This window comes from Solibacillus sp. FSL W7-1436 (genome assembly GCF_038007305.1).
GTDB lineage: Bacteria > Bacillota > Bacilli > Bacillales_A > Planococcaceae > Solibacillus.
Genome location: NZ_JBBOWV010000001.1, coordinates 2,236,885 through 2,294,555, shown reverse-complemented (window position 1 = coordinate 2,294,555; position 57,671 = coordinate 2,236,885). Strand labels below are relative to the sequence as shown.

58 protein-coding genes (2 of these 58 only partly in view) are annotated in these 57,671 nt (G+C 38.9%); 19 read left to right on the top strand and 39 right to left on the bottom strand.

The genetic code is table 11. The annotated features are described in order from the left end of the window. Window positions 1-27 carry the 5' end (the start) of an alpha-ketoacid dehydrogenase subunit beta gene (locus tag MKX73_RS11250; RefSeq protein WP_251689586.1) on the bottom strand. The gene continues 951 nt to the left of window position 1, outside the view, so only the first 27 of its 978 coding nucleotides appear in the window; the start codon lies at window positions 25-27; its stop codon lies beyond the left edge, outside the window. Window positions 28-30: 3 nt separating this feature from the next. Beyond that, the gene (pdhA, locus tag MKX73_RS11245) at window positions 31-1,146 is read right to left on the bottom strand and encodes a pyruvate dehydrogenase (acetyl-transferring) E1 component subunit alpha (protein ID WP_340717511.1); all 1,116 of its coding nucleotides are present in this window, start codon (window positions 1,144-1,146) and stop codon (window positions 31-33) included. Between the two features lie 384 nt (window positions 1,147-1,530). On the opposite strand from pdhA, the gene def reads away from it, so the two are divergent. Further along, window positions 1,531-2,088 carry a peptide deformylase gene (gene def, locus MKX73_RS11240; protein ID WP_340717510.1) on the top strand — a complete coding sequence of 186 codons (558 nt, stop codon included), beginning with the start codon at window positions 1,531-1,533 and terminating at the stop codon, window positions 2,086-2,088. Window positions 2,089-2,432: 344 nt separating this feature from the next. On the opposite strand, the gene MKX73_RS11235 is transcribed toward def, so the two are convergent. After that, on the bottom strand, window positions 2,433-3,203 hold the full coding sequence (locus MKX73_RS11235) for a Cof-type HAD-IIB family hydrolase (protein WP_340717509.1): 771 nt from the start codon (window positions 3,201-3,203) through the stop codon (window positions 2,433-2,435). 341 nt (window positions 3,204-3,544) lie between these two features. Here MKX73_RS11235 and MKX73_RS11230 point away from each other — a divergent pair, with 341 nt between their 5' ends. Both MKX73_RS11230 and rnjA read left to right on the top strand, forming a co-directional pair. Continuing rightward, on the top strand, window positions 3,545-3,754 hold the full coding sequence (locus MKX73_RS11230; RefSeq protein WP_008403475.1) for a DNA-dependent RNA polymerase subunit epsilon: 210 nt from the start codon (window positions 3,545-3,547) through the stop codon (window positions 3,752-3,754). A gap of 5 nt (window positions 3,755-3,759) precedes the next feature. Further along, a complete protein-coding gene (rnjA, locus tag MKX73_RS11225; RefSeq protein WP_079524905.1) occupies window positions 3,760-5,427 on the top strand; it encodes a ribonuclease J1 in 1,668 nt (555 codons plus the stop codon). Between the two features lie 97 nt (window positions 5,428-5,524). Here rnjA and MKX73_RS11220 read toward each other — a convergent pair whose 3' ends face one another. Further along, window positions 5,525-6,187 (bottom strand): potassium channel family protein, encoded by a 663-nt coding sequence (locus MKX73_RS11220; protein WP_340717508.1) that lies wholly within the window; start codon window positions 6,185-6,187, stop codon window positions 5,525-5,527. Window positions 6,188-6,244: 57 nt separating this feature from the next. Next, the gene (locus MKX73_RS11215) at window positions 6,245-6,676 is read right to left on the bottom strand and encodes a TlpA family protein disulfide reductase (RefSeq protein WP_340717507.1); all 432 of its coding nucleotides are present in this window, start codon (window positions 6,674-6,676) and stop codon (window positions 6,245-6,247) included. Between the two features lie 225 nt (window positions 6,677-6,901). On the opposite strand from MKX73_RS11215, the gene MKX73_RS11210 reads away from it, so the two are divergent. Genes MKX73_RS11210 through MKX73_RS11190 form a run of 5 tightly spaced genes read left to right on the top strand, consistent with a single transcriptional unit; the run spans window position 6,902 to window position 11,230 of the window. Next, window positions 6,902-7,444: a helix-turn-helix domain-containing protein gene (locus MKX73_RS11210; RefSeq protein WP_340717506.1), complete on the top strand. Its 543-nt coding sequence runs from the start codon at window positions 6,902-6,904 to the stop codon at window positions 7,442-7,444. Between the two features lie 16 nt (window positions 7,445-7,460). Further along, a complete protein-coding gene (locus MKX73_RS11205; protein WP_340717505.1) occupies window positions 7,461-8,561 on the top strand; it encodes an ABC transporter ATP-binding protein in 1,101 nt (366 codons plus the stop codon). Then, window positions 8,554-9,357 carry an ABC transporter permease gene (locus tag MKX73_RS11200; RefSeq protein ID WP_340717504.1) on the top strand — a complete coding sequence of 268 codons (804 nt, stop codon included), beginning with the start codon at window positions 8,554-8,556 and terminating at the stop codon, window positions 9,355-9,357. Before MKX73_RS11205 ends, MKX73_RS11200 begins: the two co-directional genes overlap by 8 nt. Continuing rightward, window positions 9,357-10,157: an ABC transporter permease gene (locus MKX73_RS11195; protein ID WP_340717503.1), complete on the top strand. Its 801-nt coding sequence runs from the start codon at window positions 9,357-9,359 to the stop codon at window positions 10,155-10,157. Before MKX73_RS11200 ends, MKX73_RS11195 begins: the two co-directional genes overlap by 1 nt. Then, the gene (locus tag MKX73_RS11190) at window positions 10,154-11,230 is read left to right on the top strand and encodes an ABC transporter substrate-binding protein (protein ID WP_340717502.1); all 1,077 of its coding nucleotides are present in this window, start codon (window positions 10,154-10,156) and stop codon (window positions 11,228-11,230) included. Before MKX73_RS11195 ends, MKX73_RS11190 begins: the two co-directional genes overlap by 4 nt. 38 nt (window positions 11,231-11,268) lie before the next feature. Here the strand turns inward: MKX73_RS11190 and MKX73_RS11185 are convergent, their stop codons facing one another. Further along, complete coding sequence (locus MKX73_RS11185; protein ID WP_340717501.1) at window positions 11,269-11,730, bottom strand: 8-oxo-dGTP diphosphatase; 462 nt, start codon at window positions 11,728-11,730, stop codon at window positions 11,269-11,271. A gap of 14 nt (window positions 11,731-11,744) precedes the next feature. Continuing rightward, entirely contained in the window at window positions 11,745-12,305 is a 561-nt protein-coding gene (locus tag MKX73_RS11180) for a TetR/AcrR family transcriptional regulator (RefSeq protein WP_340718890.1), read from the bottom strand. A 142-nt stretch (window positions 12,306-12,447) separates the two neighbouring features. On the opposite strand from MKX73_RS11180, the gene MKX73_RS11175 reads away from it, so the two are divergent. Both MKX73_RS11175 and MKX73_RS11170 read left to right on the top strand, forming a co-directional pair. Next, window positions 12,448-13,371: a DsbA family protein gene (locus MKX73_RS11175; RefSeq protein WP_340717500.1), complete on the top strand. Its 924-nt coding sequence runs from the start codon at window positions 12,448-12,450 to the stop codon at window positions 13,369-13,371. A gap of 246 nt (window positions 13,372-13,617) precedes the next feature. Then, entirely contained in the window at window positions 13,618-14,805 is a 1,188-nt protein-coding gene (locus MKX73_RS11170) for an MFS transporter (protein WP_340717499.1), read from the top strand. Window positions 14,806-15,070: 265 nt separating this feature from the next. Here the strand turns inward: MKX73_RS11170 and MKX73_RS11165 are convergent, their stop codons facing one another. The 12 genes from MKX73_RS11165 to MKX73_RS11110 all read right to left on the bottom strand — a co-directional run bounded on the left by MKX73_RS11165 (window position 15,071) and on the right by MKX73_RS11110 (window position 26,665). Beyond that, the gene (locus tag MKX73_RS11165) at window positions 15,071-16,192 is read right to left on the bottom strand and encodes an N-acetyldiaminopimelate deacetylase (protein WP_340717498.1); all 1,122 of its coding nucleotides are present in this window, start codon (window positions 16,190-16,192) and stop codon (window positions 15,071-15,073) included. A gap of 15 nt (window positions 16,193-16,207) precedes the next feature. Then, the gene (gene dapD / locus MKX73_RS11160; protein WP_340717497.1) at window positions 16,208-16,921 is read right to left on the bottom strand and encodes a 2,3,4,5-tetrahydropyridine-2,6-dicarboxylate N-acetyltransferase; all 714 of its coding nucleotides are present in this window, start codon (window positions 16,919-16,921) and stop codon (window positions 16,208-16,210) included. 76 nt (window positions 16,922-16,997) lie between these two features. Then, window positions 16,998-17,897, bottom strand: coding sequence for a LysR family transcriptional regulator (locus MKX73_RS11155; RefSeq protein ID WP_340717496.1), 900 nt, complete (start codon window positions 17,895-17,897; stop codon window positions 16,998-17,000). Window positions 17,898-17,969: 72 nt separating this feature from the next. Further along, window positions 17,970-18,413 carry a cyclic-di-AMP-binding protein CbpB gene (gene cbpB / locus MKX73_RS11150; protein WP_340717495.1) on the bottom strand — a complete coding sequence of 148 codons (444 nt, stop codon included), beginning with the start codon at window positions 18,411-18,413 and terminating at the stop codon, window positions 17,970-17,972. A gap of 216 nt (window positions 18,414-18,629) precedes the next feature. Next, window positions 18,630-18,908: a short-chain dehydrogenase gene (locus MKX73_RS11145; protein WP_340717494.1), complete on the bottom strand. Its 279-nt coding sequence runs from the start codon at window positions 18,906-18,908 to the stop codon at window positions 18,630-18,632. 36 nt (window positions 18,909-18,944) lie between these two features. Beyond that, window positions 18,945-19,712: a 2,4-dienoyl-CoA reductase gene (fadH, locus tag MKX73_RS11140; RefSeq protein ID WP_340717493.1), complete on the bottom strand. Its 768-nt coding sequence runs from the start codon at window positions 19,710-19,712 to the stop codon at window positions 18,945-18,947. 405 nt (window positions 19,713-20,117) lie between these two features. Next, window positions 20,118-22,292, bottom strand: coding sequence for an RNA degradosome polyphosphate kinase (locus MKX73_RS11135; RefSeq protein WP_340717492.1), 2,175 nt, complete (start codon window positions 22,290-22,292; stop codon window positions 20,118-20,120). A gap of 1 nt (window position 22,293) precedes the next feature. Continuing rightward, entirely contained in the window at window positions 22,294-23,835 is a 1,542-nt protein-coding gene (locus tag MKX73_RS11130; RefSeq protein ID WP_340717491.1) for a Ppx/GppA family phosphatase, read from the bottom strand. Window positions 23,836-24,007: 172 nt separating this feature from the next. Beyond that, window positions 24,008-24,913: a chemotaxis protein gene (locus MKX73_RS11125; protein WP_340717490.1), complete on the bottom strand. Its 906-nt coding sequence runs from the start codon at window positions 24,911-24,913 to the stop codon at window positions 24,008-24,010. Between the two features lie 92 nt (window positions 24,914-25,005). Beyond that, a complete protein-coding gene (locus MKX73_RS11120) occupies window positions 25,006-25,872 on the bottom strand; it encodes an NAD(P)-dependent oxidoreductase (protein ID WP_340717489.1) in 867 nt (288 codons plus the stop codon). Between the two features lie 328 nt (window positions 25,873-26,200). After that, on the bottom strand, window positions 26,201-26,386 hold the full coding sequence (locus tag MKX73_RS11115) for an aspartyl-phosphate phosphatase Spo0E family protein (protein ID WP_340717488.1): 186 nt from the start codon (window positions 26,384-26,386) through the stop codon (window positions 26,201-26,203). Window positions 26,387-26,476: 90 nt separating this feature from the next. Then, window positions 26,477-26,665, bottom strand: a complete 189-nt coding sequence (locus MKX73_RS11110; protein WP_340717487.1) for a hypothetical protein — start codon at window positions 26,663-26,665, stop codon at window positions 26,477-26,479. Between the two features lie 175 nt (window positions 26,666-26,840). On the opposite strand from MKX73_RS11110, the gene MKX73_RS11105 reads away from it, so the two are divergent. The 3 genes from MKX73_RS11105 to MKX73_RS11095 all read left to right on the top strand — a co-directional run bounded on the left by MKX73_RS11105 (window position 26,841) and on the right by MKX73_RS11095 (window position 28,516). Beyond that, window positions 26,841-27,026 (top strand): YkvS family protein, encoded by a 186-nt coding sequence (locus MKX73_RS11105; protein WP_340717486.1) that lies wholly within the window; start codon window positions 26,841-26,843, stop codon window positions 27,024-27,026. An 84-nt stretch (window positions 27,027-27,110) separates the two neighbouring features. Beyond that, window positions 27,111-27,722 (top strand): CPBP family intramembrane glutamic endopeptidase, encoded by a 612-nt coding sequence (locus MKX73_RS11100; RefSeq protein ID WP_340717485.1) that lies wholly within the window; start codon window positions 27,111-27,113, stop codon window positions 27,720-27,722. 62 nt (window positions 27,723-27,784) lie between these two features. Then, window positions 27,785-28,516, top strand: a complete 732-nt coding sequence (locus MKX73_RS11095) for a chemotaxis protein (RefSeq protein ID WP_340717484.1) — start codon at window positions 27,785-27,787, stop codon at window positions 28,514-28,516. A 44-nt stretch (window positions 28,517-28,560) separates the two neighbouring features. Here MKX73_RS11095 and MKX73_RS11090 read toward each other — a convergent pair whose 3' ends face one another. After that, window positions 28,561-29,007 (bottom strand): MarR family winged helix-turn-helix transcriptional regulator, encoded by a 447-nt coding sequence (locus MKX73_RS11090; RefSeq protein ID WP_340717483.1) that lies wholly within the window; start codon window positions 29,005-29,007, stop codon window positions 28,561-28,563. 304 nt (window positions 29,008-29,311) lie between these two features. After that, entirely contained in the window at window positions 29,312-30,751 is a 1,440-nt protein-coding gene (locus MKX73_RS11085) for an ATP-binding protein (RefSeq protein ID WP_340718889.1), read from the bottom strand. Window positions 30,752-30,937: 186 nt separating this feature from the next. Between MKX73_RS11085 and MKX73_RS11080 the strand changes: the two genes are divergently transcribed. After that, window positions 30,938-32,671 (top strand): B12-binding domain-containing radical SAM protein, encoded by a 1,734-nt coding sequence (locus MKX73_RS11080; protein WP_340717482.1) that lies wholly within the window; start codon window positions 30,938-30,940, stop codon window positions 32,669-32,671. Window positions 32,672-33,024: 353 nt separating this feature from the next. Here MKX73_RS11080 and MKX73_RS11075 read toward each other — a convergent pair whose 3' ends face one another. Beyond that, window positions 33,025-33,189 (bottom strand): hypothetical protein, encoded by a 165-nt coding sequence (locus MKX73_RS11075; RefSeq protein ID WP_340717481.1) that lies wholly within the window; start codon window positions 33,187-33,189, stop codon window positions 33,025-33,027. Window positions 33,190-33,331: 142 nt separating this feature from the next. Between MKX73_RS11075 and MKX73_RS11070 the strand changes: the two genes are divergently transcribed. Continuing rightward, the gene (locus MKX73_RS11070; protein WP_340717480.1) at window positions 33,332-33,619 is read left to right on the top strand and encodes a transposase; all 288 of its coding nucleotides are present in this window, start codon (window positions 33,332-33,334) and stop codon (window positions 33,617-33,619) included. A gap of 74 nt (window positions 33,620-33,693) precedes the next feature. Here the strand turns inward: MKX73_RS11070 and MKX73_RS11065 are convergent, their stop codons facing one another. From MKX73_RS11065 to MKX73_RS11055, 3 genes are all read right to left on the bottom strand, one after another. Beyond that, complete coding sequence (locus tag MKX73_RS11065) at window positions 33,694-35,043, bottom strand: TrkH family potassium uptake protein (protein ID WP_340717479.1); 1,350 nt, start codon at window positions 35,041-35,043, stop codon at window positions 33,694-33,696. A 104-nt stretch (window positions 35,044-35,147) separates the two neighbouring features. Further along, on the bottom strand, window positions 35,148-35,912 hold the full coding sequence (locus MKX73_RS11060) for a TerC family protein (protein ID WP_340717478.1): 765 nt from the start codon (window positions 35,910-35,912) through the stop codon (window positions 35,148-35,150). 391 nt (window positions 35,913-36,303) lie between these two features. Further along, window positions 36,304-39,351 (bottom strand): efflux RND transporter permease subunit, encoded by a 3,048-nt coding sequence (locus tag MKX73_RS11055; protein WP_340717477.1) that lies wholly within the window; start codon window positions 39,349-39,351, stop codon window positions 36,304-36,306. A gap of 227 nt (window positions 39,352-39,578) precedes the next feature. On the opposite strand from MKX73_RS11055, the gene MKX73_RS11050 reads away from it, so the two are divergent. After that, complete coding sequence (locus tag MKX73_RS11050; protein ID WP_340717476.1) at window positions 39,579-40,343, top strand: NRDE family protein; 765 nt, start codon at window positions 39,579-39,581, stop codon at window positions 40,341-40,343. A 235-nt stretch (window positions 40,344-40,578) separates the two neighbouring features. Here the strand turns inward: MKX73_RS11050 and MKX73_RS11045 are convergent, their stop codons facing one another. The 3 genes from MKX73_RS11045 to MKX73_RS11035 form a co-directional block, all read right to left on the bottom strand. Beyond that, window positions 40,579-42,150 carry a peptide chain release factor 3 gene (locus MKX73_RS11045; RefSeq protein ID WP_340717475.1) on the bottom strand — a complete coding sequence of 524 codons (1,572 nt, stop codon included), beginning with the start codon at window positions 42,148-42,150 and terminating at the stop codon, window positions 40,579-40,581. A gap of 66 nt (window positions 42,151-42,216) precedes the next feature. Next, on the bottom strand, window positions 42,217-42,777 hold the full coding sequence (locus MKX73_RS11040) for a VanZ family protein (RefSeq protein WP_340717474.1): 561 nt from the start codon (window positions 42,775-42,777) through the stop codon (window positions 42,217-42,219). A gap of 76 nt (window positions 42,778-42,853) precedes the next feature. After that, on the bottom strand, window positions 42,854-44,323 hold the full coding sequence (locus MKX73_RS11035; protein ID WP_340717473.1) for a UDP-N-acetylmuramoyl-L-alanyl-D-glutamate--2,6-diaminopimelate ligase: 1,470 nt from the start codon (window positions 44,321-44,323) through the stop codon (window positions 42,854-42,856). 355 nt (window positions 44,324-44,678) lie between these two features. Here MKX73_RS11035 and MKX73_RS11030 point away from each other — a divergent pair, with 355 nt between their 5' ends. Further along, window positions 44,679-46,256 (top strand): two-component system sensor histidine kinase NtrB, encoded by a 1,578-nt coding sequence (locus tag MKX73_RS11030; RefSeq protein WP_340717472.1) that lies wholly within the window; start codon window positions 44,679-44,681, stop codon window positions 46,254-46,256. Window positions 46,257-46,304: 48 nt separating this feature from the next. Here MKX73_RS11030 and MKX73_RS11025 read toward each other — a convergent pair whose 3' ends face one another. Continuing rightward, complete coding sequence (locus tag MKX73_RS11025; protein ID WP_340717471.1) at window positions 46,305-47,693, bottom strand: aldehyde dehydrogenase; 1,389 nt, start codon at window positions 47,691-47,693, stop codon at window positions 46,305-46,307. Between the two features lie 320 nt (window positions 47,694-48,013). On the opposite strand from MKX73_RS11025, the gene MKX73_RS11020 reads away from it, so the two are divergent. Continuing rightward, a complete protein-coding gene (locus MKX73_RS11020; protein WP_340717470.1) occupies window positions 48,014-48,166 on the top strand; it encodes a hypothetical protein in 153 nt (50 codons plus the stop codon). Window positions 48,167-48,352: 186 nt separating this feature from the next. Continuing rightward, window positions 48,353-48,781, top strand: a complete 429-nt coding sequence (locus MKX73_RS11015; protein ID WP_340717469.1) for a hypothetical protein — start codon at window positions 48,353-48,355, stop codon at window positions 48,779-48,781. Between the two features lie 82 nt (window positions 48,782-48,863). On the opposite strand, the gene MKX73_RS11010 is transcribed toward MKX73_RS11015, so the two are convergent. The 10 genes from MKX73_RS11010 to MKX73_RS10965 form a co-directional block, all read right to left on the bottom strand. Next, complete coding sequence (locus MKX73_RS11010; RefSeq protein WP_340717468.1) at window positions 48,864-49,691, bottom strand: EfeM/EfeO family lipoprotein; 828 nt, start codon at window positions 49,689-49,691, stop codon at window positions 48,864-48,866. 3 nt (window positions 49,692-49,694) lie between these two features. Further along, window positions 49,695-50,384 carry a class B sortase gene (gene srtB, locus MKX73_RS11005; RefSeq protein ID WP_340717467.1) on the bottom strand — a complete coding sequence of 230 codons (690 nt, stop codon included), beginning with the start codon at window positions 50,382-50,384 and terminating at the stop codon, window positions 49,695-49,697. A 1-nt stretch (window position 50,385) separates the two neighbouring features. Next, a complete protein-coding gene (locus MKX73_RS11000) occupies window positions 50,386-51,156 on the bottom strand; it encodes an ABC transporter ATP-binding protein (RefSeq protein WP_340717466.1) in 771 nt (256 codons plus the stop codon). A gap of 7 nt (window positions 51,157-51,163) precedes the next feature. After that, window positions 51,164-52,117, bottom strand: coding sequence for a FecCD family ABC transporter permease (locus MKX73_RS10995; protein ID WP_340717465.1), 954 nt, complete (start codon window positions 52,115-52,117; stop codon window positions 51,164-51,166). 147 nt (window positions 52,118-52,264) lie between these two features. Beyond that, window positions 52,265-53,170, bottom strand: a complete 906-nt coding sequence (gene isdE / locus MKX73_RS10990; protein WP_340717464.1) for a heme ABC transporter substrate-binding protein IsdE — start codon at window positions 53,168-53,170, stop codon at window positions 52,265-52,267. Window positions 53,171-53,376: 206 nt separating this feature from the next. After that, the gene (locus MKX73_RS10985; protein WP_340717463.1) at window positions 53,377-55,167 is read right to left on the bottom strand and encodes an S-layer homology domain-containing protein; all 1,791 of its coding nucleotides are present in this window, start codon (window positions 55,165-55,167) and stop codon (window positions 53,377-53,379) included. A gap of 21 nt (window positions 55,168-55,188) precedes the next feature. After that, window positions 55,189-55,965, bottom strand: coding sequence for a heme uptake protein IsdC (gene isdC, locus MKX73_RS10980; RefSeq protein WP_340717462.1), 777 nt, complete (start codon window positions 55,963-55,965; stop codon window positions 55,189-55,191). 342 nt (window positions 55,966-56,307) lie between these two features. Next, window positions 56,308-56,754: a type II 3-dehydroquinate dehydratase gene (gene aroQ / locus MKX73_RS10975; RefSeq protein ID WP_340717461.1), complete on the bottom strand. Its 447-nt coding sequence runs from the start codon at window positions 56,752-56,754 to the stop codon at window positions 56,308-56,310. A 234-nt stretch (window positions 56,755-56,988) separates the two neighbouring features. Next, on the bottom strand, window positions 56,989-57,624 hold the full coding sequence (locus tag MKX73_RS10970; protein ID WP_340717460.1) for a thermonuclease family protein: 636 nt from the start codon (window positions 57,622-57,624) through the stop codon (window positions 56,989-56,991). 19 nt (window positions 57,625-57,643) lie between these two features. Continuing rightward, window positions 57,644-57,671: the 3' portion of a phosphatidylglycerophosphatase A family protein gene (locus MKX73_RS10965; protein ID WP_340717459.1), read on the bottom strand. It continues 554 nt past the right edge of the window; 28 of the gene's 582 nt are visible here — the last part of the coding sequence; the start codon falls outside the window, past its right edge — the gene reads right to left on this strand; its stop codon occupies window positions 57,644-57,646.

The window sequence follows — 57,671 nt, the reverse complement described above, 5'->3', positions numbered from 1 at the left end:
TGCTTGAATCATTGTCATTTGTGCCATGGCTTATTTCGACTCCTTCTCTTTATAAATCGCATACTGTTCTTTTAAGTTCGCCGGCATTTCTCCAGCGTACATATTTTCCATTAATTCCGTAACTTTTTGTTTTGGTGCTTGGTCTGCTTGTTTAATAGCATCTTTAATCTCTTCTTTAGCACGCTCAATTACTGCTTCTTCTTTTTGCTCATCCCATAAACCTTTACCTTCAAGGAATGTACGGAAGCGTACTAATGGATCTTTCGCAGCCCATTCATTGTCGATATCCGTTGTACGGTAACGTGTCGGGTCATCCCCTGCCATCGTATGTGGCCCATAACGGTAACACATAGTTTCGATTAATGTTGGTCCTTCACCACGAACAGCACGGTCACGCGCATCCTTTGTCGCTGCATATACTGCTAATGGATCCATTCCGTCTACTAATACACATGGAATACCAGCAGCTATACCTTTTTGTGCAATTGTTTTAGCAGATGTCTGTAATTCACGCGGTGTCGAAATTGCATATTGGTTGTTTTGCACGATGAAAATCGCCGGTGATTTGAATGCGCCCGCAAAGTTGATTCCTTCGTAGAAATCACCTTGTGATGAACCGCCATCACCTGTATAAGTAATCGCAACTGTATCTGAACCACGTTTTTGTAAACCAAGTGCTACACCGGCAGTTTGGATATATTGTGCACCGATAATAATTTGTGGTGCCAATACATTAACGCCTTCCGGTACCTGGTTACCAATGAAGTGACCGCGGCTGAATAAAAATGCCTTCCATAACGGCAACCCGTGCATAACGATTTGCGGAACATCACGATATCCCGGTAAAATCCAGTCTTCTTTTTCCAAAGCATAATGCGATGCAAGTTGTGAAGCTTCCTGACCCGCAGTCGGTGCATAGAAACCAAGACGTCCTTGACGGTTTAACGAAATCGAACGTTGATCTAAAATACGTACGTAAACCATACGTTCCATCAATTCAACTAATTGCTCGTCCGTTAAGTCCGGCATTGCCGCTTCATTTACTATTTCACCCTGCTCATTTAAAATTTGGAACATCTCAAACTTACTTTCAATTTCCTGTAACGTTCCAGCTGGGTCCAATTGATTCTTCATTTTTTCTGCCATTGTTTACATCCCCTTTGAACTGTATTAAAAAAATTTCGTTTTTTACTAGTACAACGTTTCTATAAACCGAGTATAAAGAATAAAATTCTATCGGTCAATCATTGTTTATCATCTTAATTAAAGATTTTTCCTCGCATCAGTCTAAACTAATACAGTTACATTACCTGTATTACACAACAATCACCTCTGTACTATAATAGAAAAAACACCCAATAAATTTTGTTATTTTAATTTATAGCGACACACGATTTATTCATTCCCTTTTAATGAATGGTTAAATCTGAAATCACGATAATTTTCTCTGGGAGAAGTTTTTTTCTTACTTCCATTCCGGAGAGTCGTGTATACTTACACATATAAGTTTGAACTGAAAGGAAGTTTCACATGATTTTAATGGAACATATTATCCGTGAAGGACACCCTACATTACGCACACGCGCGGAAGAAGTTACTTTTCCGTTATCTGCAGAAGATCGAAAGCTCGCAGATGATATGCTGCAATATTTAATTAATAGCCAAAATCCGGAAATTGCTGAAAAATATAATTTACGCGGCGGCATCGGCTTAGCTGCAAACCAGGTAAACAGTTTAAAACGTATGTTTGCGCTGCATTTGGAAGATGAAAACGGCGAACAGATCAGCTTTGTCGCAGTTAACCCTAAAATTGTAAGCCATTCGGTTGAACAGACGTATATAACAAGCGGTGAAGGCTGCCTTTCGGTAGACCGTGCCGTACCTGGTTATGTTTACCGCTATGCACGTATCACTGTGAAGTTTATGACAGTGGACGGAGAAGAAAAGAAAATGCGTTTATCAGGACTTCCTGCAATCGCATTTCAGCACGAATTAGATCATTTAAACGGTGTTATGTTTTACGATCGCATCGATGAAAAAGATCCGTTCGTCCAATTAGAAAACAGCATTCCATTCGGTAGAGACTAACTTCCGCAGAACCCATTTTCGTTTGCAGCGAAAATGGGTTCTTTTTTAATCAGTTACTAATAGAAGAAAGTCAGCTTTAACTTCGGAAGTTCTAATAAAATTGGAAATGTTCTAATATTCCTTAAAATGTTCTAAAATAAGTGTGATCTTCTAATATAACTGTCCTTTGTTCTAAAATGACAGAGCGATGTTCTCATATCCTTTCCATTCTTGCTAATATTGGTTACCGATTTTCTAATAACCTTATACATTGTTCTAATAAAATAAGGCTCCTCATTTCACAAAAACAAAAAACGCTGTGAAATCCCTCCACAACGTTTCTTCCATTACATTAACTATTTCTACTATATCAATTTCAATTTCTTCATCGCGTCAGCCAAGCCGTCATTGTCCACATGCCCTGTAATCATGGAAGCTGCTTCCTTTGCCCGTTCATGACCATTCTCCATCGCGACACTGTAGCCAAACTCCGACAGCATTTCAATATCATTTAGTCCATCGCCAAATGTAATAACATCCTCTTCCGGAAATTTAATATGTTCCAGCAATTTTCGAATGCCGTTCGCCTTTGAACCGCCATCCGGAAGCACATCACAGGAAAAAGGATGCCAACGGATAAATTGTACCTGCGGGAATTCCCTCTCATAAATCGGCTGATCTTTTTCTTCTATAAATACTAGTGTTTGATAGACAGGTGTGTGCAAATAGTATTGCGGATCGATTTGCGGATATGGATACTGTAATGTCGACAAACTGCTCTCCACACTATCATAGTCACTTTCGGTAGCGATCATTTCCTTTTCATTCAGGAAGACCAATGGATGGTTGCGCTGTGCGCCAAATTCCAGAATTTCCGTTAATGTTTCGTTGGCGATCTGATCTGTATAAACGACTTCACCTTGATAAACGACATATTGCCCGTTAAATGTCACATATGTATCAATTTCAAGCTCTTCCAGTATATCTTTTATCATAAATGGCGCTCGTCCTGTTGCAATCGCAATTTCGTGACCATTCTCGCGCGCCTTGAATATCGCGTCCTTTGCCGAAGTAGGTAATTTTTTATCTGAATTGTACAGAGTGCCGTCTACATCAAAAAATAATATTTTCTTCAATTTATAACGCTCCTTTATTTATTATAGGCCCTTTACAGAAATCTGAAAATTTAGTATAATGAGTGTGAGGAGTGATGACCTATGTTAAAACGTCTCAAAAAGAAATGGCGAAAACGATTAAATGGCATCCTCGGAAAAAAATTAATTGCCTAACACTTCATTTACAGTGGCACGCCCAATTACAGGACGTGCCATTTTTTTGATTCGTGAACACGTTGATGTTGACGAAATTTGAAGGGCTTTTCTTTATTTTAAAGGAGTCCCGTGATAATATAAAGGAAATGCATTTTTCTACAAGTTAGAAGTGCAGTAATAATGTTCGTACTTAAAGGAGAGTAACTATGATTTACAAAGTCTATTATCAAGAAAACATTTCTGAGATTCCAGTTCGCGAAAACACAAAAACACTTTATTTAGAGGCGTCATCTGAACGTGAAGTACGTCACTATTTAAAAGACCGAAACTACAATATCGAACTTGTTCAACTTCTAGAAGGCAACTATTTAGAATATGAACAAAACAGCCCGAATTTCCGTCTGGAGAACGCTTAATTGTTATGAAATTCGTTAAGAATGATCAAGCGGCTGTATTCGCACTCGGCGGACTGGGCGAAATCGGCAAAAACACATATGCAGTACAATTCCAAGATGAAATCATCCTAATAGATGCAGGTATTAAGTTCCCTGAAGATGATTTGCTTGGTATTGACTATGTAATTCCAGATTATACGTATTTAGTTCGAAATGTAGACAAAATCAAAGGCTTATTTATAACACATGGTCACGAAGATCATATCGGTGGTATTCCTTATTTATTACGTCAAGTTAATGTTCCTGTATACGGCGGAAAACTTGCACTAGGTCTACTTCGCAACAAATTAGAAGAGCATGGCTTATTACGTACAACAAAACTGATTGAATTTAAAGAGAATGATGTCATTAAATTCCGTAAAACAGCTGTCAGCTTCTTCCGTACAACACATAGTATCCCAGATGCATATGGTATTGTCATCAAGACACCACCGGGTAATATTGTGCACACTGGTGACTTTAAGTTTGACTTTACTCCAGTAGGCGAGCCTGCTAACTTGACGAAAATGGCGGAAATCGGCCGTGATGGCGTCCTTTGTTTACTATCAGATAGTACAAACGCCGAAAAGCCTGATTTTACAATGTCTGAGCGTACAGTCGGGAAAAGCATTGACGAAATTTTCCGTAAAGTTGACGGACGTATTATTTTCGCAACATTTGCTTCAAATATCCACCGTTTACAACAGGCAACAGATGCAGCCGTGAAATATGGCCGTAAAGTGGCTGTGTTCGGTCGATCAATGGATAACGCAATTACAATCGGCCGTGAATTAGGCTATATTACAGCACCTAAAGAAACATTTGTCGATATTCAGAGTTTAAACCGTTTACCTGCAAATGAAGTGATGATTTTATGTACCGGTTCTCAAGGTGAACCAATGGCTGCATTATCACGAATTGCCAATGGTACACACCGTCAAATTCAAATCCAGCCTGGTGATACAGTTGTATTCTCATCTTCTCCGGTTCCTGGTAACACGATGAGTGTAAACAAAATTATCAACTTATTATTCCGCGCTGGGGCAGAAGTTATCCATGGTGCATTAAATAATATCCATACTTCAGGTCACGGTTCTCAGCAAGAACAAAAGCTTATGCTTCGTTTGATGAAACCTAAATTCTTTATGCCGATTCATGGTGAATACCGTATGTTGAAAATCCACACTGAATTAGCTGAAGCTTGTGAAGTTCCATTGGAAAACTCATTCGTTATGGAAAATGGCGATGTACTTGCATTAAGTGCAAATGAAGCACATGTTGCAGGACGCATTCCTTCAGGTGATGTGTATATCGATGGTAATGGAATCGGGGATATCGGCAATATCGTATTACGTGACCGCCGAATTCTTTCAGAAGAAGGTTTAGTCATCGTAGTCGTAAGTGTTGATATGGCTAAAAATAAAATTGTTTCCGGTCCGGATATTATTTCTCGCGGATTTGTGTATATGCGTGAATCAGGTATGATGATCAATGAAGCACAAAAAATGCTGAATCATCATTTAAACAGCACGATTCAGGAAAAAGATACACAATGGAATGATTTGAAAAATGAAATTACCGATGTATTAGGCCCATATTTATATGAAAAAACGAAACGTCGTCCAATGATTTTACCGATCATTATGGAAGTATAAAACGGGACTGGTCCTCAATATAAAAAATCCATCATTTTGCTTTTGCAAGATGATGGATTTTTATTTATGTCTGTTTGCTCATCGAACGTGCTCTACCCTACCGCTGGATAACTTTCTTCACAAACCGGTTAATATCAACATCCGCACCGATAATGAGCAACACATCCCCTACCTGAATACGTTCTGTTGCATTCGGGGAAATCATAATCTCTTCACCGCGTGTAATGCCCACAATGTTTAAACCGTATTTCGCCCGTACATCCAGTTCGATTAACGATTGACCGGCAATACTTTCGTTTGCCTTAATTTCCATAATGGAATGTTCTCCGGAAATCTCCAAGTAATCAAGCACACTGTTTGACATCATGTTATTGGCGATCCGGATCCCCATATCACGTTCAGGGTGCACAACAAAATCAGCACCGATTTTCAGCAAAACTTTTTCATGGTAGTCATTTTGCGCTTTTACTGTAATTTGCGGAACGCCAAGCTCTTTCAAAATAAGCGTTGTTAAAATACTCGATTGGATATCTTCCCCAATCGCGACAATGACATGTTCGAAATTCCATAAACCTAGTGATTTGATTGTTTCCTCTTCTGTCGTATCCGCTACTACAGCCTGTGTCGCAATGCGGGCAAATTCATCGACACGTTCACTATCCGTATCGATTGCCATTACATTGGCCCCCTGTTTTACGAGTTCACGTACGATACTTCCTCCAAAACGTCCCAGCCCTATTACTACAAATTCTTTTTTCATTTTTTTCTCCTCCGAACATCCAGTTGCCACTAGTTTAACGCATCAAAACAGCTGTTGTCATTTAATTATACGCTCTATTTTCTGTTGCAGTAATTTAAGTGCAGAATAGCCCGACTTATAAAAGCGTAATTGCTGCTGTTCATCAAATATATAATAAGCAGGCACAAATTGGTTTCCGAACCTGTCGCTTATTTTTAGTTCATTATCAAGGTAAACAGGGTATATTATTTCCAATTGCATTATTTTTTCTTTTACAAGGGCTTCCGAATAATCCGATTTTTCCCTAGGCATATGAATCGCGTGAACCGCTAACCGATTCCCAAATATACGCTCCAATTCCTTCAGATTCTTGATGGAATTGGCGCATTCCGAACAGCTCATTGACCAGAAATATACTAATGTCGCTTTAGCATCTTCTTCGTAAGTATTCTTCCTATTTATTATTTTCGTCGCGCCACTTAGCGATGGCATTAATGTTCGAATCCTCATTTATACTCACCTCGTTGTAACATATGTAATGACGGTTTTTTCGGTACCATTCAAATGCCCCAAGACGAATATCAATATATATTTCGGCAAACCCTTGAAAATACCCATTTATTATGTATAATTATTATTGCTTTCGTAAACTTAAAGTATTGTAAAAGTAAACTTCCTTACTCAAGGTTTATATACAGTAAACTAATGAGCGAAAAATATAAGGGGTGTGACTAGATGCAAATTGGTTCAAAAATTAAAGCACTTCGTATAAAAAAAGGGCTTACCCAGGAAGAGCTCGGGGAACGTACCGATTTAACAAAAGGTTATATTTCCCAACTGGAGCGCGACTTAAATTCCCCTTCCATCGAAACATTGTTTAATTTACTGGAAGTTCTCGGGTGTTCGCCACGGGACTTTTTTGATGATGCGCAAAAAAATGAGAAAATTGTTTTCACGAAAAATGAACAGACATGCTTCATTGATCAAGATAAAAAATATGAAATCGAGTGGCTTATTCCGACTTCAAATGAAAAGGAAATGGAGCCGGTCTTCATTACATTGCAAAAAGATGCAGAATTTAAAGCATTCGAGCCGTCACTGGCAGAGACATTCATCTATGTTCAAAACGGACGAATTCGAGTCGTACTCGGCAATGAAGAATATATCGCCAGTGAAGGTGATGCCGTATATTACGAAGCATCTTCCAACCATCAAATTTTCAATGCGCACAGTGGCATAACAAAATTGCTCCTTGTCGCAACACAATCATATTTATAAATTAGGAGGATGCATAATGAATAACACGATTATTCGCTTTGAGAATGTCACAAAATCATATGATGACGGAACAGTAGTTTTAAAAGATATTAACTTTGAATTGGAAAGAGGTAAGTTCTACACATTGCTCGGACCATCAGGATGCGGGAAAACAACGATTTTACGTATTATCGCCGGGTTTACCGACGCTTCTACAGGGGATGTTTTTTTCAACGGAAAGCGGATTAATGATGTCCCGGCAAATGAACGCCAAGTAAATACGGTATTCCAGGACTATGCACTCTTCCCTCATTTGAATGTTTTTGAAAACGTGGCATTCGGCTTACGTATCAAAAAAATAAAGGAAGCCGAAGTAAAAGAACGTGTGCAGGAAGCATTGAAGTTCGTTAACTTGGCAGGCTACGGCAGCCGCGAAATTTCGGAAATGTCCGGTGGTCAGCGTCAGCGTGTTGCGATTGCCCGTGCGATTGTCAATGATCCGGACGTAATTTTACTTGATGAGCCTTTATCTGCACTTGATTTAAAATTACGTACAGAAATGCAGTACGAGTTGCGTGAACTGCAGCAGCGTCTTGGTAAAACATTTATATTTGTTACACATGACCAGGAAGAAGCACTTGCAATGAGTGATGAAATTTTTGTCCTTTCCCAAGGCGAAATTAAGCAGTCCGGTACACCTGTTGATATTTACGATGAGCCGATCAACCGTTTTGTTGCGGACTTCATCGGTGAATCCAATATTGTCGACGGCATCATGATTGAGGATTACCGCGTGAAATTTGCCGGAAAAGAGTTTGAATGTGTCGATGCCGGGATGAAAAAGAACGAAAAAATCGATATTGTCATTCGCCCTGAAGACTTGGAAATTACAACACCGGAAAACGGCAAGCTGATCGTAACAGTAGATACACAGCTGTTCCGTGGGGTGCACTATGAATTATCGACATATGATAAAGACGGCAATGAATGGCTTGTCCATTCGTTGAAAAAAGCGGAAGTTGGCGCGGAAATCGGATTGGACTTTGATCCTGAAGCAATTCACGTAATGCGTTTAAACGAAACCGAAGAAGATTTCGATAAACGTTTAGAAGCGTATGGGGATGAAGAACATGAATAAAACAGCTAAAGGACCTTTAATCCCCTATGTATTCTGGATAATATTATTCGTTATCGCACCAATTGCATTAATTGTCTATTATTCTGTTCTTGATTTAAACGGGAACTTTACATTGGCCAACTATGCGAAGTTCTTTACACCGGTTTATTTGAAAATGACATTGAGCAGTTTCTGGTATGCATTTTTAATTACATTGTTTACATTATTATTTGCCTACCCTACTGCCTATTTACTGACTAAAACGAAGCATAAACAGCTTTGGCTTATGCTGATCATTATTCCTTCTTGGATTAACCTGCTGTTAAAAACATATGCATTTATCGGCATTTTCGGTTTGTACGGACCGATCAATGCAATGATTGAAGTGTTTGGTTTTGATCCAAAGCAAATTTTATTTACGGACTTCAGTTTCGTATTTGTATCGGTTTATATTTTCATTCCATTTATGATTATTCCGATTTTCAACTCATTGGACAAAATGAATCCTTCACTGATTTACGCATCACGCGACTTAGGGGCAAATGCATGGACAACTTTCCGACGTGTCATTTTCCCGCTGACAATCGACGGCGTAAAATCGGGTATTCAAGTAACATTCATTCCGGCATTGTCACTATTCATGATTACACGTTTAATCGCCGGAAACCAGGTTATTACTCTAGGTACGGCGATCGAACAGCAATTCCTTGTTTCCCAAAACTGGGGTATGGGTTCAACAATTGCCGTATTCTTAATTCTATTCATGGTGCTTACAATGCTGTTCACGAAACAAAAATCTAAAGGAGGACGTGTCTGATGAAAAAGTTGTCCGCTATGTCGAAAGTATATTTACTTTTCGTATTCGCGATCCTTTACGCACCAATATTCTATTTAATCTTCTACTCCTTTAACAGTGGCGGCAGCATGAACAATTTCGAGTCATTCACATTAGAGCACTATGCGGCTGTATTTGAAGATTCAAGATTAATTATTATTTTGCTGAACACAGTACTCGTTGCCCTTTTATCGGGTTTGATCGCAACGGTTATCGGAACGCTCGGGGCAATCGGTATTGTTTCATTGAAAGATAAAAAGATGCGCAATACTTTGCTTTCATTAAATAATGTTCTCATTGTTTCACCGGATGTTGTAATCGGTGCAAGCTTCTTGATTTTATTTACAATGATCGGTGTAAAACTGGGATTCGCTTCAGTACTTGTATCGCATGTCGCATTCAGTGTACCGATCGTTGTACTGATGGTTTTACCTAAACTGCTTGAAATGAATACTTCCCTGATCGATGCTGCACGAGACTTGGGTGCAACGAAACGCGATGTATTGACACGTGTTATTTTACCGTATATTTCACCAGGGATTTTCGCCGGTTTCTTTATGGCCCTGACGTATTCACTGGATGACTTTGCGGTTACATTTTTCGTAACAGGAAATGGCTTCAGTACATTATCTGTTGAAATTTACTCGATGGCCCGTGCCGGCATTTCATTAACAATCAATGCCATTTCAGGGCTGGTATTTGCCGTAACGGTATTAATCGTTATCGGGTACTACTTTATTAACAAGCGTTCAAAATCTATAGCAACGGGGGGACAACGATGAGAGAATTAGTTCAAGCAACGACTGCCATTGTCATTGTATGTGCCCTGCTGTTTTTTACAGTTGACCGTATGCAATCCGCTGGTTCCGCAGGCAGTAAAGATACATTAACGGTTTATAACTGGGGTGAATATATCGACCCGGAATTAATCGATAAATTTGAAGAAGAAACTGGAATTAAAGTAACGTATGAAACATTTGATTCAAATGAAGCGATGTTGACGAAAGTCCAGCAAGGCGGTTCTGCCTATGATATTGCGGTTCCTTCCGAATATACGATTGAATCAATGAAGGAAGATGGCCTGCTTATTCCGATTGATCATAACTTAGTTCCGAATCTGCAAAATATTAATGAAGACTTTTTGGATTTGCCGTTCGATCCAGGAAATGAATACTCAATTCCCTATTTCTGGGGAACAGTTGGGATTGTCTATAATCCGAATTTAATTGATGACCGTTTAACGTTCGAAACTTGGGAAGATCTGTGGGATCCTTCATTACAACGGAAAGTCTTTCTCGTTGACGGCTCCCGTGAAGTAATCGGAATGGGGCTGAACTCAATCGGCGAGTCACTTAATGAGAAAGATGATGATTTATTGCGTAAAGCGACAGATCACTTAATTGAACTTTCACCAAATATTAAAGCTATTATCGGTGATGAAATTACACCGCTTATGATAAATAATGAAGCATCTGTAGCATTAACGTTCTCCGGTCAGGCCGCAGATATGATGTGGGAAAATGAGGAATTGGAATTCGCCGTACCGCAGGAAGGTTCTAACTTATGGTTCGACAATATGGTGATTCCAAAAACTTCACAAAATATCGAAGGTGCCCATAAATTCATCAACTTCATGCTTGACCCTGAGAATTCTGCACAAAATGCTGACTATGTCGGCTATTCAACACCTAATGAAGCCGCTTGGGAACTGATGGATGAGGAAGTTATTAACGATGAACGATTCTACCCGCCGCATGACCAGCGAGAAAAATTGGAAGTTTACGAAAACCTTGGCCTTGAATGGCTGGGAAAATACAACGAATACTTCCTTGAATTTAAAATGAGCCTGAAATAAAAACAAAAGCGTGACCAACAAATCTGGTCACGCTTTTTTTATAGCTTATGTATGATTCGCTTATCGATTTGATTGTTTTGTTCATCCCACATTGTATGGATTTCAAATGTCCCTGGCTCGAAGAACAAATCGAAGCGCACTTGAATATCCTCCTGCATCGGATAATATTTAGCTTCGCTTATTTTGACCCACTCCAGCTCCCCTTCTGTGCAGGAGTCCAAAACTTCCCCCGTAAAATTATCCGTCCAATAATTATAAATAATAAAATGGTCATGCAATTCAGGATTCGTGTAATGGGAGATTCCTTTAAATACTAATGACTGTACAGCCAGCCCTGTTTCTTCTTTTACTTCCCTGATCGCACCTTCAGCAAAACCTTCAGGAAAATCCACTTTACCACCTGGTGGAATATATCCTTTAAAATGATCATGCTGACGGTTGAGCAACAGTACTTTATCCTCTTTTTGTATCATGACAACCGTCCAGAATTTATAATTCATCAATATTTCTCCTTTCACATGCCGTCTATTCCAGCCATGATAAATGGTATAACTGATTTAATATAGATTTCCGGTTCCATTTCTTCAATACTTCTTTTCCACTCCACAGAAGCTCCGTATATCCCCCAGCTCAGCATGACTGCCATAAGCTTCAATGTTTTCTCATCATTATTTGAACGCTGTTTAACGAGCATATGATAAAAAATGATTTCAAGCTGTTCCCTGATAATCCGGGCAATTGTATCTTCATAGCCTCGATGACACCGGGTAGAAAGTGACATTTGGAAATCAGTAATCGCTCTGAAAATACTGCTAACCACTTCTTCATTCAATTCACTGCTTTTATACGTATCACAGTCTAAATTAACTAATAATACTTCCGATAAAGATTTATCCAAAAGATCGTAAATATCTTCAAAATGATAATAGAATGTTGCACGGTTAATCATTGCCTCGGCTGTAATATCCTTCACCGTTATATCCCTGAATTCCTTCTTACTTGAAAGTTCAATAAAAGCATCCATAATTAGTTTACGTGTACGACGTATTCTAGGATCTACTTTTACTTCCTTCATCATTACCCCTCCTACTTTTTATACAGATTTTCGAATGTGTTGAATATACGACACATCGCCCAAACTATCGGTACTCAAATTATTTAACATATTTTACAATTCAATTATAGATCAAAGCGATCACTTAAGGGAGGAATAGACATTGAATAAAAGTAATATGGTTTGTGATTTAGTCACTGGGGTTTGTGGTTTAGCTGAAGAAAATGAATTGGAACTTATTGATTTTAACAAAAAGGAAAAATCAGTCGATCTTTATTATGTAACAGATCCTATTTGCTCACATTGCTGGGCAATTGAACCTGTGATCGGCCGTTTCGTTAAACAGTACGGAAAGCATTTTAACTTCCATACAGTAATGGGCGGTTTGCTGGAAAAATGGCATGACGGACCGATTGATCCCGCAAACGGTATATATAAGCCAGCCGATGTTGCCGGTCATTGGCGAGAAGTTGGCCAGTATTCAAGGATGCCGATTGATGGTTCTCTAATGATAGATAACCCTGTTCAATCATCCTATCCGCCATCACATGTATTTAAAGTACTCCAAAAGAATTATAGCGAGCAAATTGCATCCGAATATTTACGTCGTGCCAGAGAAGCCCTTTTTGTATTTAACGAAAATATATCTGAACGGTCTGTTTTAGTCGCACTTGTCAATCAGCTTGGACTTGATGGTGAATCAATTGTAAGTGAAGCAGAGCAACCAATCGGACAGCAATTATTAAATGAAGACTTTGCTCTTGTGAAAACTCTCGGAGTAAGAGGCTTCCCATCGATTATCATAGTGAACAAGGAAAATAAAGGTGTGAAAATTGTTGGTGGTCAGCCGTTACAGTCCTATATTGACGGTTTAAAACAAGTTATTGATATAGAGGAACTTCAGCCGACAGAGCAGCCATCCTTACCTGCACTTTTAAAAACAGAAAAACTGATATTTTCCAAAGAAATTGAAGTGATGTACGACCTGGAAAAATCGGATGTTCATTCGTTTATTAATCAACAGCTTTCACCGGACGAATACACGATGCATGAAATCCTCGGTGAATCCTATATAGCAGCGCAATAAATTTCATTAATCAGCATTTATCATCGTACCCCCTGCACAAAATATCCTGTGCAGGGGGTAAACCTGGTTGTATAAATGACGGATAGTTCACCGTTTTCACCGGCTAGAGGCTAATGCTTCCCGCTAATAATTTCTTTACTGAGAATCGACATGAATAAATGCAATTTTAATTTTTTTGGAGTATGATATTTAATATAAATATATATTTCTAGTATCGAAATACCTAAATAGGAAGGCTGGCATTCTATGACAGAAAAATCCAATAAGTTAGCGCTTTATTTATTAATGTTTAATATGTTCATTACAATGGGCGGTATCGGGATTATTGTTCCTGTTATGCCTGCCTACTTGCAAGTGTTCGGTGTAGGCGGACAAGTGCTCGGCTTTTTAATTGCCGGCTTCGCTCTCGCACAGTTTCTGTTTTCTCCGGTTGCGGGAGATTTATCGGATCGCCATGGCCGGAAAATGTTTATTATTGGAGGACTGATCGTGTATGGGTCTTCACAAATTTTATTCGGTCTTGCTACAGAAGTATGGGTTTTATTTTTAGCGCGCTTTTTAAGCGGAACAGGCGCGGCATTTATTATGGCGCCAATTATGGCGTTTGTAGCCGATATTACGACATATGAAGAGCGCGGCAAAGGGATGGGCATGATCGGGGCTGCAATGTCTTTAGGCTTTATGATCGGGCCGGGTGTAGGCGGATTCTTGTCTGAAGTAAATTTGACATTCCCTTTCTTCTTAGCCGGAGCTGTAGCATATGTGGCTGCAATCATGTCCGCTATCTATTTGCCGAATATTAAAAATATTCAGGAGACAATTGCGCCACGTGAAAGACTGGCAAAGCAAATGGTCAAATCTGTGAAGACCTCCTATTTTATCTTTTTAATCGTCGTCTTCACATTCAGTTTTGGTATTTCCAACTTCCAGGCAACTTTAACCCTTTATTTAGACCATAAATTTGGCTATACCCCATCAGAAATCGCTATTATTTTAACAGTCGGCGGGTTTGCAGGTGTAGTGCTGCAAATGTTTGTCGTAAATAAATTGTTTAAACGCTACGGGGAAATGAAGGTTATTTTAGTCAACTTATTAGTGGCTGCCGCAATGATGCTGCTCGTAATTTATATTAGTGGCTTCTTCATTATTTTAGTTGTCGCTACACTGTTCTCGATTGCCACAACATTTATTCGTCCAGCAGTAAATACACTTATTTCTAAGCTGGCGGGTAATGAACAAGGCTTCGCTGCCGGTATGAACAATGCTTATATGAGTTTAGGCAATATGTTCGGGCCCGCGCTTGCCGGTATCCTGTTCGATTGGAACCCGAATTCGCCATACATTTTAGGTACTTTCGTGCTTGTCGGCTGTTTCACGCTTGCCTATTTATGGACAGTCAAAAAAGCGCCCCATTTAATGAGAGCCGCTTCATAAAGTTAAAAAAGAGGCCGGGACATAACCCAAAAACACTATTTTTCTCTCAGAGAAAAATAGTGCTTTTTTGCTGAACGTTAAAATTGATTTCCATTCCGGGACGCTTTCCACGGGCACGGCCTGAGCCTGTAGTCTCAGGCGTCGTGCTGTTCCCGTAGGAGTCGCCCTGCATTCCAATCAATTTTCCAAAATATCCGTTTCTTAATAAAGAGTTTCTTCTTATTCAACGGTAATTCTGCTTATGTCCCAGCCTCTTTTTCGTATGTTAGACAAGCTGGCGGATAAATTGTTCGACGAAGCGGCAATTTAGAGGAATGAGTGATTCGTCCGGTGCCATTTTAGCATGGTGGAGTCCGTAGTTTGAATTGGCTCCTGTCCAGAACATTGCACCCGGCAAATCCTTGATGAAATAACCGAAGTCTTCACCTGTCATTGCAGCAGGACATTCAAAAGCGGTTGTTCCTTCAAAACGTTCGGCAAACTCCAGAAGCGCATTCGCACAATCCGTATCATTATTCACCTCATAATACATTGAACCGTAATCAATAGAGACAGCACATTCATATGCGGCTTCAATTCCTTTGCATATTGCTTCAATTCGACGTTTTACTTCTGCCATTGCCTGTGCATTCAACGTTCGGATCGTTCCTTCAAGACGTGCATTTTCTGCGATGACATTTTGAACGGTTCCGGATGTCATTTTCCCGATTGTAATGACTGCACTATCAAGTGGATCGACATTACGGCTAATAATTGTTTGCAGCTGCATAACTAAATTGGCTGCAGCAATCGTCATATCCCTTGTTTTGTGTGGATAGGCTGCATGACCGCCGACCCCTTTCAAATCAATAAACAGCTCGGAAGTATTGGCAAACAGAAGCCCTGGTCTCGTTGCAATCGTACCTACCGGATATTCCGGAGCAATATGTAATGCATAGATCTCATCTGCAACTAGTTGGGGCTGTTCAGCTTTTAACCACTCCAGCATCGGCTCTGCCCCGCCCGGACCTTCCTCGGCAGGCTGAAAATAAACAACGACGTTTTGAACAGGCGGCTGTTTGGAGAACGCCTCAACAAGTCCAAGCGCAATGGACATATGACAGTCATGGCCACAAGCATGCATAAATCCGGCATACTCCGATTCAAACGGGAGCCCCGTCTCTTCCTGTACAGGAAGTGCATCTATATCTGTTCGCCAGCCAATCAGTTTTGAAGGGTTCGTACCTTTTATAAAAACAACAATTCCTGTTTTCCAGGTCGTAATTTGCAAATGCTGCTGATCAAGATTTGAAATAAATTGTAGTAAATAGCTCTGGGTTTTAAATTCATTAAAGCCTACTTCAGGAATTTTATGTAGGTCTCTCCTTACTTCAATAAGATGCCTCATGTCGTTCCCGCCTTTTTATAAGTTACGCAGTGAATCGATAATTTCTGTTTTCGACTTAGTTTTTTCATCCAATACTTTGATTTGACGAGCTGGTACGCCTGCAACGACAGTATATGGCTCAACGTCCTTAATAACGATTGCTCCGGCTGCTACTACTGCACCTTTACCGATGCGAACGCCTTCCAATACTACCGCATTTGCCCCGATGACAACATCGTCTTCTACTACAACCGGTAACGCACTCGGCGGCTCTACTACACCTGCCAGAACAGTTCCCGCACCAATATGGCAGTTATTCCCTACTGTTGCACGACCGCCTAGTACCGCGCCCATATCAATCATTGATTTTGCACCGATTTCTGCACCAATATTAATAATGGCACCCATCATAATGACTGCATTGTCACCGATTGTAACTTGATCACGGATAATTGCACCCGGTTCGATTCGTGCATTTATTTTTTTCGTATCTAAAAGCGGAACGCCTGAATTACGACGATCACTTTCCACTACATAATCTTCGATAAGATCTTCATATTTTTTTAGTGATGCTTCAATTTCAGACCATTCACCAAACACTACCGCATTATTTCCTTCACCAAACACTTTGCTTTCGGTACCAAATGATAAATCCGCAACACCAATTCCCTTTACATATACTTTTACTGGTGTTACCTTTTTTGCTTCTGAAATAAAATCAATAATCTGTTGTGCATTTAATTTTTCCATATGACACCTCGCTGCGTGTTAGATTTTTTAACATGAATAATTGTACTAAATTTTCAGTAATATTAAAACTATTTTTTTAGCTCGTTTCACTTGGATAATCGTACAGGCAGCGTGCATGGTCCTGTACTAAGTCGACAAAAGCTTCCACTTGGCGTAATTCGAAAGTGGATTCATATCCGATCAGCCATGTATCGCGAGTTAATCCATCGTCATCTCCATTATTAGACAAAGGAATTTTATGAACTTTTTCTTCACCGTTCAATGTAATTGAAGGTAAAATTGCATACCCTATTCCATTTAGGGCCATTTGCTTGCATGTTTCAATCTGATCTACAATAATCTGATGTTTTGGATTGTAGTTGAAATGACGTTGCCACCATTGCTGAATTTCCTGGTAATAATTCGAGTCGCTTTTGAATTGGATAAACGGGCGGTCTGACGTCAATATATCTTCCATATCCTGGATTTCTTTATCCACTAAATACATCGTATCGCGGAACAAATGAATTTTCTTCCCTTTCCATTCAGCCTGCCCGCGCACAATGCCAATATGTGCTTCCCCATCATAAAGAGCTTTTATAATTTCAGAGCTCCATCCGGTAATTAACGAAATTTTCGTATCCGGATATTTCGTTACATAGTCTTTCAATACTTTCGGAAGCCAATTTTGACCGACAATCGATGCACAGGCAATTTTTAATGTCCCGTGCACTTTTGTATTCAGCGAGTGAATCATTTCAAAAATTTCCTCCCGCTTGATGATCAGGTCATTCGAATATTGAATGACCAGCTCTCCCGCAGGTGTTGGTGTTAATCCTTTCTGGGAACGAATAAATAATTGTACGCCCCATTCTTTTTCAATTGATTGAAGTCGCTGTGACAGTGCTGGTTGTGTTAAAAAAAGGCGTTCTGCCGCTTTTCGCATATTTCTCTCTTCAGCCAACACTTTAATAATCTCTGCTTCTGTTGTTGTCACTGACAAACATCCTTTCTGAACGAACGGTTAAAAAAACGACAAAACCCCTTAAGGACTTTGTCGACTTTTAATTTAAGCGTTGTGCTGGTAAATATATTTCTTTAATTGTTTTAAAATAATTCTTCGCGTCATAATACCGACGAATGTTCCTTCATCATCGACTACACATAAAAAGGCGTGGTTAATTACTAAATCCAGTGCACGTTGAAATGTATCCGTAATTTTTAAATACACAACTTCCTGATTCATGACCTCATCCACACGAATGTCTGCTAATCTATCATATTCAATTCGCTCTAAACCTAAAATAGACTCCGTAATCATTTTGGTGCTTAACAAACCTTTTAAACGATACTTTACATCCAGTACTGGAATAGAAGAATACCCCGTTTTTGTTAAAACTAATAATGCATGTTCAGCGTTGTTGCCACTTTGTACGTGAGCGACCTTCTCAGACGAAATAATAAAATCTTTTATAGGCATATCTAGTAAAGCTCTGTTGTTCGTTGAAATCATGACATTCTACTCCTTTATCCCGCTAATAACGAGCAGCATAATACTAAAATAAAATGAAAAATTACTGCCGTTATTCTTTGCCCTGTCTTTCGACAAAACTGTTTCTCTAATCTCTATCATACCATATGGACCATTTTTATGACTATGAAAGGCGCCTATGATTGCAAAAGAAAAAGCATAATAAGACGAGAAGATTCGTCCCATTATGCATTAATTTCAGTAACCCCTTGCCCAATAATAAAAAATAATGATACCTGTAAATGTACCGAAAACAGCATACGATAAAATAATCGGGTTGAGCAGAAAAGGATGCTCCTGGATTTCTTCAGGCACTTCCGAATCACGTTCCTGACCGCTCCCTTCTATATTATGTCCAACACGTACCGTCAAATAATAGCCTATAAAACATAGTATGATGACAACGAAAATTGTTGGATATAGCCAGATTCCGATTGTAATCGCCTCCTTTAAACAGTTAGCGATAGTATGCAGCAATAATTTGGAGTTTATTCTTTTTTGATATTAATTGACTTAGAACGGGTGCTGATTCAGCCATTGTCCGCCATCTAAAGTAATGCATTCCCCATTTAAATAGCCTGCCTTATCCGATAGCATAAATACCGCCAGATCGGCTATTTCCTCAGGCGTACCAAGACGCTTCAGCGGAACAGACTCCAATGTACGTTTTGCTTGTTCTTCCGATTCCCACAGTTTGTCTGCCCCTCCAGTACGCTCAATTGGTCCAGGCGCAATAGCATTTACACGTATTCCGTATTGACCGCCCCATTCTACCGCAAGCGAACGTGTCAACGAGAGCACCCCCGCTTTAGCGGCAGCTGAATGAATGACACCAGCTCCTGCACCCCATGCATATGTTGCCACCATATTAATAATCGAACCCTTGATTCCATTTTCAATCCAATAACGACCAATTGCCGAAGTACAGTAAAATGTTCCATTCAATACAATATCAATAACAGCCTTCCATCCGTTCGGCGACAACTTTTCAGCATGCACTAAAAAGTTCCCTGCCGCATTGTTCACCAAGCCGTCTACTTGACCAAATTTCTCTGCTGCAAATGCAACCATTGCCTGTGCATGATCCGGTTCACGAACGTCCATTTGAAATGTTTCGATTGTAGAACCAAATTTTTCTACTTCTCCCTTTGCATTGGCCAAACGCTCCAGGTCACGTCCGGTGATCACAACATTTGCCCCTTCTTTCACGAACTGCTTTGCCATTCCAAGCCCCATCCCGCTAGAGCCGCCTGTAATAATAATCGTTTTGCCTTGTAACACTTTACCCATCCCCTTTACTTATAAAATGAACAGTCATTCATAAATAGAGTTTACTATAATAGTAAGGAAATAAATACTAATATATAATTTTTTCTGTTTTATCCGGTTATTTACTTGATTTATAGTCCGATTTCTTCTTTAAAGCGATCAAGGGGCTCTAATCTTCTAATAAATCGGAAAATCATCTAATATAAATTTATTTGTTCTAATAAAATTAGGATGTTCTAATATATCTTAAACATGTTCTAAAATGTAGGCGCTTTGTTCTAATATCCCCTTCAGATTTTCTAATATCCCTCCGCTTTGTTCTAATATCCCTCTCATTTGTTCTAATAAATTCCCAGCCCCCAACACCAATCAAAATAAAAAGCTATGAACATCTCGTCCATAGCTTTCTCTGTTACACTATTCTTCCAAAATCGGCCCGAGTGATTCAGCCAGAAAGATTTCCTGACTGTCAATACGGCCATCACGATAATGGCCTTCTTTATAGTGGTATTTTCCATTTGAATCCTGGATGCGTGCTTTTTGATTATCTTTAATTTGGAGTAGCATAATGCGCTGGATCCGGTATTTAATTTCCGGTGAATAAATCGGAAACAGTATTTCCACACGTTTAATCATATTCCGTGTCATCATATCCGCAGAAGATAAGTATAGATTATCCTCGCCGTTATGATGGAACCAGAAAATCCGGGAGTGTTCAAGGAAACGGCCAACAATACTCAAAACGGTTATATTTTCCGAGATTCCCGGGATACCCGGACGCAGACAGCAAATACCGCGAATAATCAGCTCAATTTTTACCCCTGCAATCGATGCCTCATAAAGTTTCATCATTAAATCCTTGTCGGTTAGAGAATTCATTTTTGCCCGGATAAACCCGTTTCCATATTTTTTATGTAGCGCTATTTCCTTATCGATTAAATCAAGGAATTCATCACGAATATCGAAAGGCGCGACGACAATATGATGGAATTCAGGTTTGTCAGTATAACCGCTCAAATAATTGAAGAAGTTTGTCGCATCAATACCAAATTCTTTATGCGATGTAATGATCCCCATATCCGTATAGATTTTTGCAGTGGCATCATTGTAATTGCCCGTTCCTAAATGAACAAAGCGCTCAATTTTCCCGTTGCGTCGACGGACAACAAGTGTAATTTTTGAGTGGGTTTTCAGATTATTCATTCCATAAATGACAAGACACCCCGCCTGTTCAAGCTGTTTCGCCCAATGCACATTATTTTCCTCGTCAAAACGTGCTTTTAACTCTACTAAAACGGTCACCTGTTTACCGTTTTCCGCCGCCTGCTTTAACGCCTGAATAATCGGCGAATTCCCGCTTACCCGGTAGAGCGTTTGCTTAATTGCCAATACGCTCGGGTCTTCCGCTGCTTCTGCGATAAAATCAACAATCGGTCCAAACGACTCGTATGGATGATGGAAAAATATATCTTGGATTAACGCCTTTTCAAAAATATTTTCATCCGACTGTAGATCATGGGGCGGCTGCGGAATAAAACTTTCATACTCCAGATGTTCCCGCCCTACCGAAATCTCTTTTACAAAACCGAACATTGCCGTTAAGTCGAGCGGACCATCAATTTTGAAAACATCGGACTCTCCCAGTTCAAATTCATCCAGTAAATAATCCAGTACATCATCATTCATCTCGCCGTCACGTACTTCCAGACGCGAGCCGACACCCCATTTGCGCTTTTTCAGCTCCTTTTCGATTTCCACTAACAAGTCTTGTGCGCCTTCCTCATGAATGGTCAAATCCGCATTACGCGTTAACCGGAATGCTTGTGTCGATTTCACTTTATATCCCAAAAACAAACGGTCGATATTACTTGAAATGACATCTTCCAATAATACAAACAACGTCTTTTTGCCTTTTGACGGTATTTTTATGAAACGGTTCAATACGGACGGTACTTGAACAATTGCCACTTTATCCATAATGTTCTCCGGATCCTCACTGCTGTTTTCCAGCATGACAAACAAGTTGAGTGTACGTCCCAGCAATGTTGGAAACGGACGATAGGCGTCGACCGCCACAGGGGTAAGGACAGGAAAAATCGTTTCTTCAAAAAATTCACTGATATAACTTTTTTCTTGCTCATTCAGCATTTTCAAATCGACGATATGCACATGTTCTTTCGGCAGCAGTTCATGTACTAAATGGCGGTAAACTTCTGTTTGGCGTCTTACCAATGCCTGTGTACGTTCGGCAATTTTAGCAAGCTGCTCTTTCGGTGTTAAGCCTGATTTATTTTCGGGCTTATGATATCCTGCACGAATTTGGTCCTGTAAACCCGCGACCCGGACCATGAAAAATTCATCCAGATTGGAACTGAATATTGCCAAAAACTTCATCCGTTCCAGCAACGGGTTATTTGTATCTTCCGCTTCTTCCAGTACTCTTTCATTAAATGCAAGCCAGCTCAGTTCACGGTTGTTGTAATACTGCGGCTTAGCAATTTCCTCCAGCAGGTCGTCGGTGAAATCAGGACTATTTTCAATTTCCTCATGCTCCGGATCAAAAAGCGGATCCTTTTCCATATTCATTGTCATATCAACCCTGCCTTTCTTCCTTGAATTCAAGTTTTACATCACTTTTGAAAACACGCTCGATATGCTTTTTCTGTTTTTCAGCCTGAGCCATTTCAGCTATTGCCCGCTCCGATGTCATTACTTCTATGTGAAATTCGTTGTTTACTTTTTTAACCGCAATATTTTTTACGATATTGCGTTTCGTCATGTTTAAGGCATAAATAAATTTTAAAATTGCGCCAAAATCACGCAGCTTCTTCAATTCTTCTTTTGAGATCCAGGAATCAAATGGTCTTGCAAAACGCATAAAGTAATCACGGTTTTTATATGATGCCAGCAATGCCAGTTTAACCCGGTTCATATGGGACAAGCCTGGTATTGACTGATTGGAAATCAAATAAAATGTATGCTGGCTGGAGGAATCCAGCTCGATATATTCTCCGATCCCATAAACTTTTGCTGCTTTCATTAAGAGCTGTAAATCTATTTCACTATATTCAAATAACTTTAAATCAATACAGCCCATATATAATTGCTCTGTCAACGTTTCCAGTGTCTGTGCTTCCTCTTCTGTACGCCCATAGGCCAATGCAAGCTGACGGCCGCTTTCTTCAAAAACATTGTATTTGTCATAGGCTTGTGAATTTTCTTGTAAAACACGGCTTATAATGAGGCCTTCCCGCAATCCCTTTTTACTGACCAGAAAAGAATTCGAATTAACAGTAGCCAGGAGGGCCATAAAGACTTCCATTGCCGGAACGATAATATCCGCCCGGTCTGATGAAAGACCATCCAGCTGCCTTAAATTATCGTAAGAAAATTCTGTCAAATAATCGCGCAGTTGTTGAAGATCGCTAATATTCATTTCATATTGATGAACTCCAGAAAGCGGATAGCCAATTTTTTGCTGATGAACTTGGGCGATATTACGTGCACTTCCCCCAATTGCAATAACCGGTAATCCCACATCCACAATCCATTTCAATGAAGAAAATTGTTCTTTTACAAACTCACGCAACTTCTCACGCTCGCTTTTATTAATAAGGGTACCGCTTACAAACTTTTGTTTTAAGGAAACCGTACCGAATGGAAAACTGATTGTTTTTTGGAGTTTTTTATTGATGAATAATGTAATTTCCGTCGAACCACCACCGATATCAATCGTCACTGCAGAAGGGGTATCCATCGAATGGGCTACTGCAACAAATCCGTAGTATGCTTCTTCTTCCTCCGTTAAAATATCAATGAGAATACCCGTTTCTTCTTTCATACGGGTAATGATCTGATCATTATTGATCGCTTGACGCACCGCAGCAGTAGCAGCCGCTTTTACGTCTGTTACATGATAATCCGCCAATATTAAGCGGAATGATTTTAACGTCTCGGCCAATAGCTGAACGCCCTCTTCGGACATTTCTCCGTTTGGCAGTAAATATGTGCGCAGGCGGGCAACGGTTTTAATATTTCCGAATTCCTTTAAGCCTTCGTTTTTATTATAGGAGTATAGTACAAGTCGAATCGTGTTAGAACCAATATCAATGATGGCTGTCTTATTTTTTTTCATAATCCGCTTCACTTCCTTCTGAATACCTGTGTATTCTTTTACCCTCTTTACGGAATTTTCAATTAATTTCATTTTCACTTTACAAAAAAGCCGGAATAACTTTTTCAAGGTATCCGGCTTTCTCATTATTTTATACATTTTAAAACAATGCATCAATTAATAGATTATTTTTTTACAGAATTAACTTGTCCATACGTAAAATCAATTCTGCAATTTCAGGTTTCGAAATTTGTTCTTCCGCTCCTACCTGTTCTCCTTTATGACGCAAATCATCGGTAATCAGACTTGAGAAAATAATAACCGGGAGCTTTTTCAGGTCAGAATGTGACTTAATTTTCTTTGTTAAGTGATGTCCGTCCATTTGAGGCATTTCTATATCTGTAATAACCAGCTGTACATGTTTTTCGATTTGTTTATCTGCTTTCGCCAGCGCTTCCAAATATTCGTATGCATCACGGCCGTTTTCGAAAAACTCCGTATTCACATAGCCTGCTTCAGTCATCGTATCAAATAGCAGTTTGCGCAATAATGGTGAATCTTCCGCAATAATAACTTTCTTTTCAGTACGTTCACGTTTGCCGAGCTTTTTTACATCGTCCACACTTATGCTGGATTCAGGATTAATGTCAACCATAATTCGTTCAAAGTCCAGTAGTAGTATCATTTCATCTTGAGACTTGACAACTCCTATTACCTGAGATGATCCACCTTGGTACATGTCCGAAGGTTTTTCAATCTGATCCCAGGAAATACGGTGAATTTGTGTAACATTATCCACATGGAATACAACACGTTGCTTATTAAATTCCGCCACAATATACTTTTGCTGCGGATTTCGGTTTTCAGTAGGTATGCCTAATACTTTCAACATATCTACAACCGGCAATACTTCCCCGCGCAATTGAATAATGCCTTCAACATGCGGATGTACATGTGGAATAAATGTCACGGGTATCGGCTGAATAATCTCTTTTACTTTAATGACATTTATACCGAACTTATTATTCGCCACCTCAAATTCAACAATCTCAAGCTCATTTGTTCCACTTTCTAGTAATATCCCTTTCTGATGTTCCACTACATGTCTCTCCTTCCAAACTGCACGCTTACAATAACCCTATTGTACCATAAGAACTATTTGACTACTATCTATTATTATGCCCTTTGTACTCACTCATAATATTTGATTAATGCTTGTGTACCATTGTCACCATAGCCTTCTGCAAGTAACTGATCGTACATAGATTTCGCCAAAGTTAACCCTGGTAATTGGAGATTCATGCGTTCTGTCTCATCAAGGGCAATTTTCATATCTTTAATAATATGTTTAATGTAAAAGCCCGGTTCAAGATTCCCTTTTAACATACGCGGTGCAAGATTGGATAGCGACCATGAGCCTGCTGCCCCGGCTGTTATCGAACGAAGAACTTCTTCCATCGTTAGCCCTGCTTTTAAACCGTATGCCATCGACTCGCAAACACCAATCATGCCTGATGCGATTGCAATCTGATTGCACATTTTCGTATGCTGCCCGCTGCCTGCAACACCTTGATAAATAATGTTTTGTCCAAACAGTTCGAAAATTGGCTGCATCTCTTCAAAGATTTCTTTGTCACCGCCAACCATAAGCGATAATGTACCATTTTTTGCTCCGATGTCTCCGCCTGATACGGGTGCGTCAAGGCTATGCAACCCTCGATTACTTGCCTCTTCATAGAGCTTTTTCGCAAGCGTCGGTTCAGACGTTGTCATATCGATGACAATCGTCCCTTGTCTCGCTGCAGAAAAAATCCCGTTCTCACCAATATAAACTTCTTCGACATCTTTTGGATAGCCGACCATCGTAAAGACAATATCCTGCTCTTTACTTGCTTGTGCTGGTGTTTCCGCCCACTTCGCGCCTGCAGCAATAAGATCTGCCGCTTTGCTTTTTGTTCTTGTATAAATTGTGACAACATGCCCGGCATTCAGTAAATGCTTAACAATGCTTGCCCCCATAACGCCCGTGCCGATAAATCCTATTTTTTTTGATTTCATATGTATGCCCCTTTAGTATTTTCTTTTATTTTAACAAAATCAGTAAGAACTTCAATGTCAGTGTATTTCAATAATTCAAAATAAATTACATTCAACATTACCAGTCAGGATAAATTTATAGAAGAGGTTTGTCTATCAGTAAATTTTGTAAATAGTTTTAGGGGGAATTGGATGAATAAATCGAAATTTCGAGCATATATAAAAAAAGAGAGCAGTAGCGTTGGTCCGCTTCTACTCTAAAGGGGGAAATGAGAATGTTGCTGTGTTCAAAATTACTCTTCCCTTCTCAACACTGTTTTAAACATAAAATTTATAATTTTTTTATTATTTAATGTTTATAGAACAGATGGGCATTTCTTGATTGAATGAAAGCATTCATAAGATTGTCAACTTGGACGCTTAGCTCGAGTGTTTTGTCACTTCGCAAACCATTTTCCAGACCTGATTGAATCATTTGTTTACGCTTTTCTTCAATTTCCAGTAGTAGCGCCTCATTCGAGATAGGTCTACCCAATTCGCTTCCTCCTTTTTTAGGCAATTATCATTATTATACCCATTTTGTAATCTTCTTACAAAAAAATCATTATTCAAAATTCGACAATTATTATGCTCTTGAATTTTCCGAAAATGTATAAACAACATCCCCGCCCTGTTTGGCTTCACCACGGAAGTTTTTAAATTGTTCATCTTTAATCAGGTGTTCCCGAAACTGTAGAAATTCTTCTTTTTTAATTATTACTGACTGTAATTCACCGTTGCGCAATTGCTCCAAAACCTTTTTATAGTCTGTCATATGAATCCCTCTTTTCCATTTTTTATATGTATAAATCCAATATATCAAACTCTCAATCGAAAATATATTCCAAATAAACCCTAGTAAATTAATAAAATTATTCAAACTAATTGAATTTTGTAGTATAATTTCAAGCAAACTGTTAATTAGTAGTCGATGAAGGGACTGACTGTGTATGAAAATTGCGGAAGTTGGAAGTATAATCGAGTTTAAAGACGGCTTAAAAGGAGTCGTTGAAAAAGTGAATGAGAATTCTGTTATCGTTGATATAACGATTATGGATAATTTTCATGATTTAGAAATGGAAGAAAAGACAGTTGTTAATCACAAACGGTATAAAATATTAGCTAATAACGAATAATTTAATGCAAATTACCCTTTTTAACATTGTTATGATGATAAAAAGGGTAATTTTTGTTACGATACGTAAGGGGAGGTTTAGCTATTGAAAAACAGAAAACAAATCATTACACTCCTTCTGGCATTAGTTTTTATTTTCAGCATGATGTTTTTTACATTTTATGAAAAATCGATTTTCTGGTATTTATATGCCTTTACCTTACTAGTTGGAATTGCAATCAGCCTAGTAGCAGGCAAATTTGAAGACCGTATCCCAACGTGGCAGTATTTGATTTACGGTATTGGATACGGGACAATTACGTATGGTATTGTAAAACTCGGTTACATGATAATGCCTTATCTCGATAAAAACGCAGCAAAAGATATAACGAAATTTTTGGATGTATATGGTCCTCAAAATATTTTCCATTATTTAATGCTCATTTTTATTGTAGCTGTAGGAGAAGAAATGTTTTGGCGGGGCTATGTTCAGCAACAGTTAAAACAATTCACAACGCCTTTCTGGGCTGTCGCAATCACTTCTATACTATTTTCGCTATCTCTAGCCATAAGCGGGTTCCTGCCGGGTGCTCTTGCAGCAATTATCGCCGGTATTCTTTGGGGAGCGTTATATGAATGGAAAAAAAGTTTACCGTTAATCATCGTTACCCATATTGTCTTTGTTTTACTATTATTTTTAGTTTTACCATTATTCTGATACAATTAAAGCAGAAACTTATCTTTCTAAATTCCGTCTATACAAGTAAAAGGGGGATCCATATGAAGAAATCAATTTACCAAATAGGCGCCGTAGTAATGTTATCTGCATTTTTGGCAGCTTGTAATACGGATACAGACGAGCCTACAGCAACAAATGCAGCAAAAGAAGAACCTACTGAAACTGAACAAGTACAAAACGAAGAACAGCAAGAGACAAACGAGACGAATGAGACAAGCGAATCGGATGAAACTTCTTCAGAACAAAACGAAGAAGCTGCTGAGCCATCAGAGGAAACAAAAGCTGAACAAGAAGATAAAGGTGACACTACTACTGCACTGACATACATTTCAAATGGTCAGACGTTTGAAGAAAATGTGGTAACTTCTACAAGTGATGAAATGAATTATACGATTCAGCATTTGGAAAACTATACACTTACTTCAGAAGAACCGGGTGTCGACAGTTTATTAAATAATGCTGATGAAGCTACATCAATGCAGATTGAAGTTGTAAAAAAAGAAGATGTAACTTTTGATCAGTTAAAGGAATCTGCAAAAGAAACAATTGCTGCCATTGCACCTGAAACTACGAAAGATCTGGATTTAGCTTCAACTTTGGAAGAGCGTGAGGAAATTTTGAATATCGTTGGCTATGAGGCTCTATTAGAGGATGAAAAGGTTGTAAAAGTTGTAATTGAACGTGAAAACCTGTTTGTTACATTGACAATTTACGATAATGTCCAAGCTGACTTAACAGACGCCTTTTTACAAATGGGCTTAACAATTCAATAAGCAATAAAAAAAGGACACCCGAAATTGGGTGTCCCCTTTTTTGCTTAATAGGATAAATCTTTAATAGATAATCCTAATTTTTTTAGTAACTCTATCGTTGTCTGTTTTTCTTCAACTGTTAGTGCCCCTAAAAGTTCATGAATATTCTGTTCATGTTCAGGAAAAAGTTTGTCCATAAACTCGGAACCGAGGTCAGTAATTTCCGCGTATGTGACACGACGATCGGTTGGACACGATACACGCGCTAAAAAATTCCGTTTTTCCAACTTGTCAACTACATAAGTAATTGATCCGCTCGCCAACAAAATTTTGTTTCCGATCTGCTGCAGCGGCTGGCGACCTTTATGATATAAAAGTTCTAAAACTGCGAATTCTGTAGGATTCAAACCATTTGCTTGTATAAATTGATTCGTAGCTTCACTTATCGCTTTATGAGCTCTTGATAAAACGATAAATAATTTTAACGATTGCTTTACTTCCTCTGAAGCCATAAAAACCATCCTCTATTTTAAATAATCAATTACACTGTGCGCAATTGCATAGAATTTAAGGAGCCCCTCAAGTTGGGACTGTCAGCTGTAGTCCCTGACACCTGGCTAACTTCCTCGTTAAATTCCCTTCAATAATCTGTGATACCTGCAAGATACCTGGCCACCATGAAATTGGTAATCAGTCATTACTGCTGCATGGCAGCGGTGCTCTTACACTGAATTCCCCAGATTCCAGCTAGTGTTTACTAAACCTGCTTAGTGAAGATGTACATATTATAGCGATGGATTGGAAGTTTTGTCAAAATCACTTCGAAATGGCCGCCATTCTAGCTACTCTCATTGAAAAAGAAGGAGAAGAATTTAAATATTCAATTTCATTCCGTAAATCAAAATCTATTAAAAACTTAGATCCTTCACCTTGCTCACTTTCAATACGAAGAGTCCCATTATGTTCTTTAACGACAGATTGTACAAGCATTAATCCCAGTCCGGATCCTGTTTCCTTTGTCGTATAAAAAGGGTTTAATGCGTTTTCTATATCGACCGCATTCATCCCTTTACCACTATCCTGAACAGAAAGCTGCAGCGTATTTTTGCCCCGGTAAAGTAAACGTACAACAATGTAATTATTCGTATCCATAGCTTCGATAGCATTTTTCAGCAAGTTAATGATCATTTGTATCAGACGGTTATGGTCACCATTAATTTTGTATTCTACATTTTCATCATACTCAAACAAAATCGTAGCATTTGTTTTCATTGCCATAGGTTGCATACGCTGAATTGCCTGGTCTACAACTTCCTTCATATCAATCATCTGAAATACTTGTTTCTTCGGTTTTGAAATGTTCAGTAGATCGCCAAGTAAATCATCCATACGCTTCAATTCAGACTCCAGAATTTTAAAATAAGGATGTTCCTGTTCATCCAAGCTGCTTTTAATCATTTGAATAAAACCTTGGATCGATGTCATAGGATTGCGTATTTCATGAGCAATCGATGCGATATTTTGACCAATAAACGATAAAGACTGCTGATGTTCGATTCTTTTCAACAGCATCATTTCTTCTGTTTGATCAATAATCGTTGTAACTAATATCCCTAAATTTTCATCAACTTTGCTAATAAAGTTTAAATAGACTGTATTTCCATCTTCTGTTTTTCTCATAACAAAAATACTGGCCATTTCCCTGTTTGAAATCTTTTTATAATATTGAGTGATGACTTGGGAATCATACTGGCAATCTTCAAATAAATAATCGTAGCTTCTATTTTCTATTTGAGCTGCTTTACGACCAAGTAAATGTAATGCCATTGCATTACCCGATATAATCTTTCCGTTCAACATCGTCAATATAACACCTTGTGCCATTCCATCTATTAAATTCTGGAACAGAAGTGTTTTGTTATTTTCTTCAAATGAAATGACATTAGAAGGATTTACCAGGATTCTAATAAAGACCAGTTGTTTATGCTCCAGATAATGACCCCATACTTGAACCGGTATTTTTTGTTGATATTTATTTATTAATGTGAAAGTAGCAGTAGATGTTGAATTTTCATTTACAGAACTTATAAATCGATCCCACTCACCACTAAGTTTATCCGCACTTTCCCAAAAGCACTTGGGTAGGTGAACTGATTGCAATATTTCGTCCGCCTTACTATTCATGAATTCAATTTTACCTTGGCGGTTCAATATAATGATTTGTTCATTGGATTGTTGAAAAAGCTCTTCTAACATATAATTCAATTGGCCTTCCACTTCACATATTACCCCCCAATTTTGGATATTATAGAATTTTCAGAATTGTATACTTACCGTATATTATTTCATATTACTTTTTGGAATAAAATGGGTACATTCTCCCATATTGTTTGTATCTGTTTACACTGCTACAATAGACTTTATGAAGAGGAGAATAAAATTATGAAAACTATATTAAGTACACTCAATGCAAAATATATTCATACTAATTTAGCGATTCGCTATTTAAAAGCAGCAGCACAGCCTGAATTCGACTGTGAGCTTGCTGAATATACTATTAAAGACCCGGCTTTCAACATCGTATCCGACATTTTCCAAAAGAAACCGGATGTTGTCGGATTCAGCTGTTATATTTGGAATATCAATGAGACGATTGCGGTAATTCGTATGCTAAAAACGGTATTGCCCCATGTCAAGATTGTATTGGGCGGTCCTGAAGTTTCCTATGATGTCCATGAATGGATACGCAAACATGAGGAAATTGATTTCATCATTATGGGTGAGGGTGAAGTTTCATTTAAAGAAATGCTTCGTCACTTCAATGGTGAAATTCCACTCGAAAAAGTGCCTGGTATTTGCTATTTAGAAGAAGGCAAATTAAAAATCCATGCACAGCCACCTAAAATCGATTTGCGGGAGATTGCTTCCCCTTTCCGATTTGAAGAAGACCTGCCTCACGTAGGTAAACGGATTCAATATATTGAAACGAGCCGCGGCTGTCCTTTCAGCTGTCAATTCTGTTTATCTTCTATTGAAGTAGGGGTTCGTTATTTCAACCGTGAGAAGATTAAAGAAGATATTCGCTACTTAATGGATAACGGGGCAAAAACGATTAAATTCGTAGACCGTACCTTTAATATAAGCCGCAGTTATGCGATGGAAATGTTCCAGTTTTTAATTGATGAACATCAGCCGGGTGTCGTATTCCAGTTCGAAATTACGGCAGACATTATGCGCCCTGAAGTCATCCAGTTTTTAAATGACAATGCTCCGAAAGGTCTGTTCCGTTTTGAAATCGGTGTCCAGTCTACTAATGACTTAACGAACGACCTTGTAAAACGTCGTCAAAACTTCGAGAAGCTTACTCGTACTGTCACGATGGTAAAAGAAGGCGGCAAAATCGATCAGCATCTTGATTTAATTGCCGGATTGCCTGAAGAGGATTATACGTCATTCCGTAAAACATTTAATGATGTGTTTGCAATGCGCCCGGAAGAGCTGCAGCTTGGCTTTCTGAAACTGCTGCGCGGGACAGGCTTACGATTGGAAGCCGAAAAGTACGGCTACACATATGTTGATATTTCGCCATATGAAATATTCTCAAATAATGTATTAACTTTTGATGATATTGTCCGTATTAAACACGCGGAAGACGTATTGGAAAAGTATTGGAATGCACATCGTATGGACAATACAATTGAATATTTAGTAACAAAAGTATTTGAAACGCCATTCGACTTTTTCCAAAGCTTCGGCACATACTGGGAAACAAAAGGCTGGTCACGTATCGGACATCAGCTAGAAGATTTATTCCGCCGTTTACTCGAGTTCCTTCAAACGGTCGAGCATGCCGACCTGGAAGTGATAACAAGCTTGATGAAATATGACTTCCTGCAAGGTCAGCAGTTCCAGCCGCGTAAACTTTGGTGGAATGACCGTCTTTCTGAAGTTGAGATGAAAGATGTCTACGCACGTATTAAAGAAAACCCTTCTCTTGTAGGCGAGGAATTTGCAGCAATGCAGATTACAGAACGCGAATTATTCAAGCATTCATTAATTATTCCGTTCCACGTCGATTTACAAAATTACGAAGTCGGTGCACCACAAAAGAAAACAGGCTATTTATTCACATACTTCCGCAATGGACAACAGCCTTATTTCAGCACATTCAATTAATTCAAAAGTGGCTGAGACCTAACCCCAAAAAGTGGCCGGGACATAACCCAAAAACACTATTTTTCTCTCAGAGAAAAATAGTGTTTTTTTGCTGAACGTTAAAATTGATTTCCATTCCGGGACGCTTTCCGCGGGCGTGGCCTGAGCCTGTAGTCTCAGGCGTCACGCTATTCCCGCAGGAGTCGCCCTGCATTCCAATCAATTTTTTAAATATCCGTTTTTTAATAATGTCTTTCCTCTTATTTAACGGTTATTCTACTTATGTCCCGGCCTCTTTTTTTTTGCTGAACGTTAAAATATACGGTTTCTTAATTAAGACCTATGTTCCGATATCTTTTTTATGAACTGTAAACTTATTTATTATTCGACTTAGAATCCGTTTGTTTTTTTTCCGGACTGTTTTTAGATTGTTCTTCTGTCAAATCATTGTCTTCACGAAGATCCAAATCATCCGGATTTAATTCTGGTCCAACCTCTTCTTTCATATTTTGACGGTCATTCCCTTTGTTTTTCTCCATATATATCACCTCCATTTTATAAATTAACCATTCGGCCATTATCTATTCTGCCGATATGGTTAAGCAGAGCTGCAGCCAGCCTACTCGTTTTATACCCCAAAAAAGAGGGCATAATTCAAATAAGAAGAAAGGAGTGCTATTTTTGAAAATATTTTTAGTTATTTCCAGCATTATTGTTCCGCTTATTATGGTTGTTATAAGAAAGAAAATCAGTAAGTCTGCCATTATTTTCAATATATTCGCTGTTATTTTTGTCATCATTTTCGGCAGTATCGCATCCACTTCCATTTATCAGATCATTATTGACGATGCTGTATTTATGACAAAAATCCACGGTTTATTTTTAAATGAACTCTTTTTGATTTCCGGTGCATATATCGGAGTGTTTACCATTTACAGGCTGATGATTCTCACATTGCATGAAAAATAACTGTGCTTCCACAATTAAAGAACGCCCATTCCCTCAAAAGGAAATGGACGTTTTTACGTATTGTTTTAAGCTGCTTACCCGATAATGATTCTTTCCTTCGGGAAATGGTACTTCTTCTTCTGGGCAGACCCTCCGATTGAATACAGGAAAGAAATGAGCCCTACACGCCCTACAAACATGAGCACCATAATGACCATTTTCCCGAATGCCGTTAAGTCCCCTGTTATGCCAAGCGACATCCCGCAGGTTCCGAACGCTGAAGTGATTTCAAATATGACTTCCATCATCGTTGCGCGGGATTCTGTAATGAACAATATCATCGCAGCGCCGAGCACCATAATAATCGCAAAGATCAGCACCGCAAACGAGCGGAAAACATCGATTACATGAATTTCCCGGTTAAAGATTTGAATTTCCGACTGCCCGCGGGAAAATGCGATTAAAAATAAAATGACAATTGCAAATGTCGTTGTGCGGATTCCGCCCCCCACAGAACTTGGTGACGCCCCGATAAACATCAGCGCACTCATAAAGAGCTGTGTCGCCTCATTAAACGATGTTACGTCAAAGGTCGTCAAACCGGCCGATCTGGTGGAAACCGATTGAAACATGGCTGTAAATACCGCCTCATGCCATCGCATTCCTTTAAATGACTGGAACGACTCGATTATAAAAATAACAACTGAACCGAAAATAAATAAAGCAACATACGTAAACGTCGTAACCTTTGTAAATAAGCTGAAGCGAAATGCCGGATCCTTTTTCGTTAAATAGGCCTTCACTTCAATTAATACAGGAAAACCGATTGCTCCAAGGAAAATTAGAATCATACAGACAAATTGGATGAAATAATCATGGTGGAATGGTTCCAGACTCATTCCCGTAATATCAAAGCCTCCGTTTGTTGTCGATGAAATGGCTGCAAACAATCCATTGATCGCCGCCTCTTCCCATGTTGCAAAATAACGCTTAAAGTGAACCGTTAATATGAAGGCACCGGTAAATTCAATCATAAACAGCAGCTTGGCAATTTGACGAATCAATGCAACGACACCCGATAAATTATACTGATTATGGTCAATCATAATGAGCTGACGTTCACGCATACCGATTTTCTTACCAAACAACAGCCATAAAAACGTACCGATGGACATAATTCCGATCGCACCGAATTGCAGGATCAGCAAAATCATTGCAAGTCCAAAGCTGCTGTAGGTTTCTGCAACAGTAACAGTCGTTAAGCCTGTTACACTGACTGCACTAACTGCTGTAAACAGACTATCTAAAAATGATACGTGTACGCCTTCCAGATGTACTCCCGGAAGACGCAGCAATAGAAACGCAATTAAAATGGCTACAGAATAATAAGTGATTAAAATTTGGAAAGGCGTGATTTTCCGCTCTTCGAACTTTTTAAAAGGCATATAATGGCCTCCGATAATTTATTACATTTTTTCTAGTATAATGAATATCATGAAAAATGAAAAGAAGATACTTCTAATAGTTGAAGTATCTCCTAAATCATTTATTATTCTGCTTTTGCTTTTTTGTTTTTGTACACACTTACTAAATAGCCGCCCACTGCAAGTCCAAGGAGCACCACCCAGAAGATGCTTTTCCATAATGTCGAGTGTGGGAAGTGAGGATCGATAATAGCCAGGTTCTCATGTCCTAATGCCAATACAGCCAATTTGACACCTACCCAACCTACAATTAAAAATGCCGCAGTTTCCAATGTCGGATAGTCGTTTAACAGCTTGACAAACATTTGTGCCGCAAAACGCATAATGACAAGCCCAATAAAGCCACCAAGGAACATAACAGCGAATGGACCGGCATTAATTCCGCCAATATGGTAATCACTAATATGCGGTAAAGTCATTGCAATAGCTACTGCTGCAAGCATCGAGTCAATCGCAAACGCAATATCCGCAAGCTCTACTTTTAATACCGTCATCCAGAAACCAGAACCTTTACCTTCTTTGATTTCCGACTCCTCATCCTGCTTTTTAAAGTGATTATCGTATAGATGTTTTATGGATATGAATAATAGATAAGCCGCACCAAGCGCTTGAATTTCCCAGTATTTCGCTAAGAACGTAATAAGGAACAGTGCGATGAAACGGAATACGAATGCACCGAACAATCCGTAAAATAATGCCTTTTTCTGTTGTTCTTTTGGTAAATGTTTAACCATTACTGCCATTACAACTGCATTATCTGCAGCTAACAGCCCTTCAAGGAATACTAATACAAGTAAGACCCATGCGTATTCTAATAAAATTGCTTCCATGAAATTTCTCCTCCTTATTATTTACTTGTACCCAATAAATTAGGTGTTAATAATGTAAATTTGAAAAAATACCCTTTTTGGCCAAAAAAGAAAAGACCTCTGCCTATGTAATATAGGCAAAGGTCTTGCTAAGCACATAATGCTATCACACCCGATGGCTCCTAACCATGTAATGACGAATGTGAAATAAGTACATTTATATATAGCGCTTATCTAGTAAGACAGGCTGCTGCATAAATCTCTTATAGCTACTCCCCTTTGACAAATGTCAATTGGATATTCAATTCAATTATTATACTGCTATTTTACCGATAACATCACGAAAAATCAAACCATTCTTCTAAATTTCATCAAAACTTTACAAAACGATCTTTAAATACTTTTTTCTGAACTATTGTTTTGCTTCTTTTTCAATCATACTGTATATGATCGGTACGATAAATAATGTTAAAATTGTTGAACTGATCAGTCCCCCAATAACGACAACCGCCATTGGCTGATTCATTTCTGTCCCTTCGCCAATTCCTAACGCTAATGGTACCAACCCTAAAATAGTCGTCAAAGCCGTCATTAATATCGGTCTCATCCGGTCCTGTGCCCCGGTAATAATAGCATCGTTTATATTTAATCCGAGCTGTCGTTTTTGATTGATATAGTCAATGAGAACAATGCCGTTATTCACCACAATCCCCACTAATATAAGGATTCCGATAATGGCTGTGACACCAAGCAGTGTATTTGTTATGAACAATGAAACAGCGACACCGATAACCATTAACGGAACACTGAACATCATAACAAACGGCAGCTTAAATGATTCGAATTGAGCGCCCATTACTAGATAAATTAAAATGACCGCCAGCAGAATGGCTAAAATCATATCTTGTTTTGCACTATCGAACAGTTCACGGTCACCGCCAAAAACAACTTTTGATGTTGCAGGAATGCCCACTTCGTCAACGGCGTCATCAACTTTCTTTGAAATACCGCTAAGGGATTCGGACGTATTATATTTTACAAATACCGCAACGGCCGATGCCTGATCCGATCTCCGAATCGCCGTTTGGGTTTCTTTTATTTCAACAGATGCCAGCTGCTGCAGTTCGACAAATACCCCGGCATTTGTTCGAAGCTTCATCGTTTTAAGTGCTTCCACATCTTCACGGTACGCTTTCCCGAAACCTGTGTATACACCGAGTACTTCACCATCTTCGGCGATTATCTGCGTTGTAAATGCGCCTCGTGTCATCATATTGACGGTTTGTGCGATTTGTGCAGGCATTAGTCCATATTGGAGTGCATCATCACGATTTACTTCAATTTGAATTTCCTCTTTCACTTCATCCAAATCTGTCGTTACTTCAACAACCGAATCAATCTTTGCAACACGTTGCTGGATGGAAGCGACCGTTTCTTTCAGCTGGGATTCATCGCTGTCTGTCACACGGAATGTTAAGGAATTCGGTGTTGATCCGGAAGAAGATGACAGTGAAAACGTCACTTCCGCACGCTCTCCGATTTCCTGCTGTACTTGTTTTTCAAATTGCTCGACAAACTCAAAAATGGAACGATCTCTTTCCGATAATTCAACGAGCTTGACTGAGATCTCCCCTTCATTTTGTTCACTAGTGCCCCGTGATAAAGATTGCTGATTTCCTCCAATTAAACTGACCACTACATCAACTTCATCATACCCCTTCGCCATCTCCTCGATTTTTGAAACAATTTGTTCTGTTTTTTCTACTGTCGCATCGTTTGGCAGCTCGACAGACAACGATACAAAGCCTTCATCTGTCGGCGGCAAAAACTCAGTACCTGTTTTATATAATGTGAATCCGGATATCCCTACCAAGACGATTGTAATTGTTAAAATCAGACCCCGTCTCTTTAAACTCCATTTTAATGCTTTCATATAATTACGATACAGCCATGATTCATGACGCTTCTTTACTACAGTTGCCGGCTTAGTTCGTAAAAAGCGGCTGGCCAGCATCGGAACAACTGTTAATGCCACAAATAGAGAAGCAATCAGACTAAACGAAATCGTTAATGCAAACTCTACAAATATTTGTCCGATTAACCCGCTTATAAAAATGACCGGCACAAAAACCGCAATCGTCGTAACAGTAGAAGCGGTAATCGCTAAAGCCACTTCCTTTGCCCCATTGACTGCCGCCTCTTTCGGATGCTCCCCGAGCTCTAAATGGCGTTCAATATTTTCTATTACGACAATGGCATTATCCACAAGCATCCCGATTCCAAGTGCAAGGGCACCGAGTGTCATAATATTTAAAGAGAAGTCCGCAAAAAACATAAGCACAAACGTTACGATGACTGAATAAGGAATCGCGATACCAATAATTAGCGGACTTTTTATTCCGGATAAAAAGACGAATAGTACAAGCATCGCAAACAGTCCGCCAAAAATAAGCGAAGAGCTAATATTACCGATCGCTAAACGTACATAATCCCCCTGGTCAAATAAAATAGTCGCTTCGATTCCTTCGTATTGAGGCTCACCCAACAATTGGCCAAGCTCCTTCTGAAAAGTTTCAGAAACATTTGCAGTATTTGCTCCTGACTCCTGCAAAACCGAGATGAGTACAGCCTGCCGGTCATTAGCCCTTGTAATCGTATTCGTTTCCTGCTCTTTTCGTTCTACGTTTGCTATATCCTGAACTTTTATTGCTTCACCTGTTAATGGATTGACCGAAAGCACAACATCCGCTATTTCTTCAGGACTTGTAAACAGGCTTACTACCCGGGTCGTTAACAACTGATTTTCATTTGTACTTAGCTCTGCACCTGGCATTGAAATATTACTCGCCTGAATAATTTGCATCACATCATTTTGCGTTAAATTATTTTGCTCTAGCTTCTGCGCATCAAGCTCAATCTGTACTTCTTCCACTATTTCACCGGAGACGGTTACACTAGCCACCCCTTCAGTCCGTTGCAGCTCCTGCTCAAGTGATTCGGCGATTTGTCTAATATCGACTTCTTCACTTTCTGCTGACAGCGCCAATTGAATAATCGGAAACTGCGAAGGGTCAAACTTCAAAAAGCTCGGTCTTCCCGCATCTTCAGGAAGTGGGACAAGATCAATACGCTGTAAAATATCCGTTTGGACATCATCCATCTTCGTTGACCAATCAAATTCCAAAATAATGAGATTCGAGCTTTCCAACGATGTCGACTGCACTCGTTTAATCCCCGGTAAAGTCGCCAGGGAGGCTTCAAGCGGCTTTGTTACTTTTTCGTTTACTTCTATTGGACTTGCTCCCGGATAGCTTGTCACAACAACCCCAATCGGCGGATTTAAATCAGGTATTAACGTAATAGGTATTTTAAATAATGAAACTGCGCCGAGTATTAGCACGAAAATCATCGAAACAATTGTAAAAACCGGGCGCTTTATAGAAAACTTGCTTATATTCATCGATGGAAAGTCCTTTCAATTTGTCTTTATATTAATTAAAATTCGGGTAGAGCTATCTTTTTCCCTTTTATCATTGGACAAAACTTACGTCATTACAGCAAAATGTTACAAAAAATCATACAAGGCAGGCATTGTTTTAACGCTTTAGATATTCACTTACAGTTCCAGTGAATTATTTTATTTGGCTGGATGGCCTTGCCTACTACAGAAGCTACGGGGGTTTATTTATGTGTTTAATTGCATTTTCCTATAAAGTTCATCCTTTATATCCGCTCATCATCGTTGCAAATCGTGACGAATTTTATGATCGTCCGACAGCGGCTGCCCATTTTTGGGAAGATGATCCTGATATATTGGCGGGGCGTGATTTACGTCAGCAAGGCAGCTGGATGGGGCTGTCGAAAAGCGGTCGTTTTGCTGCCATCACAAATTACCGTGATCCGCGCCTTCCTGAAACCGGCCAATTGTCGCGTGGTGAAATTGTACGGTTGTTTTTAACTTCTACAGAATCGACAGATTCTTTTATTCAGTCACTGCGTTCGAAAAGAGATTCGTACGGCGGCTTCAATGTTTTGCTTTATGACGGCGAAGACATGCATCATTACAACAATATTTATGATGAACACCACATTGTTGACAGTGGAATTCATGGTGTAAGTAACGCTACATTAAATACACCATGGCCAAAAGTAAATACGGCGAAATCTGTACTGGAAAATACAGTCGATAAAGAAACAATCGAAATGAATACCTTAATTTCGCTATTGGCCAATGATGATATCGCACAAGATGAAGTATTGCCAAATACTGGTGTAGGTATCCATCTGGAAAGGTCCTTATCCGCTCAATTTGTAAAACTTCCTAATTACGGCACGCGCTGCTCGACCGCCATTGTTTTTCACAATAATGGAGAAATTGATTTTCTTGAGCGGACATATGAGGACGGCAAGTATAAATTTGACCGGTCTTACCGTATAGATACGGGAAATTGAGTGGATGGCAGAGAGCTGATGCCATGGAGGAGATCCGGGCTCAGTTCTCATTTTTCATGCTTTTGTTCCACTTTCCAGATGAATATTTCCACTTTCACCGCAAAACATTCAACTTTCCCCTTTTTAATTTCTACATTTCAGCCCGAATCTTCCAATAAATTTTCAGGTTCTCTCAAACGTAAAAACCCCGGTAATTTTCTTTAAAAGAAAATCACCGGGGCAAATAAAACTCAGATTATAACAAGCTGTATAACTGAATGTTTTCGTTTTTCTCAGAGAACCAGCGCATCGCAAATTCGTTTTCAAATAAGAATACTCTGTTGTCGAAACGGTCTTTAACAAGCATTGAACGTTGTGAATGCATAGAATCTTTCACATCTTCTTCGTTTTCAATCCAGCGTGCAATCTTACTGCCGATCGGCTGCATAATTACTTCGACATTGTATTCGTTAATCATTCGATGCTGGAATACTTCAAACTGTAATTGACCAACCGCACCAAGAATTACTTCTTCCGTATGCATTGTTTTGAAATATTGAATTGCGCCCTCTTGAACTAATTGCAGAACACCTTTTTGGAATTGCTTCCCTTTCATTACGTTTTTCGCCGAAACTTTCATGAAAATTTCAGGTGTGAACTGAGGTAATTTTTCAAAGTTGAATGTTTTTTTGCCGCCGACTACTGTATCTCCAATTTGATACGTACCTGTATCATAAAGACCGATAATATCACCGGCAACTGCTTCATTTACTGTTTCACGATCATCTGCAAGGAATTGTGTTGACTGTGTTACTTTGAAAGATTTGCCTGTACGCGAAAGTGTCATGTTCATACCACGCTCAAATTTACCCGATACGATACGCACGAATGCGATACGGTCGCGGTGTGCAGGGTTCATATTCGCTTGAATCTTAAAAATGAAACCAGAAAACTCGCCATAATCTACAGGATCGATAAATTGCTCATCTTCCGTAATTCGAGGCTGAGGAATCGGTGCAAATTTCAGATACGTATCAAGGAAAGTTTGAACACCGAAGTTTGTTAATGCCGAACCGAAGAATACCGGTGTCAATTCACCACGTGCGATTTTATCTTCCGAATACTCATTTCCAGCTTCATTCAGAAGTTCGATATCGTCGATAGCCTGTGAATAGTACGATGTTTTTTTCATATCGTTATCAACAGCTAAATGCCCTTCTTCATCAAGCGGCAAGTAGCGGTCGCCTTCTTCTACACGGAACTGTTCGATACGTTTGTTGTAACGGTCGTAAATTCCCAGGAATTCTTTACCCATACCGATCGGCCAATTCATTGGGTATGCATTAATGCCAAGCACTTCTTCCAATTCTTCAATAAGCTCCAACGGCTCTTTCCCTTGACGGTCCAATTTGTTGATAAATGTAAAAATCGGGATACCGCGCATCTTACAAACTTTGAATAGCTTTAATGTTTGGGCCTCAATCCCTTTAGCTGCATCCACTACCATGACAGCCGAGTCTACAGCCATTAACGTACGGTACGTATCTTCCGAGAAGTCTTGGTGTCCGGGTGTATCTAGAATGTTTACACGGCAGCCTGAATAATCGAATTGCATAACAGAAGAAGTAACCGAGATTCCACGTTGTTTCTCGATTTCCATCCAGTCAGATGTCGCAAACTTTCCTGACTTCTTTCCTTTTACTGTTCCTGCGTCACGAATCGCTCCACCGAATAATAGTAATTTTTCTGTAATCGTCGTTTTACCAGCATCCGGGTGACTGATGATGGCGAATGTACGACGCGATAATATATCTTGTTCTAAAGTCATTAATTTCGTCTCCTTTTTTCATACTTTCTTATTTTAAAAGACAACAGTCATTTGTTACAACCTTTTTTACTTTGATGTGCTCATTTTACGTAATCTACGGAATATTTTGAAGAGCATAAAGCCGATTACAATGGCGATTGCATTTAATAATACATCATCGACATCGATACTACGACCAATAAAATATTGTGTCCCTTCAATAAATAACGGAATCGTAAATGCAACGATATGCATGATGCGCCATCCTCTGAATTTTTTCCACAACAGCGGAATAAAAAAGCCAAAAGGAATAAACAGAACAATATTGCCTGCCAGATTATAAAATGCGATATTTGCCAACGGTCCATTCAATTGGTCATAATACAGCATAATTGTTTGTAATGGGGTGAAATTGCTGCGCACATATGCGGTCGAAGTATCAAAAATGATCTGTGCATTCGAGATTTGGAAGTTTGGGATAATCGTTTGAGAAAAAATACTGACGCTGTAAAAGAAGAATACGAGCATCAACAATTCGCGCCTCGTATTTCTTGGTTTATTTTTCATATAGAACATCCGCAATATGCAATAAACCGGGAAGCTCACAGTGCAATATGCCATCATACTAAGTAAAAATGAATGGATCATTTTTGTCACCTCCAAAAAAATCCACCGCTAACGCCATTACGTTAACACGGTGGATTTGAAAAAATTATAGCATAATCTATACAAATTTTAACTTTCCAGCTTCAATCGCAATTTTCGCATCACTATGCGGATATTTCGTATTTTCGATAATTTGGTAGTCCTCATGACCTTTACCTGCGAAAATAATAATATCACCAGGATTTGCTACACTTACTGCATGTCTAACGGCTTCCGCACGGTCACCGATACAGGCATAGTTTTTATGTTTCATACCTTTTGCCAAATCACCTGTAATACTGTCGAATTCCTCATAGCGCGGATCATCCGTCGTCAGAATTACATAATCTGCAACAGATGCTTTTTCCGCCATTGTCGGACGTTTTGATTTATCGCGTCCGCCACCTGTACCAACAAGGAAAATCAATTTATTTTCCGGTTTTTTATATGGCATTGCCGCATTGATCGCTTTTTCAATCGCATCAGGCGTATGTGCATAGTCGATGAACATTTGAATCGGTAAATCCGAATCCACTTTCTCCATACGTCCTTTTACCGGAGGCAGCATTTCAATTTGTTCGATAATGACATCAATCGGGAAACCGCGAGCATAGAACACGGCTGTTGCTGCAAGTACATTATAAATATTAAACTCGCCTAGTAAATGCATTGAAACAGGGAAAGTTCCCTCCGGCGTTTCCATATCGAATTGCGTCATTCCATTTCCATAACTGCAGTTCACTGCACGGAAAATCGCCTTATTATGCAAACCGTAAGTCCAAATCGGGAATGGTGTCATTTCCGCATAGCGCTCAGACCATGGATCATCTGCATTTAAAACGACATGTTTATTTTTTTCCAAGTCTTGTCCTAACTGAGAAAACAGCAAACCTTTCGTGTTGCCATAGTTTTCCATCGTACCATGGAAATCTAAATGATCATGCGTTAAATTCGTAAATACCGCTACATCATAGTCGACACCGGCTAAGCGGCCTAATGCTAAACCGTGTGAAGAAACTTCCATCACCATTGCACGGCAGCCTTCGCTTTTCGCGCGGAAAATCATCTGCTGTGTATTCAATGAATCGCTCGTCGTATTGGCCGATTCATATAGCACTCCATTTAGATTGAAACCGATTGTTCCTGACAATGCCGATTTTTCGCCAAGTCCGATTAATATATTGTGGATAATACCAGACACACTTGTTTTCCCGTTTGTACCTGTTACCCCGATCATCATTATATCCTTCGATGGATAATCAAAAAACTTTGCTGCTAAAATGCCAAGTGTACGTGTCGTATTTTTTACGATTACTTGTGCAATTTCTCCATCTAACTGTAATGGACGTTCAGTAACAATTACAGTTGCACCAGCATCAACTGCCTTTTGGGCGTAATCATGCCCGTCCACCGTAAAACCTTTTATACAAATAAATAAACTGTTTGGCTGTACACTGCGCGAGTCAATCGCAATATCGGTAATCAGTTTCGGTAATTGACCTACAACTTTTTTTTGCATCAGTGTACTTAAAAGTTCTTCTGCATACATAATTCTTTCCCCCACACTTGCAATATAATTGCGAATGATAATTTTCTTCTATGTACTAATCATCATACTGTGCATAGATTGAAATTTCCACGCTTTTCATCATCTGTAATGTTACCGTATAAAATAAACATGTTTGCAATATAAGGACTTTGGACATATAATAATAAGTTCGTTTTTCGTATTATTGACTCCATACACTGAAATTAAGAACTTAAATTATATCAAAATAAAAATTCCGATTGGTTCACTTATTTAATTTATTTATACGATATATCTATCATATCAAAATTCGTCATTTATCGACATCATGAATTACTGTATCATTATAGTTAATATTACTTATCCGAGGTGTTTTATGCAGCAACAAGAAATTTTGAATAAGCGAAATTTGCTTATGATAATCAGCTATATTTTTTCCGCTATTGTATTTGCTGTTGTAATTACTTCACAGCTTTTGAAGCATCATCATGCTTTTCTGATTGTATGTGTTGCAAGCAGTCTTCTGCTCGTTGCGTTATATTATGTTAAATTGCCGCCAAAAAATCTTCAAATAATTATAATCGTCTGTTGGCATTTACTTGCATTTCTTTTTAACTTTCAAAGTGTCAGTATTATTACCTTTTATGCATTTGTTTATATTATCGCAATTTTAACTATTTACCGTTCATCATTAATCTTGGCTATTAATATATTATTAATACTTTTGGAGATTTATATTTTATATAAGCTATCATTTTTCTCATTCTCATTATTTAATTCTCAGGATCATTTCCTGTTTTTCAGCTTTTTAATCGTAATTTGTATTGTTAGTACTGGTCAAAGCTTTTTCATTAAGCATATCTGGATGAAACGGGAGAAAAATGCGATTGATCGTGAAAACTACTTGAATTCCAAACACGCCTATTTAAACCTGTTTTTTGAACAGGCAAATGATGCAATTGCCGTATTTGATCTGGAGGACCGTGTCATAGCGGTCAATCCTGCATTCGAAAAATTGTATGGCTGGTCTAAGGAGGAAGCGTTAGGACGTGTTTTACCATTGATTCCCCCGGAAAATGAGGAAGATTCAAAGCAAAGAAAAGTAGATCTGATGCTCGGTAAGAAATATCATCTGCATGAAACAACCGATATGAGAAAAGACGGTACTTTTTTTGATGCACAAATTTCATTGTCGCCTATTTTGAGTCCGCATGGTGAGATTATCGGATCGTCTGTCATTTCGCGGGATATTTCCTATATTAAAGAAAACGAAAATCTTATTTTGCAGTCGGAAAAGTTAAAGCTTGTCGGAGAGCTTGCCGCCGGGGTTGCTCATGAAATCCGCAATCCGATGACCGTCATTTCCGGCTATGTTCAAATGATGAACGAGGATAAGGATTCTCCTTACTACGAGTATACAAAGCTCATTCAAAATGAAACAGAGCGAATCGAATTAATTTTATCGGAGTTTCTTGTATTATCTAAACCTCAAGCAAACCAGTATGCCCCAATTAATTTGGCGGAAGCTTTATCGGAAGTCGTCCAGTTTCTTCAATATGAGTTCCAGTCAAAAGCGATTTCCTTGAAAATTATTAATGAATTTTTAAATATTACAATTTTAGGAAATAAAAATCAATTGAAGCAAGTATTTATAAATTTATTTAAAAATGCGATTGAAGCGATTAATGAAGATGGTTCCATTACATTGCAAGTATGCAAAAGTAAAGATGAGAAGGAAATTTATATCCAAATTATTGATACTGGATGCGGTATTCCGCAAAATGTACTTGATCGGATGTTTGAACCTTTCTATACGACGAAAACAAATGGAACAGGGCTTGGCATGATGATTATTAATAAAATTGTACAAGATCATCAAGGGTCCATCCAAATTAAAAGCAAGCAGCATGTCGGGACTGAAATATTATTAACATTCCCGATAATGACAGAATAATAGAAGAAGGCTTTCCTGAGTTCACTTTCGGGAAAGCCTTCTTTTTTCTTATTTCATAATTGTTCGAACAAGTTTTACTTTTTGTTTATATGGTGGGTATAGCAAACTATTTGCCAGTTTATTTGAACGGTGCATAATCGATTTCGGGTGTGTGAAGTTTTCGAAGCTTGCCTTCCCGTGATATGCTTTTACTCCTGAAGGCCCTACTCCGCCAAACGGTAAATGAGTATTGCCGACATGTGTAATAACATCATTTATACATCCCCCGCCAAACGGAAGCTCTTCTAAAAAGTAGGTGATCGCTTTTTCATTTTCCGAGAACAAATAAGCACTTAATGGTTTTGGCAACTGGCGGATTTCATGAATCGCTTTTGGTAAATTTTCATATGTCATGACCGGTAAAATCGGGCCAAACAGTTCATCTTCCATGGAAGGTCGATCCCATGTGATATTTTCCAGCACTGTCGGTTCCATATACAAATCTTCTCGGTCTGTACGTCCTCCAAATGCAACAGTATCGCGTTCGTTATCTAAAATCGTCTGCAGACGGTCGAATTGGCGTTCATTAATAATACGCCCGTAATCCGGACTTTGCTGAGGATCATCACCGTAAAATTCTTTGATTGCTTTTTTAAGGAGACGCGAAAACTTTTTCGCAACGCTTGAATGGACAAGAACATAATCAGGCGCCACACATGTTTGTCCTGTATTATTGAATTTCCCCCACGCAATCCGTTTTGCCGCTATATCCAGGTTTGCGGTCTGATCGACAATTGCCGGACTCTTACCGCCCAATTCCAATGCAATTGGTGTAAGACGTTCTGCTGCAGCTTTTGCCACAACCTTCCCAACTGCCACACTTCCTGTAAAGAAAATATAATCAAAAGATGCGTGAATCAATGCCGTCACTTCATCCTTTTCCCCTTCTACAACACGCACATATTCAGACGGGAAGACTTCTTCAAGAATTTTTTTCACGATAAAAGCTGTATTTTCGGCAGATTCTGATGGTTTTACAATCGCCGTATTCCCTCCGATAATTGCCCCGATTAATGGCTCCATAATCAATTGGAATGGATAGTTGAACGGTCCGATGATTAATGCCACTCCATACGGTTCACGTACAACATAGCTTTTTGCAGGCTGGAAATGGAGCGGAGTTTTGACAAGCTGCGGTTCCATCCAGCTATTTATATTTTTTAAAAAATAGGAAATACTATCATAAACAATACCGATTTCAGTTGTGAATGCTTCAAACTCGCTTTTCCTTAAATCCAAAGCTAGAGCTTCTATTACTTGTTCTTCATATTTCTTTATCGTTTCCTTTAATTTTACGAGCTGTTCTTTACGAAATTCCACATCTTTTGTAGCGCCCGTAAAATAAAAAGCACGTTGACTTTCAATCATTTGTTCAACATCATTTGCAGTAAAATTCATTTTTTTCATCCTTCCTACCATTAATATCCGTGATCTGTACAGAAATTCAGCTTCATTCATGAACGGCTAAAAAAGATGATCATTTTTTTCGAATGAAGAGAAATGTATGCATAAATTATAGCTGTTCACACATATTAACTATAGTAATAACTACTGCAAAGTTTAAAAAATATCCTGCTAAAAAAAGGGGGGTTCATGATTAAATTGTCTTAATTTTTAAAGAAATGTTTATAAATAAAGGCATATGGGAATTTCATAACTAAATAAATAATCGAACATAATAAGCAATGTAAAACAATCGTACAAGGAGGCTATATAAAATGATTATTACTGAAACTTGGTGGGGCGAGATTTTCTCCGGGCCATTATCTATTGGATTAAACGAACAGAAAGTTAAACAACTTGAGGATGAATCATTTTTATACTTTGACGAATTTGTTGCTACACTTCCTAATGAAGAACAAAATACTTAATTTTTAAAAGGACTGTCACAATTGACAGTCCTTTTTAGTATTTTTTTGTGGCATAATCACTATATAATAGTGATTATTACGCTACATTCATAGGAGGTTATCCTTATTTTAAATAAATTACTGAAATTTATGTTAATCGCCTTACTTATTTTTGTTTGCGCCGTTTCAGTACAATATATTATTAAAATGAAGAATTCCGATCAGGAAGAAACGATACTTGAAGCAAAGGCATCGATGACTCAGGAACAATTAAAGACGCATACTATGCTACTGTTGACTGAAATTGTGTTGAAACAATTTGTCGAAAATATAATGCTTAATATCGAAATTATACCGGTTGATGAGAAGCAAAATGTGGTTGTTTCCCTGCAGGCATCAGAATTTCTTAGTGAAACTACATTGCTGAAAGACAGCTATAACTTACTGAAGGAAATTCAGAACGTGGAAGAAATAAATGATATTACATTAAAATGGTTTATGCCTGTAAAAAACAAAAATACGGAAATACTGACTATCACGTTTGATGATGAGGCATTAGTTGATTTCGATGAAATTTCGTATAAAGATATTCCTCATGCATCCACTCATTATATAAAACATGAACCTTTGGATTAACATAAACCCCATAATAAAAAGCGTTTCAAACATTACGTGTCGTAAAGTTTGAAACGCTTTATTTTTATGCCCGTGTATCCTGCTATTTAATCGAATCATTCATCTGCTGCAGTGCCTTTTCGACATTTGTCACTGCAGTAATGAGTTCCTGTTCTTGTTTTGCCGTAAAGAGATTATAGTTTACGTAATCTTCTTTCCCCACTTCGTAGTACGTTACAATTTCGGTTAATGCGGTAATTGCTTTTGTTGCAGCATCCGCGCTTTCAGTAGAAACACGCGGTACAAACACTTCCATTAAATCTTCGGCTGCTTCTGTTTGTGCTTTCAATGCATATACTTCATTTCCTGCAATGCCTGGTGCTGTAAGTCGGGTATTTGCCATTTCCTGAAACATTGTTACTGCTGAAGCAAGCACATTATTTTCCGTCACATCGATTGCTGCATAATCGGCTTGCAGAGTCTTCACATCGGCAACAAGTTTCTCAGCAATTTCTTCGTACCCCGCTGTCTTCTTCTCACCAAACAATCCATATGCTATACGTTGAAAACCTGAAGTATCCGTTTCTTCCCCTTCAGCAAGGTCACCGTTTATCTTTTCGTCAAGCTCCTGGAAACTCGGCGTTAGCGGCTGTAATCGTTCATAATACATCGTTACTAACGGATACAGCTTCTGTGCGTCTTCCAGCTTCCCTTCTTTAATGGCAGACGCTAAAAGCTCAGTATCTGTTACAAAACTATCCATTTGCCCTGCTAAAAGCGATTTGAACTGCTCAGCTTCTGCACTGACATCTATCGTTTTTTCCTGCTGTTCTACAGGTTCCGCTACTTGTTTTTCTTCTTTTTGCCCACATGCTGCCAATACGGAAACAGCAAGTAAAGCAGTCATTAATCTTTTACTTTTTTTCATCATGCTTCACCTCTTATTTTGTAGTTCGACTACTTTTGCATGAACGACAAAACGCTCCTTGTCATTTTGCGATGTCGTGCATGTCGAAAATGTAACAATTTTATCGGTAGCCGTTACGGGAACCGGCAATTTTATATCGGAACGCTGATGAATTTCCTCTAAAAACTGCGTATATGTGTAGTCTGTAAATTGTGTTTCAATATAATAAAATTCAGTCGTCGTTTTATATGCGGCAAACACATGCAATGCATAGCGCTTGTCATTTGTTTCATAGTAAAAAACAGGATGGGCTTCTGCATATGCCTGCTCGCTAAACTTAGGTAAATCTCCAAACATCGTACCATTGCGTAAAACATGCCCGTAAAAAATCGTATGCCGGTCTTCCATTACCTCATTGCGAAAATCGGCAAATATGCTCCCGCCGCGACTTTTCTCGTCCAAATAATTATGTGTTAAGTAAAATTCATTATTATCCCTTTGTAACACAGGGTTATTAAGACGGGTATTTTCCAATGTGAGCCAGCCGATTATATGATCGTGTTGCTGTTGAAGTGTAGCTAGCTCACTTTGTTCGACAATTTGCCGGGCATCTTGCAGCTCGTTTTCCATTTCCTGATAGCTGAAAAAATAACGGATAATAATTCCCGCGCAAATAATCATAACAATGCCACTTACAATATGAACAATTTTACGCATATTAAATACTTAACGGCATCATATATAACCCGAGCTGCTCATCTTCATGAAACACCGAATTGACCCCGTATACTTCCTTAATAACTTCTTTTGTAATAACATCGCGCGGTGCACCTTCTGCCATAATTTTACCGGCTTTCATCAAAATAATGTGGTCACTGTAACGGATGGCCTGATTAATGTCGTGCAGCACCATCACAATCGTCAAGCCGTACTGTTCGTTCAATTGCTTAACGAGCTCCAGAAGTTCAAGCTGATAGTATATATCCAAATACGTTGTCGGCTCGTCCAGACACAGTATTTCCGATTTTTGTGCAAGTGCCATTGCGATCCATACACGCTGCCGTTCTCCACCGGAAAGTGCCGATAAATCATTATGCCGTTTTTCCAGCAGATTCGTACAAGTAAGCGCCCATGTCACGGCCTTTTCATCTTCTTCCGCTCTCTTTTTGAATAACGAAGTATGCGGCATCCTTCCGTACATCACGAGCTTCTCCACCGTTAAATCTGAAGGAATATCATTTTGCTGATAAACAATCGCCAATTTCTTCGCAAACTCTTTCGGCTTATATTCCACCAAATCCCGGTTTTCGAGTGTTGCCTTGCCTTCGAGCGGTTTGTTGTTTCGTGACATAACACTTAGCAATGTGGATTTCCCGCAGCCATTCGGTCCTATGATTGTCGTCACTTTTCCTTTTGGAATGGTGGTCGATATAGCATTTAAATGACGGGTCATCCCATCATGGGAAACAACTACTTGTTTAATTTCCATATTGGTGTCACTCTTTTCTAAGTAGGAATATGAGGAATGGTCCTCCGATAATGGCCATAATCGTTGATGCCGGTATTTCCATCGGGCTGAACATCGTACGTCCAAGCGTATCCGCCAATAAAATAATAAATGCGCCAAGCAGTGCGGTAAAAGGAATTAACACTTTATGATCATACCCGACAAGTCGACGCGCAATATGCGGCACTAAAATCCCGACAAATGAAATGACTCCTGCCACTACAACAGAAGCAGCAGCAAGCATTACGGCAACCGCCGCAATGAGTATGCGGGCACCTGTTACATTAAAACCTACACTTTTTGCGGTTTTATCCGATAATACGAGCACATTGCATGAAGCGTATAAAATAAACGCAAGAAGTAAACCGATTGAGCCATATGTAACGATTAACGATACATCATCCCATGTTTTTAAGGACAGGCTTGACGTAATCGCGCCTGTTGCCGATGCACCAAAGCTAATCATCGCTTCCGTAAGCCCTGAGAACATCGCATTGATTGCAATTCCGACTAAAATTAACTTTAACGGATTGAGCCCTGACTTCCAGGAAAGGAGGAAAACGAAGAAACATGCAAGCGCACCCCCGATAAATGCTGCAATTGGGGTGAAGAAAAATAATGTCGGAACAAAGCTTACGATAAATAATTTTGTAAATGCAGCTCCCGCAGATATCCCGATAAATCCGGCATCCGCTAATGGATTTCGCATAATTGCCTGCAATAATACACCGGCAACCGATAAAGCAGCCCCGGCAAATATCGCAACGATGATTCTAGGGAAACGCAAATCCTTAATCGCAGCCATATCCGCATTATCGGCATTGAAAAAATTCGTTATAAAGTCGATAAATGACATCTGTATACTGCCTGTTGTCGCAGCATAAATGATTGTTATGACAAGCAATACAGTGACAGCGATAAAGCTCATAATTTTTTTGGTCACAGAAAACATCCTTTATATGATGAAAAGCAAAACCTCCCTCAAGACTCTGCTTTTCCAACATTGTTATTGATAAGTGATTCTTCAATCAGTAGAGGGTTAATCTCCCGCATATCCTTTCCACCCCGCTTAAGTCTAAAGGCCGGGGTCTTATGGATAAAATATTTCTACTAACTCATTGAGCGCTTCCGGTACATTCAGCGCTGCTGTCGTACCGAACAGTTCTTCTTCCAAATCATATACCTGTCCATTTTTCACCGCATTAAAATGTTTCCAAACATCATTTTTGGCAAATTCCTCGTCAAACATTTCAATGACTTCATCCGGCATACCGTGCGATAAACGTAAAATAACGTCAGGGTTTGATGAATATAAATGCTCTGTATTCGATGGCAAGTATTCTGCATCCTGACCGGCCATGACGTTTTCACCGCCTGCAAGACGTACTAGATCACCCGCATAGGAATTTTCCGTTGCCACTAAATAACTGCCAGGCACTCCGAGTAAAATGAGTACACGCGGCTTGTCTTCATTACTTGCTGCAATCTGTACCGCATCAATTTCAGCCTGCAGCTCATCATTTAAAGCTTTAGCCTCGTCTACACGATTGTAGCGTTCACCAAGTGCTGTAATTTCCTCCATCATCGATTCAATACTTGTCAAATCAACAAAATCAGCCGGAATTTTCAATTGCTCAAATTTATCCTTTAGATCATATTCCAGTGTTGATACAGACAGCACTTCAGTAGGATTGAGCGATTTAATGATTTCCGCATCCGGATCCATCGCATTCCCGATATTCGGCAGATCGTCGAATCGTGCCGGCAAATCCTTCACCGTATCCGGAATTGCGACTGCATCAAGATCGAGTCGGTCCAGAATTTGTGCAATGACTACCGTTCCGGCGATAATGCGATGCTCTTCTTCAACCCCAGCTGTCTGTTCCGATGCATTGTTATTATCAACGTTACTGGATGACGCTGCTTTCTGATCATTATTTCCGCATCCCGCAAGTACCGCCATACTTAGTGCGAGACCGATTAACCATTTCTTCATTTGCTTTTCCTCCTAGCTGTTTAAACTGAAGTAAAATTTCATCCCGTATTCGATGGAAGTTTAGTTCAATTTAAGCGTAGCGTCTCAACTATTCTTACTTAAAAATAGGATTGGGGCTGTATTAAAAGCTTCAGCTTTCAACACAACCCTACCTAAAATAGTATTAGCAATGGCTGTTTATAATAGGCCATTTACATTTCATTGAATTATTTCTTTAAACCTTCAACAACCGTTAATGTATTGTTCAGGATTTTTGCCATTTGAGAGCGTGTCAAATTATTTTCCGGATTGAATTTTCCTTCAAAACCAGAAATAATACCTAATTTATTTAATTCAGAAATTGCTTTTGATGCTTCCACTTCTTTCGGCAAATCAGAGAATTTTGCTACTTCGCCAGATGCTTTATAGCCATTTTTCTCTAATAGACGGTAAATCATTAGAGCTGCTTGTTTACGAGTAATATCTTGTCCAGGTGCAAATGTAGTAGCAGTTTTACCGTTAATGATTCCGTAGCCGTTTAATGCATTGATTGCAGTTTTTGTTTCAGCATCGTATTTTGCGATGTCAGAGAAGTTCGCTTTTGCCGGTACATCCAGTTTTAATGCACGGTTTAACATTAACGCAAATTGAGAACGTTTTAAGTTGTTGCCTGGATTGAATTTTTCTGCCGCAATGAAAATTCCTTTGTTGTACAGGTTAATGATCGCATCTTTGTTACCGTTGTTTGCGATATCTTTAAATGGAACAGCGTTTTTGTCAGCAAATTTCATTTGGAAATCATGTGCAGTTTCATATAACACAGTCCCATTAAGAACTACTTTTAAATCAGCAGTTGCAGTATAGATTTTTTCTAAATCTTTTACTGATAATGTATAGATTTTCACTGTATTATTGCCAACTTTTTCTTCTGATTTCAATGCAACTGTTGCACCTTCAACATTGAAGCCTAATAAGTGTTGTCCTTCAGGGAATGTTAATTCTACATCATAGCCCCCTTCAGTTGCTGTCACTGTTACTTCATCGTCCAAATATTTATTGTGCATAATAGACAATTCCTGAGTTCCGTTCTTTAATGCTGTAACATCCATTTTTACAGATTCAACCGGCGCAGGTTTCACTTCAGCTTTTGGCAGTTCCAGGTCAGCTGTTTCGATAGCGAAATTAAAGTTATATTCTTTGTCCATATTCGCAGCAGGTACTACTACATGTACTGATGCTTCGTGTAGATCACTAATTGATGGAATATCAATTGTCACCTTACCATCTTTTGCATCTGCTTTAATGCCGGCAATCGTCACATCTGGAACCATTGCTTTTGAAGCTTCAGTAATTGTTAACTCTACTGAATATTTACCGTCTTTTACGATTAATTTTGCATCAGGAGAAAAATGGTTTGTAATTGCTGTGTAGTTTCCTACTTTTTCTTTATAAGCATCCCATTTGATATCATATGTACCATCTGCCACTGAATCATACGTTTTACCTGGTGTATAAACTTTCTCTTCTTTTACTTCTTCAACAGGCGCTGTTGTTTCAGTTACTTCTTTGATTGATGATGCGTCAGGTGTTAACGTCACTTTATAATCAACCGGATCTTTGCCAACAAAAGTAATTGTCATATTTAAAGCAGCTTCTACCGGAGCATAATCTGCAGTTACTGGAATGTTGATATGTTTTTTACCGTTATATTCGGCCATTGCAGGTTGTCCTGCCACTGTTACGCTGTTTACCATCGCTAATACCGCATCCGATAATTCTAAATTGATGTATTGCTGGCCATTGCGTTCAACCAGTTTACCTGTAGTCGGAATAAAACGTTTTAATGAATCATCCGCGTCAACTTTAAAATCAATTGTTTTTGAAGCAGTTGAAGTTGCCGCTTCAGTTGTCTTTGTTTCTGTAGTCGTGTCAGCAGATACTGCCATTGCAGGTACGATTGCCGATGTAGCAAGTAGTGATGCTAAAACTGCTTTAGTTGCTTTTGATTTGTTTGCCATTTCTTTATTTCCCCTATCTGTCTATATAGTTTTTGTTTTCTTAGTGCGAATGAATACAACAGCTGCTATGAAAAATAAAATCATCGCCATTAACGGTAATTCATCGCTCGTCTCCGGATTTTCTACTACCTCAGAATCTTCAGCCTGCTTCGTTTCAGACGCAATTTCTTCATCTGACTTTGTTGAATCATCTGCCTTTGTTGTTTCTGGTGTTACTTGTTGCTCGGATGAATCTGTATTCTGTTTTTCAGCTGATGGTGCTGGTGTATTTGAAGAAGTATTACTTCCTGACGACTTTGTAGGTGTTTCCTTAGGTGCCGGAGCTGTTTTTGCCGGTTCCTGCTTTACTGTTTCTTTAGGTTCCTCGACTTTAGCTTCAGGTAACCCCCCGCTATTAAATACAAAATCAACACTATAGCTGTGATGGTAATCGATATCATCAATGTCGATTTTCATCGGTATCGTCACCAGATTAGCATTGGAAACAGGAAATTGTACTGTACGCTGGTCTGCAGACTCATTTGAGCTGATTACTTTCGCTCCGCCTGGAGGATTAAACTGTGTAACCCAGCTACTGTTTTTAATCGTAAGCTGCATTGTCATTTTTCCGTTGTTAACAATTAGTTTGGCCGGCTTTAAAAAATAGTCGTTTGCCATTGATGCCGAATTGCTCCCGGGTTTATTTACTTGATAACTAACATCATATGTACCATCAGCAATCGCTGCAGATGAATTACCCGGTAAAGTAAACGCTACCAAAAAAAGAGCAGCAAAGAATATGAAGAAACCTTTTCTCACACTATTTCTCCTCCTTTTATATAATATTTCAATTTTCTAATAGAGAATATTTCTCAATACCACTATATAGCATGCCATAAAATTACTAGTTTCTCAATTGATACTATTCTCATTTGAAGTATATTTGCTTCTTTTGACGGCAAACTTCATGAATTTGTCGTAATTGCAGTTCCACAAAATATTACATAGATATTTTCCCCAATAAAAATGCTCCGTTAAAATGCTTCTAAAAGGAGTTTCTGCAACTAGATTATACGGTCGTTGGAAAAATACGAGCGATTCCATTAAGAGAAATCGCTTAGTAATTTTTCCGAAGCATTAATATTCATTTTATTCTTTTGATTATTGATTACTTTTTATTGCTTGCACTGCTGCACGAATTCCCAGCAAATAGCTTTCTTTGCCAAAACCCGAAATTTGACCAGTCACAATATCCGCAAACACAGATTTTTCACGGAAACTCTCTCGTGCATGGATATTGGACATATGTATTTCAACGGTTGGACCTGTAAAAATATCCAATGCATCCCGAATAGCATAACTGTAGTGGGTCCAGGCACCGGCATTCAGGACAATTGCGTCAACGCCGGAAAGGAACGCTTCATGAATTTTCTCCACAAATTCACCTTCGTGGTTTGTCTGGAAAGTTTCTACTTCCACATCCAGTTCGTTCGCCAGTTCCTGGATCGTTTGGTTAATTTCCTCTAAAGTGATCGTTCCATAATGTTCGGGATCACGTTTTCCGAACATGTTGTGATTCACACCGTGCAACATTAATATTTTTGTCACTATTCTTTCCCCCTTAAAATAAATATACTTCCGAAAGATATAAGTAATTTAAAGCCTAAAGATTATTGCTATATCATCATACCAATCCGATAGTTGCATGTACAACCGGCTTCATCAACATGAGCTAAACGGGAAACAAAATCTTCCTTTATGAAGCAAAACGCAAAAAAAAGCGAATCTGAAAAATTACTTTCAAATCCGCTTTTTTCTTTATAAATTATTGGAAAACCGTAATTACTTGCTTACTTCTTCCGGATGGAACCCGTCACGCTGTAAATAGTTGTCATGAGCCCAGATGTTCAGCTCTTCTTTTTCAGCTTGCTGCTGAATCTCCAAAAGCTCTTCTTCCAGTGTGTCATTCGGTTTATTGACATAACGTACTGCTGCCAGACCTTCACTTAATAAAATTTCATGCAAACTAACACCGTCTACAAAAACATACGCTAATAATCGGTCATAATTATCTGTTTCAGGGCCTTTATCGAATAAAAGCTGAACAGATTCCGCCTTTTCCAGCAGTTCCATTGTACGTTCCTTTGCATCTTCTGCATATGGCATTGGTTCGCCTTTATTATAATTCATTTCCGGTGTATCAATCATAAGAAGACGTACACGCTCTTTTTTACCATCCATTTCGACATTGAATGTATCACCGTCATTTGCATTCAAATATTTCACGTCGATTAACTGATTGCCTGTTTTGTCCATCGCAGCTTCAGGTGTAATTGTGTATTCTGTATTCTGTTCCGTAATTGCAGGAGATGTTGTTTGCTCTGTATCTTTTTTAGGTTCACTGAATACAAGGTATAAACCAACTGCAATAATAATAGTACCACTCGTAATTAACGTTTTTACATCTTTTAAATTCATTGTTATATTTAAACCCTTTCTAAATGTCCGTGTTCGACTTAGGATTC

Excerpts from the sequence above, each read along its gene's own strand:
- pdhA (WP_340717511.1), bottom strand. The coding sequence starts at position 1,146 with ATGGCAGAAAAAATGAAGAATCAATTGGACCCAGCTGGAACGTTACAG.
- def (WP_340717510.1), top strand. The coding sequence starts at position 1,531 with ATGATTTTAATGGAACATATTATCCGTGAAGGACACCCTACATTACGC.
- MKX73_RS11230 (WP_008403475.1), top strand. The coding sequence starts at position 3,545 with ATGATTTACAAAGTCTATTATCAAGAAAACATTTCTGAGATTCCAGTT.
- rnjA (WP_079524905.1), top strand. The coding sequence starts at position 3,760 with ATGAAATTCGTTAAGAATGATCAAGCGGCTGTATTCGCACTCGGCGGA.
- MKX73_RS11220 (WP_340717508.1), bottom strand. The coding sequence starts at position 6,187 with ATGAAAAAAGAATTTGTAGTAATAGGGCTGGGACGTTTTGGAGGAAGT.
- MKX73_RS11215 (WP_340717507.1), bottom strand. The coding sequence starts at position 6,676 with ATGAGGATTCGAACATTAATGCCATCGCTAAGTGGCGCGACGAAAATA.
- MKX73_RS11210 (WP_340717506.1), top strand. The coding sequence starts at position 6,902 with ATGCAAATTGGTTCAAAAATTAAAGCACTTCGTATAAAAAAAGGGCTT.
- MKX73_RS11205 (WP_340717505.1), top strand. The coding sequence starts at position 7,461 with ATGAATAACACGATTATTCGCTTTGAGAATGTCACAAAATCATATGAT.
- MKX73_RS11200 (WP_340717504.1), top strand. The coding sequence starts at position 8,554 with ATGAATAAAACAGCTAAAGGACCTTTAATCCCCTATGTATTCTGGATA.
- MKX73_RS11195 (WP_340717503.1), top strand. The coding sequence starts at position 9,357 with ATGAAAAAGTTGTCCGCTATGTCGAAAGTATATTTACTTTTCGTATTC.
- MKX73_RS11190 (WP_340717502.1), top strand. The coding sequence starts at position 10,154 with ATGAGAGAATTAGTTCAAGCAACGACTGCCATTGTCATTGTATGTGCC.
- MKX73_RS11185 (WP_340717501.1), bottom strand. The coding sequence starts at position 11,730 with ATGAATTATAAATTCTGGACGGTTGTCATGATACAAAAAGAGGATAAA.
- MKX73_RS11180 (WP_340718890.1), bottom strand. The coding sequence starts at position 12,305 with ATGAAGGAAGTAAAAGTAGATCCTAGAATACGTCGTACACGTAAACTA.
- MKX73_RS11170 (WP_340717499.1), top strand. The coding sequence starts at position 13,618 with ATGACAGAAAAATCCAATAAGTTAGCGCTTTATTTATTAATGTTTAAT.
- MKX73_RS11165 (WP_340717498.1), bottom strand. The coding sequence starts at position 16,192 with ATGAGGCATCTTATTGAAGTAAGGAGAGACCTACATAAAATTCCTGAA.
- dapD (WP_340717497.1), bottom strand. The coding sequence starts at position 16,921 with ATGGAAAAATTAAATGCACAACAGATTATTGATTTTATTTCAGAAGCA.
- cbpB (WP_340717495.1), bottom strand. The coding sequence starts at position 18,413 with ATGATTTCAACGAACAACAGAGCTTTACTAGATATGCCTATAAAAGAT.
- MKX73_RS11135 (WP_340717492.1), bottom strand. The coding sequence starts at position 22,292 with ATGACAATGAATATGGAAAAGGATCCGCTTTTTGATCCGGAGCATGAG.
- MKX73_RS11130 (WP_340717491.1), bottom strand. The coding sequence starts at position 23,835 with ATGAAAAAAAATAAGACAGCCATCATTGATATTGGTTCTAACACGATT.
- MKX73_RS11120 (WP_340717489.1), bottom strand. The coding sequence starts at position 25,872 with ATGAAATCAAAAAAAATAGGATTTATCGGCACGGGCGTTATGGGGGCA.
- MKX73_RS11110 (WP_340717487.1), bottom strand. The coding sequence starts at position 26,665 with ATGACAGACTATAAAAAGGTTTTGGAGCAATTGCGCAACGGTGAATTA.
- MKX73_RS11105 (WP_340717486.1), top strand. The coding sequence starts at position 26,841 with ATGAAAATTGCGGAAGTTGGAAGTATAATCGAGTTTAAAGACGGCTTA.
- MKX73_RS11095 (WP_340717484.1), top strand. The coding sequence starts at position 27,785 with ATGAAGAAATCAATTTACCAAATAGGCGCCGTAGTAATGTTATCTGCA.
- MKX73_RS11090 (WP_340717483.1), bottom strand. The coding sequence starts at position 29,007 with ATGGCTTCAGAGGAAGTAAAGCAATCGTTAAAATTATTTATCGTTTTA.
- MKX73_RS11085 (WP_340718889.1), bottom strand. The coding sequence starts at position 30,751 with ATGTTAGAAGAGCTTTTTCAACAATCCAATGAACAAATCATTATATTG.
- MKX73_RS11080 (WP_340717482.1), top strand. The coding sequence starts at position 30,938 with ATGAAAACTATATTAAGTACACTCAATGCAAAATATATTCATACTAAT.
- MKX73_RS11075 (WP_340717481.1), bottom strand. The coding sequence starts at position 33,189 with ATGGAGAAAAACAAAGGGAATGACCGTCAAAATATGAAAGAAGAGGTT.
- MKX73_RS11065 (WP_340717479.1), bottom strand. The coding sequence starts at position 35,043 with ATGCCTTTTAAAAAGTTCGAAGAGCGGAAAATCACGCCTTTCCAAATT.
- MKX73_RS11060 (WP_340717478.1), bottom strand. The coding sequence starts at position 35,912 with ATGGAAGCAATTTTATTAGAATACGCATGGGTCTTACTTGTATTAGTA.
- MKX73_RS11055 (WP_340717477.1), bottom strand. The coding sequence starts at position 39,351 with ATGAATATAAGCAAGTTTTCTATAAAGCGCCCGGTTTTTACAATTGTT.
- MKX73_RS11050 (WP_340717476.1), top strand. The coding sequence starts at position 39,579 with ATGTGTTTAATTGCATTTTCCTATAAAGTTCATCCTTTATATCCGCTC.
- MKX73_RS11045 (WP_340717475.1), bottom strand. The coding sequence starts at position 42,150 with ATGACTTTAGAACAAGATATATTATCGCGTCGTACATTCGCCATCATC.
- MKX73_RS11040 (WP_340717474.1), bottom strand. The coding sequence starts at position 42,777 with ATGATCCATTCATTTTTACTTAGTATGATGGCATATTGCACTGTGAGC.
- MKX73_RS11035 (WP_340717473.1), bottom strand. The coding sequence starts at position 44,323 with ATGTATGCAGAAGAACTTTTAAGTACACTGATGCAAAAAAAAGTTGTA.
- MKX73_RS11030 (WP_340717472.1), top strand. The coding sequence starts at position 44,679 with ATGCAGCAACAAGAAATTTTGAATAAGCGAAATTTGCTTATGATAATC.
- MKX73_RS11025 (WP_340717471.1), bottom strand. The coding sequence starts at position 47,693 with ATGAATTTTACTGCAAATGATGTTGAACAAATGATTGAAAGTCAACGT.
- MKX73_RS11020 (WP_340717470.1), top strand. The coding sequence starts at position 48,014 with ATGATTATTACTGAAACTTGGTGGGGCGAGATTTTCTCCGGGCCATTA.
- MKX73_RS11015 (WP_340717469.1), top strand. The coding sequence starts at position 48,353 with ATGAAGAATTCCGATCAGGAAGAAACGATACTTGAAGCAAAGGCATCG.
- MKX73_RS11010 (WP_340717468.1), bottom strand. The coding sequence starts at position 49,691 with ATGATGAAAAAAAGTAAAAGATTAATGACTGCTTTACTTGCTGTTTCC.
- srtB (WP_340717467.1), bottom strand. The coding sequence starts at position 50,384 with ATGCGTAAAATTGTTCATATTGTAAGTGGCATTGTTATGATTATTTGC.
- MKX73_RS11000 (WP_340717466.1), bottom strand. The coding sequence starts at position 51,156 with ATGGAAATTAAACAAGTAGTTGTTTCCCATGATGGGATGACCCGTCAT.
- isdE (WP_340717464.1), bottom strand. The coding sequence starts at position 53,170 with ATGAAGAAATGGTTAATCGGTCTCGCACTAAGTATGGCGGTACTTGCG.
- MKX73_RS10985 (WP_340717463.1), bottom strand. The coding sequence starts at position 55,167 with ATGGCAAACAAATCAAAAGCAACTAAAGCAGTTTTAGCATCACTACTT.
- MKX73_RS10970 (WP_340717460.1), bottom strand. The coding sequence starts at position 57,624 with ATGAATTTAAAAGATGTAAAAACGTTAATTACGAGTGGTACTATTATT.